Below are 55,692 nucleotides of genomic sequence, written 5' to 3'. Positions count from 1 at the left end.
GGCAGGCGGTGTTCGGTGCCGACACGGCGCAGTCGGAGGCCATCGACCTCGTGGTGCACCGGCTGAGGAAGAAGCTGGTCGGCGCCAGCGTCGAGGTGCTCAACCTGCGCGGCGTCGGCTATCTGCTGTGCGACGACACCTCCGCGGCGGCGCAGCGGCCGGCCGGCGGATGATGCTCGCGTCCCGGCCGCCGCGCGCCGTGTCGCTCCGGCGCTTCCTGCTGCTGTGGCTGCTGGGCGGCCTGTGGCTGGTCGTGGCCTGCATCGCGGCGTTCCATCTCGTGGCGGCGCTGATCGAGCTGGCGCGGGCGCAGGACGCGCGGCTGGTGGCGGCGCTCGGCGCTTCGGGCCAGCCCGGTGTCGGTGCCGTGTTCGAACGGACCGGTTCGCTCGACGGCAGCCGGATCGCCGGCGACCGCATGCTCGAGGCGTTCCCTTGGGTCGCGAGCCTGCCGGCGTCGGGCGCGCCGCGCCTCTATGTGAGCCAGCGCGGGGACGTGGCGGTGCGTGCCGCGGCGGCCTTGCGCAAGGACGCGACCCAGTCCGGAGGGAAGGTGGTGGTCCAGGCCGCGGAACCGATGCGCGCGCGCTTCGCCGCCTGGGACCGGATGCCGCGGCAACTGCTGGGCTGGCTCGCCGCGGCCGCCCTCGGCATGTCGGCCGTGGTGGTCTCGGCGGTGGCCATGACCTCGCGCTGGCTGGCGCGCGCGCGCCGCGCGCTCGATGCCCCGCAACTGGACATGGCGCTCTACGACGGTCCCTCCGAGCTGCGCCCGGCGATGGCGCGCATGCATGAGCTGCACCAGCGGCAGCGCGAATGGGTCGAGCAGCAGCGCCGCTTCCTGGCCGATGCCTCGCACCAGCTGCGCACGCCGATGTCGGTGCTGCGCACGCAGCTGCAATCCGCCATGGCGGGCGACGTGCCGGCCGGCGAGATCCTGCCGCAGATGCTGCACACGGTCGACCGCGCGACGGACATGGCCAACCAGCTGCTGAGCCTCAGCAAGCTCGAGCAGGTCAAGCGGGCGGGGCGCCTGCAGGCGGTGCTGCTGCATGCGGCGGCCGTCGACGCGGTGATGGAACTCGCGCCGCTCATCGCGGCCAAGCGGCTGGACTTCGCGCTCGAGGGCGACGAGCAGCTGGGCGCCACCGGCGATCCGCTGATGCTCGGCGAGCTGCTGCGCAACCTGCTCGCGAACGCGATCCATCACACGCCCGATGGCGGCCGGCTCGGCATCCTGGTGCGCGCCTATGCCGCGACGGTGGAGCTCGTGGTGTGGGACGGCGGCCCGGGCGTCGACGATGCGCTGCGGCCGCGGCTGTTCCAGGCGTTCTCGGCCACCAAGGGCGGGGTTGGCCTGGGCCTGTCGATCTGCCGCCAGATCGCCGAGGCCATGGGCGCGTCGATGGAGATCTACAACCGCGTCGATGCCGGGCGGGTCATCGGCGTGGACGCCGTGGTCCGCTGGAGCCAGGCCCCCTGAACGCGGCCGGCACCCATGCCGGCCGAACGAAGCCCCCGCATTCCTTCCCGTTTCTTCACGGCCCGCGCGTGGCCGGGGACGCGTGTCGCCCTTTTCTTTTCGATCCCACTCCAAGGAGATATCCATGAACAAGACAAATGCCCTCGCGGCCCTCGCGCTGGCCGCCGGCCTGTGCGCGCCGGCCGTCCATGCCCAGGGGGCTGGCCAGCTGAACGTCATCTGCTCCGTGCAGGACGAATGGTGCTCGCTCATGAGCACCACCTTCGCCCGCAGCTCGGGCATCAAGGTCAATGTGCTCAAGCGCGGCAGCGGCGAGGCGCTGGCCCAGTTGCTGGCCGAGCGCGGCAACCCGAAGACCGATGTCTGGTTCGGTGGCACGGGCGATCCCCATCTCCAGGCCGCGGAGCAGGACCTGACCCTCGCGTACAAGTCGCCCTCGCTGCCGCAGCTGCATGCCTGGTCGCAGTCGCAGGCCGAGCAGTCGCAGTGGCGCACCGTCGGCGTGTACTCCGGACCGCTGGGCTTCGCCTACAACACCGAACTGCTGGCGAAGAAGAAGCTGCCCGAGCCCAAGTGCTGGAAGGACCTGCTGTCGCCGGGCCTGCGCGGCGAGATCCAGGTCGCCAATCCCGCGAGCTCGGGAACGGCCTACACCATGATCGCGACCCTCGTGCAGCTGATGGGCGAGGACAAGGCCTTCGACTACATGAAGGGCCTGCACCGGAACGTGAGCCAGTACGCGCGTTCCGGCACCGGCCCGATCAAGGCCGCGGCGCGCGGCGAGACCACGGTGTCGATCAGCTTCGTGCACGACGCGCCGAGCGAGCAGATGCAGGGCTTCCCGATCGCGACCGCGACGCCCTGCGAGGGCACCGGCGCCGAGATCGGCTCGATGTCGATCATCAAGGGCGCGCGCAATCTCGAGAATGCCAAGAGGTTCTACGAATGGGCCCTGACGCCCGCGGCGCAGCAACTGGCCGCGGCGGCGCACCAATACCAGCTGCCGTCCAACAAGTCGGCCACGCTGGACAGCCACATCCCCGACTTCCGCAAGATCCGCCTCATCGACTACGACTATGCGAAGTACGGGCGCTCGGCCGAGCGCAAGCGCCTGATCGAACGCTGGGAGCGCGAAGTCAATGGCCAGTCGCGTTGAACGGATCCGCATGAAGCTCGATCCTCACAACAGGCCGATCGCGCTCTGGTCGGTCGTCGGCCTGCTCGCCTTCTGCCTGCCGCCCTGGCATGCCTTGCCCGATGGCCTCGCGGGACTGCAGGGCGTGGGCGAACTGCTCGCGGGCCATGACAGCTCCTCGGCGCTCGCGCAGGTGCTGCTGCATCGCCGGCCCTGGCTGGCCCTGGCCGCCTGGCCGCTGCTCGCCGGCCTGCTGGCGATGCGGATGGCGCCCGGTGTCGCGCAGGGACGGCTGCTGGCCGGTTGCGGCGCGCTGGGCGTGGCGGGCGTGCTGCTGCAGGGTTTCGCCATCGGCCTGCCCGCCGCCGACCCGGCGCCGGGCCTGTTCGCGGCGGCCGTCGCCGCCGGCCAACCGGGCTTCGGCTGGGGCGCGATGCTCGTGCTGGGCGCGCTGCTGATGCTGACCGCGTTCGGCGCGGCGCGCACGGGTGCGTTCCGCGGCGACCTGTTCGTCGCGGCGGCCGTGGTGGGCGCGGGCAGCCTGCTGCTGGCCTTCGTCGCGCTGCCGGTGTTCCGCTCGCTGGCCGGCGCCTTCCTCGACGACGGCGGCCAGTTCAGCGCCGGCGCCTGGTTCGCGCGCATCGCGAGCGAAAGGATCTGGGGCGTCGGCTGCCTGCATTCGGCGCGCAGCTGCGGCGTCGCCTGGAATACGCTGGCACTGGCCACGCTGACCGGCCTCACGACCACGGTGCTCGGCACGCTGCTCGCGCTGGTCGAGAACCGCAGTGCCTCGCGGATCCGGCATGCGCTGCGCTTCCTCGCGCCGCTGCCGATCATCACGCCGCCCTTCGTGGTGGGGCTGGGCCTGATCCTGCTGTTCGGGCGGGCGGGGCTGGTCAACCAACTGATCGAATGGGCCTTCGGCATCGAACCCACGCGCTGGTTCTACGGCTGGTTCGGCGTCTGGCTCGCGCAGCTGTTCGCCTTCACGCCGATCGCCTTCCTCATCGTGCGTGGCGTGATCGAGGGGATCAGCCCCTCGCTCGAGGAGGCCTCGCAGACGCTGCGCGCCGATGCCTGGCGGACCTTCCGCCACGTCACCTTCCCGCTGATGCTGCCGGGCCTGACGAACGCCTTCCTGGTCGGCTTCATCGAGAGCATCGCCGACTTCGGCAACCCGATCATCGTGGGCGGGCAGTTCTCGGTGCTGTCCACGGAGATCTTCTTCGCGATCGTCGGCGCGCAGTTCGACCAGGGCCGCGCGGCCGCGCTCGCGCTGATCCTGACCGTGTTTGCGCTGGGGGTCTTCGCGGTGCAGCGCGGGATCCTGGGCCGCAGGAACTTCACCACCGTCTCGGGCAAGGGCGACGCGGGGCTCTCGATGCGCCTGCCCGACGGTCTGCGGCGCGCCGCGCTGTGCGTGGTCGTGCCGTGGCTGGTCTTCACGCTGGTGGTCTATGTGTTCGCCTTCTGCGGCGGCTTCGTGCAGACCTGGGGCCGGAACTACACGCCCACGCTGGCGCACTTCCGCACGGCCTTCTCGGTGGTGGTGGAGGGGGGCGCGGTGCAATGGGTCGGCGTGGCCTGGGATTCGCTCTTCACGACGGTGCGGCTGGCGGCCGTGGCGGCGCCGCTCACCGCGGGGCTGGGCCTCCTGATCGCCTGGCTGCTGGCACGCGTGCAGTTCCGCGGGCAGGGCGCGTTCGAGTTCTCGGCGCTCATGGCCTTCGCGATCCCGGGCACGGTGCTGGGCGTGAGCTACGTGCTGGCCTTCAACGCCCCGCCATTCGAGATGACGGGCACCGGGCTGATCATCGTGCTGTGCTTCATCTTCCGGAACCTGCCGGTGGGCGTGCGCGCGGGTTCGGCGGCCTTCAAGCAGCTCGACAAGTCGCTCGACGAGGCCTCGCTGATGCTGCGCGCCTCGACCGCGCGCACGCTCTGGTCGGTCACGCTGCCGCTGCTGAAGCCGGCGCTCGCGGCCTCGCTCATCTACAGTTTCGTGCGTTCGATGACCACCGTGTCGGCGGTGATCTTCCTCGTCACGGCGCAGACCGAGCTGGCCACCACCTTCATCATCGGCCGCGTCGGCCAGGGCGACTATGGCGTGGCGCTCGCATACAGCACCGCGCTGATCGTGCTGATGGCGGTGGTCACCGGCCTCGTGCAATGGCGCGTCGGCGACCGCAGGCTGGGCCGCAGGGCCGCCGCGGCCCGGCGCCCGGACACCGGGGCGGCCGACGCACGGCATGCGCCGGCGGCCACCTGAAGCATCTCAATCGGAGAAGAACATGTACGGCATCGAATTCAGGAACGTGTCCAAGAGCTATGGCACCGGCGCCCAGGCGCCCATGGTCGTGAAGGACATCAGCTTCGGCGTGCCCCGGGGCACGCTCACCACCATCCTCGGCCCGTCGGGCTGCGGCAAGACCACGACGCTGCGCATGATCGCGGGGCTCGAGACGCCGAGCGCGGGGCGCATCTTCATCGACGGCGTGGACGTCACGACCCTGGGCGCGGCGCAGCGCAACGTCAGCCTGGTGTTCCAGAGCTATGCGCTGTTCCCGCACATGAGCGTCATCGAGAACGTCTCCTACGGGCTGCGCATGTCGGGCTTCGCGAAGGCGCAGGCGCGCGAGAAGGCCGCGCTGATGCTCGAGACCGTGGGCCTGAAGGGAATGAACGAGCGCATGCCCAGCGAGCTGTCGGGCGGGCAGCAGCAGCGCGTGGCGCTGGCGCGCGCGCTGGCGCTGGAGCCGGCGGTGCTGCTGTTCGACGAGCCGCTGTCGAACCTCGACGCCCGGTTGCGCCGCTCCATGCGCGAGGAGATCCGCGCGTTGCAGCAGCGGCTGTCGCTCACGGTGGCCTACGTCACGCACGACCAGAGCGAGGCGCTGGCGGTCAGCGACCACATCATCGTGATGGACCAGGGCGCGATCGCCCAGCGTGGCGCCCCGCACGAGCTCTACGAGTCGCCGCAGTCGGAATTCGTCGCGGGCTTCATGGGCGAAGCGATGCTGTTCGACGGCGTCTGCGATGCGCGGCGCCAGGTGATGCTGGGCACGCTCGGCGTGACGGCGCCGGACGGCATCGGCGCGGGGCCGGTGAAGGTGGCGGTGCGGCCCGAGGCCTGGATCATCCGGCCGGTCTCGAACGACGGCCTCGCGGCGCGCGTGCTCAAGAGGACCTATGTCGGCAGCACCGTGGAATACACCTTCTCGAGCGGGCTCGGCGAGATCTTCGTCGTCTCGCCCGAGGTCAGGCAGTCGCTGATGCCCGGCGCGCCCGTGAGCCTGCACCTGGCGGACCACGGCGTTTCCATCGTGGCCGCGGCAACTTAGGGTTGCGCCGTTTCGCGCGCCGGCGCCACCATGTTGCGGCAGGCGATCAGGTAGGCCTGCTCCGTGCTCTGGATGTGCTCGCGCAGGATCGCCTGCGCGCGCGCCGCGTCGTTGGCGCGGATCGCGTCGACCACCACGCGGTGGTTGTCCTGGCAGTGCGTGACCTGGCTGTTCTCGGCCGGCAGCCGGTAACGCAGGGCGGTGAGCTGCGCCGCCACCAGCATGTAGGCGGACTGGATGTAGCCGTTGGCGCAGCTCTCGATGATGGCGTTGTGGAACTCGGTGTCCAGGCGCGGGAACTCGTCGTGCTGCTGCTTCGAGAAGGCGGCCGCCATGTCGTCCAGGCATTTCTCGAGCGCCTGGATCAGCGCCTCGGGCCGGTGCTCCATGCCGTCGGCCAGCGCCTCGCATTCGATCATCGAGCGGAAGCGGCAGATGTTCGCGACCTCGGCCTCGCCGAGCTGAAAGACGAAGGTCCCGCGCTGCGGATGGACCTCGACCAGCCCTTCCATCTTGAGGTGCAGCAGCGCCTCGCGCACCGGCGTCTTGCTGATCCCCAGCGTGGCCGCCAGCACCGACTCCGACAACGCCTCCCCGAAGCCCAATTCGCCCCTGACGATGGCGGCGCGGATCTGGTCGATCGCGAGTTCGGTGAGCGATTTGGGCCGCTCGACCTTGACGGAGAGGGCGGATTGACGGGGCGGGGCCATGCGCGATCCTAACAGGACCGGCCCTCGGGAAATACCGGATCTGATCCCTGGCGTTTAATATCTGGCATCTGATATATTTGTTGCCACAGATCAGGAGACAAGATGAATGCAGCAATGGACCGGCTCTACCGGTGGTTCGAGCACGCGCTCGTGGGCGGCCTGGCCGTGATGTCGCTGATGGTGTTCGCCAACGTGGTGCTGCGCTATGTGTTCGACACCGGCATCACCTTCACCGAGGAGGTGTCGCGCATGCTGTTCGTCTGGCTGACCTTCATCGGCTCGATCGTCGCGCTGCGCCAGGGCACGCACCTGGGCATGGACACGGTGGTCAGCCGGCTGCCGCATGCGGGCAAGCTGGCCTTCTTCGTCCTGAGCCACCTGCTGATGCTGGGCTGCATCGTGATGCTGTGGCTGGGCTGCTGGGAGCAGACCAAGGTCAACCTCGACAACCACGCGCCGGTCTCGGGCATTCCGGTGGCGGCGGTCTATTCGGTGGGGCTGGTGGCCGCGGTGCTGATGGGCATCACCCTGCTGGCCAACCTCTGGCAGGCGTTGCGCGGCGACCTCAGCGACGCGCAGCTGGTGACGGTGCGCGAGAGCGAAGACCGCGCCGCCGACTGAGCGCAAGGACAGAGGCCACTCCATGACCGTCTTCACCTTCATCGCATCGCTGCTCGGCGCCATGACGCTGGGCATGCCGATCGCGTTCGCCCTCATGGTCTGCGGCGTCGCGCTGATGCTGCAGATGAACAGCTTCGACGTGCAGATCCTGGCGCAGAAGCTGGTCGACGGCGCCGACAACTACCTGCTGATGTCGGTGCCCTTCTTCCTGCTGGCCGGCGAGATCATGAACCTCGGCGGCCTGTCGCGGCGCATCGTCGATGCCGCGATGGCCATCATCGGCCACATCCGCGGCGGCCTGGGCTACGTGGCGGTGCTCACGGCGCTGGTGCTGGCCAGCGTCTCGGGCTCGGCGATCGCCGACACCGCGGCGGTGGCGGTGCTGCTGATCCCGATGATGCGCAATGCCGGTTACGACGTGGGCCGCTCGAGCGGGCTGATCGCGGCGGCCGGCATCATCGCGCCGGTGATCCCGCCCTCGATCGGCTTCGTGGTGTTCGGCGTGGCCGCGGGCCTGTCGATCACCAAGCTGTTCATGGCCGGCATCGTGCCCGGCCTCATGATGGGCGCCTCGCTGATCGTCACCTGGTGGTGGCTCTCGCGCCGCGGCACGGTGCAGCCGGCGCCGCGCCGCAGCCTGCCCGAGATCGGCGTGGCGGTGCTGCGCAGCCTCTGGGCGCTGGGACTGCCGGTGATCATCATCTTCGGCCTCAAGTTCGGCCTGTTCACGCCCACCGAGGCCGGCGTGGTGGCCGCGGCCTACGCGCTCTTCGTGAGCACCGTGGTCTACCGCGCGCTGTCGCTGCGCGACCTCTACCGCGCGCTGCTGAGCGCGGCCATGACCTCGGCCATCATCATGTTCCTGGTGGCGGCCTCGCTGGTGTCGGCCTGGCTCATCACGGTGGCCAACATCCCCGACCAGATCGTGGCGCTGGCGCAGCCCTTCATCGAGCACAAGACGCTGTTGATGCTGGTGCTGATGGCGGTGGTGGTGCTGGTGGGTACCGCGCTCGACTTCACGCCCACCATCCTGATCCTCACGCCGGTGCTGATGCCGATCATCAAGGAGGCCGGCATCGACCCGATCTACTTCGGCGTGCTGTTCATCATCAACAACGCCATCGGCATGGTGACGCCGCCCGTGGGCACGGTGCTCAACGTGGTGGCCGGCGTGGCGCGCATCCGCATGGACGACGCGATCCGCGGCGTCATGCCCTTCATGCTGGCGCAGCTCGTCGTGCTGCTGCTGCTGATCCTGTTCCCGGCGCTGGTGCTCGTGCCCGCCACCTGGTTCCGCTGAATCCGTTCACCCATCGCATCACACAAGGAGACAAGAGACATGCTGAAGAAGATCATCGTCGCGCTGGCCGCCACCGCCGCGCTCGGCCTGGCCCATGCGCAGGCCGGCAAGTTCGGCTACGGCGCCAGCGACGACAACTCGCAGGGCCTGGCGGCCAAGCGCTTTTCCGAACTGGTGAAGACGCGCACCGGCGGCCGCATCAACGTCAACACCTACGGCAGCGGCAAGCTCGGCACCGACGCGCAGATGCAGTCGGCGCTGCAGGGCGGCGTGCAGGAGCTCATGGTCGGCCCGACCTCGGGCCTGGTCGGCGTGGTCAAGGAATACGCGCTGCTCGACCTGCCGTTCCTGGTCTCCAGCTTCAAGGAGGCCGACTCGCTGCTCGACGGCCCGGTCGGCCAGTCGCTGTTCCAGAAGCTCGAGGCCCATGGCCTGGTGGGCCTGGCCTACTGGGAGAACGGCTTTCGCCATCTCACCAATTCGCGCCGCCCGGTCAACAAGCTCGAGGACATCGCGGGCCTGAAGATCCGCGTGATCCCGAACCCGGTCTACATCGAGACCTTCAAGGCCCTGGGCGCCAACCCGCTGCCGCTGCCCTACACCGAGCTCTATGGCGCGCTCGAGACCCGGTCGGTCGACGCGCAGGAGAACGGCCTGGGCCTGATCGAGTCGGGCAAGTTCTACGAAGTGCAGAAATACCTGACCCTGAGCGCCCACAGCTACACGCCCTACATCGTGCTGGCGAGCAAGAAGTGGTTCGACAAGCTCTCCGAGGCCGATCGCGACGTGGTGCGCAAGGCGGCCGTCGATGCCGGCACCTACCAATGGCAGATCAACCGCGAGGAAACGCGCAAGCTGGTCGACCAGATGAAGAAGCACGGCCTGCAGGTGGTCGACCTGCCGGCCGCCGAGGCCAACCGCATGCGCGAGAAGGTCAAGCCCGTGCACGAGAAGTTCACCGAGCAGATCGGCGCCGCACTGATGAAGCAGGCGCGCGAGGAGATCGCCAAGGCCGCGCAGTGAGCGCCTGAACCCCCGATTCGTTTTTCTGCCGCCCTCCGCGAGGAGGGCGGGCGGGAGCCTGCCCGCCGTTTTCCGTCTTCCAGCCCATTGCCCCATATACAAGGAGAGAGATTCATGGACACCCAGCAACTGATCGCCGCCTTCGAGAAGGTCGCCACCGCCTCGGTCGCCGATGCCGTCGACAAGGTCACCGGCAAGCGCGGCTACCTCGACCACGAGATCAAGCCGCGCATCAACGACAGGCGCGTGGTCGGCCCGGCCGCCACCGTGATCGAGGTGCCGACCGACGAGTTCGTGCCGCCGCAGCATGCGCTCGACCTGATCGACGAGGCGCCCGAGGGCAGCGTGATCTGCATCGGCATCGGCGGCGAGAGCGACGTCGCCGTCTGGGGCGGCCTGATGACCGCGGGCGCCTTCGCCAACCGCCACGCGGGTGCGCTGCTCGACGGCGGCGTGCGCGACATCGCCGAGATCCGCCGCGACTACGACTTCCCGGTGTTCGCGCGCAGCGTCTCGCCGGGCACCACGCTGGGCCGCCACAAGACCCTGAGCTCGGGCGTGCCGACCATGATCGGCGGCGTGATGGTGCACCCGGGCGACATCGTGGTGGCCGACATCGACGGTGTGGTGATCGTGCCGCTCGCCCACGCCGAGGCCGTGCTCGCGATGGCGCAGGAGATCGACCAGCGCGAGCTCGAGCAGGCCAAATTGATCGTGGCCGAGCGCTCGCTGCGCAAGGGGCTGGCGAAATATGGCCGCATCTGAAGCCACCGGCGCGGTGCAGATCGTCGCGCTCGGCGAGCCGATGGTGGAGTTCAACCAGGTCCGTCCCGGCGAGCCCGGCTACCTGCAGGGCTTCGGCGGCGACACCTCGAACGCCATCATCGCCGCCGCCCGGCAGGGTGCGCGCACCGCCTACCTCACGCGCGTGGGCAGCGACACCTGGGGCGATGCGCTGATGGAACTCTGGCGCGCCGAGGGCGTGGCCACCGACGGCGTGGCGCGCGATGCGCAGGCGCCGACCGCGGTGTACTTCGTCACGCACGACGGCGACGGCCATGCCTTCAGCTATCTGCGCGCCGGCAGCGCCGCCAGCCGCATGGTGCCGGCCGGGTTGTCGCGCGGCGCCATCGAGGGCGCGCGCTTCCTCCATGTGTCGGGCATCAGCCAGGCCATCAGCGCGAGCGCCTGCGACACCGTGTTCGAGGCCATCGCCATCGCGCGCGCGACGGGCGTGCAGGTCAGCTACGACGCCAACCTGCGGCTCAAGCTCTGGCCGCTGGCGCGCGCCCGCGCCGTGATCCGCGAGACCGTGGGCCTGTCGGACCTGTTCCTGCCGAGCATCGAGGATGCGCAGCAGTTCACCGGCCTCGACGGCGAAGACGCCATCCTCGACTGGTGCTTCGAGGCCGGCGCGCGCACCGTGGTGCTGAAGCTCGGCAAGGCCGGCGCGGTGCTCGCCACGCCCTCGTCGCGCGAGCGCATCGCGGGCCATGCGGTGCGGGCGGTCGATGCGACCGGCGCCGGCGACTGCTTCGCGGGCTCGCTGCTCGCGCGGCTGGCCGCGGGCGACGCGATCGCGCAGGCGGTGCGCTATGCCAATGCGGCGGCGGCGCTCACGACCACGGGCTTCGGCGCGGTGGCGCCGATACCGCGGCCGGAGGAGGTGCGAGGCTTGCTGGCGGCTGCGCCCGATCGAAAGTAACGGGCCACGCGCGAGAAGCTCGACGAGGTTCCTGGCGTCCCTGCGCATCTCGCATGCCGTCGCTCGATCTTCGAACGAGCCCGCGTTCGCGATCGACCCATTGGACGACGGCTATCAAACTTCTATTAGCTGTGAATTAGAAATTCAATTCTTTACATCAATTGGAGATCGGGATTTGCATGGACTGTGAATGAGGGATCGTTGCGCACAATGTCGGTGCGCAATTAACGCTTTCGCTTCAATTGAATTGGCATGCAATGTGCAGGCGAGCGTGTGTCGCGACGAATTGAATCACTCATCCCTCGATCAATCACAACATGAAGAAAAGACTCGTTCTCTCCACACTGGTTCCATCCATCGTCGCCGCCACTGTTCTCGTCGCATGCGGTGGGGGCGGTGGCGGTGGTGGCTTCGCATTCCTGCCTTCGGCGGGAAGCGGTGGCAATTCGGCCGCACCTCCTCCCTCGCCCCCCGCGGCCGACACGAGTTGCCAGGCATTGACCAGCGACGGCGCGGGCGTCGTGGTCGGGTCCAATCTTCCCGGTGACCCCTCGCTGCCCGAAGCCGCCTCGGGATACCGGACCGGACTGAAGACGGTCTATGCAAAGAAGTTCATGGTGTCGACGTCCAATGCGCTGGCCAGCGCCGCGGGTTGCGCGGTCCTCCAGAAGGGCGGCACGGCGGCGGATGCCGCGGTGGCGGTGCAGGCCGTGCTCGGGCTCACGGTGCCCGAGGCGACGGGCCTGGGATCGGGCGGCTTCATCGTCTACTACGATGCGGCCACGAAGAAGACCGTGGCCTACGATGGCCGCGAATCGGCGCCCGCGGCCGCGACGCAGAACTACCTGCGCTACATCGACGACACGACCGACAAGACGACGCCAAAGCCCAGCGCCCGCGCCAGCGGCCGTTCGATCGGCACCATCGGCGTGCCGCGGCTGATCGAGGCCGTGCAGAAGGACCATGGCAAGCTTGCCTGGAAGGATCTTTTCGGCGACGGGATCTCGCTGGCCACCAATGGCTTCAAGATCGGCGGCCGACTGGCCGACGCCATCTCCTCGAACGCCACCAGCCTCAAGCGCGATGCCGAGGCCAAGGCCTACTTCTTCAACGACGACGGCACGCCCAAGGCCTTGGGAACCCTGCTGAAGAACCCGGCCTATGCACGCTCGCTGACGGCCATGGCGAACAACGGCGCGGATGCCATCTACACGGGCCAGATCGGCCAGGACATCGTGGCCAAGATCGCCACGTCCGTCGACGCCAATGGCGACGTGATGACGCCGGGCAAGACCACGCTGGCCGACCTGGCCGGCTACCAGGTGAAGCGCCGCGAGCCCGTGTGCACGACCTATCGTGCCTACTGGATCTGCGGCGCGCCGCCTCCGACTTCGGGCGGTATCACCGTGGCATCGGCCATGGGGATCCTGGAGAACTTCAACCTCTCCCTCTACAAGCCGGCAACGCTCGACCTGGAAGGCGGCAAGCCGACCGTGATGGGCGTGCACCTGGTCAGCGAGGCGGAGCGCCTGGCCTATGCCGACCGCGACAAGTACGTGGCCGACACGGACTTCGTGCCGCTGCCCGGCGGCACCTGGGACACGCTGCTCAACAAGCCCTATCTGACCAGCCGTGCGGGCCTGATCAACTTCGGCGCCAGCATGGGAACCGCGGTCGCCGGCAACCTCGGGCCGATCCCGCTGGGCGTCGACAACCTGGTCGAGCACGGCACCAACCAGTTCACCATCGTGGACGGCGAGGGGAATGCGCTCACGGCCACGACCACCGTGGAGTCGAGCATGGGGTCGTTCCACATGACCAACGGCTTCCTGCTCAACAACCAGCTGACGGACTTCTCCGCCGCGCCGACCGACGGCAACGGCGACCCGATCGCGAACCGGGTGGCCCCGGGCAAGCGGCCGCGCAGCTCGATGGCACCGACACTGGTCTTCGGCATGGCGCCCGATGGTTCGAAGGGCGACTTCGTGATGGCGACGGGCTCGCCGGGTGGCGGCACCATCCCGCAGTACGTCGTCAAGACGCTGGTGGGCGCACTGGACTGGGGGCTCGATGCGCAGCAGGCATCGAACCTGGTCGACTTCGGCGCCAGCAACAGCGCGACGACCACGCTGGGCGGCGAGCATCCGAACATCGACACGTCCAATGGCGGTGCCAACGATCCGCTGATCCAGGGACTGATCGCGCTGAAGCACAAGATCTCCACCAGCGCGCAGGCCAGCGGCGTCAACACCGTCATGCGGGTGCAGCGCAACGGCGTACCCGTGCTGGCGGGCGGGACCGATCCGCGGCGCGAGGGCGTCGTGCTCGGCGACAGTTTCAAGCCTTGAGCGTCGAACGGGCGGAACTCCTTCCGCCCGCTCGCCGCGCCGACGGCCATGCCAGCGTGCGGCCGTCGCTCCTCGTTCCGGCGGGTCCGAGACGCCCTTGAAGTTCCGCAGCATCGCGGGCCGCATGCGCGGCACGGGTCGCCCGGGAGATCAGGGCGCGTCGAGCGCCTGCTTCAGATCGGCGATGAGGTCCTCGACATCCTCCAGCCCCACGGAGAGGCGTATCAGGTCGAAGGTGACGCCGGCGCTCAGGCGGGCATCCGGCGCGATCTTCTGTCGCGCGCGCATCAGGGCGCCGGGGCTCGTGATCAGCGACTCGGTATCGCCAAGGCTGATCGCGCGCGAGATCAGGCGCAGGCGATCGATCATCCGGATCGCGCCGTCGTATCCCGTCTTCAGGTCGAAGGACAGCATGCCGCTGCCATGCAGCATCTGCCGGCGCGCGATCTCGTGCCCCGGGCTGTCTTCGAGGAAGGGATAGCGCACGACTTCGACCGCCGGATGGGCCGCCAGCATCCGCGCGATCGCCAGCGCGTTCTCGCCGTGCTGTCGCATGCGCAGCTTCAGGGTCTTGAGACCGCGCAGGACCAGGAAGCAGAGCATCGGCGAAAGGGAAGCGCCGGTCATGTACTTCAGGCCGACGCCGCGGACCCTGTTCATGGTCGGCAGGTCACCCACCACGATGCCGCCGAGCAGATCGCCGTGCCCGTTGATGTATTTGGTCAGCGAGTGCACCACCAGATCGGCGCCATGGGCCAAGGGGCGCTGCAGGGCCGGGGAGGCGAAGGTCGAATCGACCACGACCCGCACGCCGGCGGCCTTCGCGATCTTCGAGATGGCCTCGATGTCGAGCACCTCTCCGGTCGGATTGATCGGCGTCTCGAAGTACACGAGCTTCGTCTTCGCCGTGATCGCTGCGGCCAGCTCCGCGGGCGACGACAGATCGACCTTGGTCACCTTGATGCCCAGGCGGGGCAGGCCTTCGTCGATCAGCGTGGTTGCCGTGGCATAGATCGTGTGGTGAACGACGATCTCGTCGCCGCTGCCCAGGAGACTGAGGAACACCGCGTTGATCGCGGCCATGCCCGAGGCGGTGGCGACCGCGGCCTGCGCACCCTCGAGGTTGGCCAGCCTCCTCTCCAGAAGATCCTGCGTCGGGTTGTGCTGCCGCCCGTAGACGTAGAGGTCGCTCTCGCCGGCGAAGATGGCTTCGGCCTCGGCATTCGAGTCGAACGCGAAGGTCGACGTCATGTAGATCGGCGGCGAGACGGCCCCGTAGGGGTCTTGCGAGCCGTAGCCGTGATGGATGGCGCGGGTCTGGAATCCCGGGGCCTGATCGAGTTCTCTTGTCATCCGATTCTCCGATGTCCGAAAAGTGGTGGAAGCCGTCAGTGCAGGATCTGGCCCAGGAACGCGCGCGTGCGTTCGTTGCGCGGATTGCCGAAGAAATCCTCGGGCCTTCCCTGCTCGATGATTTCGCCGCGGTCCATGAAGATCACGCGGTCGGCGACCTTGCGCGCGAAGTTCATCTCGTGGGTGACGCACAGCATGGTCATGCCGCTTTCCTGCGCCAGGTTCACCATGACGTCCAGCACCTCCTTGACCATCTCGGGGTCGAGCGCGGAGGTGGGTTCGTCGAACAGCATGATCTTGGGCTTCATGCACAGCGAGCGCGCGATCGCCACGCGCTGCTGTTGCCCGCCCGAGAGCTGGCCGGGGAATTTCCTCGCCTGTTCGGGGATGCGCACCCGCTCGAGGTACTTCATCGCATCGGCCTCGGCTTCGGCGCGTGGCCTCTTGAGCACCCAGGTCGGCCCCAGGACGAGGTTCTCCAGCACCGTGAGGTGGGGGAACAGGTTGAAGTGCTGGAACACCATGCCCACGTCGCGCCGAATGGCCTCGATGCGCCGCAGGTCGTCGGTCAGCTCGGTGCCGTCGACCACGATGCGTCCCTGCTGGTGCGCCTCGAGCCGGTTCAGGCAGCGGATCATCGTGGACTTGCCCGACCCCGAGGGACCGCAGACGACGATGCGTTCGCCGCGCGCGACCTCGAGGTCGATGTTGCGCAGCACGTGGAATTCTCCGTACCACTTGTTGACGCCTTGCAGGCGGATGATGGGTTCTTTCATGTCTGGAATCCTTGGAGTGCGGGGCGGTCGCTTCTAGGCCCGGTGGCCCGTCGCCAGGCGCCGTTCCAGGGCCTGGCTGTAGCGCGACATGGCGAAGCAGAAGACGAAGTAGATGGCCGCGATGAACAGGTAGGCCTCCATGCCGAAGCCGGTCCACGCGGCATCCGCCAGCGCGGCCTTCGCGGCCAGCGTCAGGTCGAAGATCCCGATGATCACGACGAGGGAGGTGTCCTTGAACAGCGCGATGAAGGTGCTGACCAGCGGCGGGATCACGATCTTCAGGGCTTGCGGCAGCACGATCGCGCGCATCTGCTGCCAGTAGCCCAGGCCGATCGAATCGGCGCCCTCGTACTGCCCCTTGGGCACCGACTGCAGGCCGCCGCGCACGGTCTCCGCGATGTAGGCGGCGGCGAACATGACGATCGCGATCTGCGCGCGCAGCAGCTTGTCGATGGCGAAGCCCTCGGGCAGGAACAGCGGCAGCATGACCGACGACATGAACAGCAGGCTGATGAGCGGCACGCCGCGGATCAGCTCGATGTAGACGACGCACAGCGCCTTGATGACCGGCATGCGCGAACGCCGCCCGAGGGCGAGCAGCACGCCGAGCGGGAAGGCCAATGCGATGCCGAAGGTCGAGAGGATGAGCGTCAGCGGCAGGCCACCCCAGCGCACGTTCTCCACGTAGACCAGCCCCGGCACGCCGCCCCACATGAGCACGGCCACGGTCGACAGGCCCAGCACCCACATCGCCGGCAATGCGAGGTTCCAGAACCGGCGGATACCGCTGCAGACGATCAGGCCGATCAGCAGGCAGGTGGCGACCAGCGGCCGCCACTGCTCGTCGTGGGGGTAGGTGCCGAAGAGGATCAGGCGGTGCTTCTCGGCGATGAAAGCCCAGCACGCACCGTGCGAGCGATGGCATTCCTGGCCGCTGGTGGCGCTGAAGTTCGCCTGGATCCAGCCCCAGTCGACGAGCGCCGGAACGGCCATCAGCAGCAGCCAGGCGAGCAGCACGGTCGCGACCACGCTGGCGGGCGAGACGAAGAAGCGCCGCTGGAGCCAGGCGAGCGGGCCGCCCCGGGGCGGGCGCGGCGGCGCGATGTCCAGATGCCGCGCGGGCGATGCGATGCCGTTCATGTCAGCGCTCCACCAGCGACATGCGCTTGTTGTAGGCATTCATGAAGCAGGAGATCGACAGGCTCACCGTGAGGTAGGCGCCCATGATGATCAGGATGCCCTCGATGGCCTGCCCCGTCTGGTTGAGCGTCGTGTTGACCACCGACACCAGGTCGGGATAGCCGATGGCCACCGCGAGCGAGCTGTTCTTGACCAGGTTGAGGTACTGGCTCGTGACGGGCGGCACCATCACCCGGACCGCCTGCGGCAGCACCACCAGCCGCAGGATGCGCGAGCGGCGCAGGCCCAGCGAGCGCGCGGCCTCCCATTGGCCGCTGCCGACGGCCTGGATGCCCGAGCGCACGATCTCGGCGATGAAGGCGGTGGTGTAGAACACGAGGCCCGCCAGCAGCGCCGCGAGTTCCGGCGACAGCGTGGCGCCGCCCTCGAAGCTGAAGCCCCGGAGCTCGGGCAGGTTCAGCGACAGCGAGGCGCCCCCCAGCAGCCAGCCGGCCAGCGGCAGGCCGAGCAGCAGGGCCGTGGCCACGCGCCCGGACGGGAATTCCCGGCCGCTGGCTTCCCTGCGCTTTTCGCCCCAGTGCGCGAGCAGCAGCGCCAGCACCAGCGCGAGCGCCGCGCCACCGAGCATCCAGTCGACCGAGCTGCCTTCGAGCGTCGGTACCTTCAGGCCGCGGTTCGAGAGGAAGACGCCCGGCAGCGGATGGTGCGCCTGCCGCGGCCCGGGCATGTTCTCGGTGATCAGCGCATACCAGAGCAGCAGTTGCAGCAGCAGCGGGACGTTGCGCACCAGCTCGACGTACAGCGCCGAGAGCTTCGCGATCAGCCAGTTGCCGGACAGCCGCGCGATGCCGATCAATGTGCCGAGCAGCGTGGCGGCCACGATGCCGATCAGCGCCACGCGCAGGGTGTTGAGCGCGCCCACGCCGATGGCCCGCGCATAGGAGTCGGCCGGCGTGTAGGCGATGGTGCTCTCCCCGATCGCGAAGCCGGCTTCGCGCCCGAGGAAGCCGAAGCCGGTGGAGATGTTCCTCGAGGCGAGGTTGTGGAGCGTGTTGGACACCAGGAACCAGGCGACCAGCGCGACGGCCGCGATGGCCGCCGCCTGGCAGGCCAGGGCGCGCGTGGAGGGATCGGTCCAGCTGAAGCGCCGGGGCCGGCGCGTGGGCGGTGCAAGTGTGTGGTGGGAGGGCATGGCTGCGTGGAAGAGGTTCGGAAGACGCGGACATCGCGGCGGCGCGTGCGCCGCCGCCGGCCTCAGCGGATCGGCCAGCCGTACATCAGCCCGCCCTTGGTGTAGGGCGCGTTCAGGCCCCGCTCCAGCTTCATGGGGCTGGCCATGCCCAGGCTGCGGTCGAACACCTCGCCGTAGTTGCCGACCTGCTTGACGATCCGGTAGGCCCACTTGTCGTCGATGCCGAGGTTCTTCCCCATGCCGGGCGTCACGCCGAGCATGCGCTGGATGCCCGGCGACGGGCTCTTGAGCGCCTCGTCGACGTTCTTCGAGCTCAGGCCGTACTCCTCGGCTTCCAGCAGCACATTGAGCGACCAGCGCACCACGTTGAACCAGGCCTCGTCGCCCTGGCGGACCATCGGGCCCAGCGGCTCCTTCGACAGCGCCTCGGGCAGGATCACGAAGTTGTCGGGATTGCCGAGATTGATCCGCGCCAGTGCGAGCTGCGACTTGTCCATGCTGATGCCGTCGCAACGCCCGGCGGCGAAGGCACGCAGGATCTCGTCGGCCTTGTCGAGGACCACGGGCTTGAACTCCATCTTCGCGCCGCGGAACCAGTCGGCCAGGTTCAGCTCGGTGGTCGTTCCCGGCAGCACGCAGATGGTGGCGCCGTTGAGCTTCTTCGCGCTTGCGACGCCGAGGTCCTTCTTCACCATGATCCCCTGGCTGTCGTAGTAGTTGACCCCCACGCCGATCAGTCCCAGCGTGGTGTCGCGCGTGAGCGACTGGGTCGTGTTGCGGGTCAGCACGTCCACCTCGCTCGACTGCAGCGCGGTGAAGCGGGCCTGCGTGGTGAGCGGCGTGAACCGCGCCTTCGATGCATCGCCGAACATGGCCACCGCGATGGCCCGGCAGGTGTCGGCATCGATGCCCTGCCACTCGCCCTTGCTGTCCGTGAACGCGAAGCCCGGCAGGTTGGTCGAGACGCCGCACTGGACGGTGCCGCGCTTCTTGACGGTGTCGAACGTCGTGCCGGCACCGGCCGTGCCGATGGCGGCCAGGGCGAGCAGCGCGCAGGCTGCGGTTCTCATGGCTTTCATGCTTGTCTCCTAAGACGGTTTCTTTTTTGGGGATGGAATACCTGTGTCCGACGGGACACCTGCCCATCGCCGCGGTTGGCGCGGTATGCGTGCGGCGGGGCGCCTTGCAGGCTGCTTCCGGCCGGCAAGATCAGGTTGGCATGGGCTGGAGCTCGTGGCTCGCGACATGACAAAAGTTTCCTGATGGGAAACGAATGCTAGCAGCCGGGTCACGGGGCCGCAAACTGTTCTTCCGCGGCGAAATACGGGGCAGATTGTTCTGGAGGCTGAACAATCCCAGGCGTCGGTCATGCGTTCGGTGTCCCGCCGCCGTTGGCGCGATCTGGCTTTTTTGTTTCCTTATTGGGAAACTAGAAAAACGAGTTCCTCAGCGGGGATCGGCGATGCCCGGCTGGCGCCGATGGCCAGGGGAAGCCGCGAAACCCAAACGTAGAATGCTCCGGCCCTTCCCCATCCAGACCCCACAACCGTAGCAACCGCAGTGGATCGCGCGCACCTGATGACCGTGTTTCTCGCGGTGGCCGAAGCGCAGAATTTCGCGGCCGCGGCGCGGCATCTGGGCATGTCGGCGCCGGCCGTCACGCGCGCGATCGCCGCTCTCGAAGAGCACCTGGGCGTGAAGCTCATCCTGCGCACCACGCGCAGCGTCAGGCTCACCGACGTCGGCCATCGTTACCTGGAAGACGTGAAGCTCATCCTCGCGAAGCTCGCCGATGCGGCCGAGACGGCCCGTGGCGTGAGCAGCGCCGTGCAGGGACACCTCAACGTCACCGCGCCCGCGCTGTTCGGCATCTCGCACGTGATGCCGTGCATCGAGGAGTACCTGGGGCGCTTTCCGCGCATGAGCATCTCCGGCTATTTCCTCGATCGCATCGTCGACCTCCGCGAGGAGGGGATGGATGTCGCGATACGCATCGGCTTTCTGGCCGACACCGGGCTCAAGGCCATCCGCGTGGGGCAGGTGCGGCGCGTGCTGTGCGCATCGCCCGACTACCTGAAGGCGCATGGCACGCCGCGTGATCCCTCCGAACTCGCCCGGCATGCGATCGTCTCGGCCGCGCCCCTGTCGCCGGGGAACGAATGGCGGTTTCGCTCGGGCGATGCGGACCTCGCGCTGCGGCTCGCGCCCCGGCTGATCGTCGGGACCAACGATGCGGCCATCGAGGCCGTCGTGCGCGGCAGCGGGATCGCGCAGCTGCTCTCCTACCAGATCGCCGCCCACCGGGAGGCCGGGCGCCTGGCGATCGTGCTGGCGGACCACGAGGAACCGCCGTGGCCGATCCATGTCGTCTGCGAGCGGGACCGCTGGGAATCGCCGCGGGCCCGCGAGTTCGTCGAGCTGCTCGTGCACCGCCTGCGCGGCCGCGAGGCGTTGAACTGAGGGTTCAGGCCCGCAGCACGAGCGCGTCGCCCGGCTCGGCCCAGGACACGCACAGGCACAGCGAATGCGTGCGCTGCTGCGGGGTCAGGCAGTTGTCCCGGTGGATCGGCGCGCCGCCGCCGTAGCTCACGATGCAGGCGCCGCATTCGCCGCGCCTGCAGTCCGAGGGGATCCACGCGCCCGCGGCCTCGACCGCGTCGAGCAAGGTGGTTCCCGGCGAGGCTTCGAGTTCGAGGCCCGATTCGGTCAATGCGAGCCGGACTTTCGTGTCGGTGGCGCTCCACGCGGGCCCGAAGCTCTCGAAGTGGATGCGCGACGACGCAATGCCGAGGGCCGTGGCCGCCAGCCGCACATCGTCGATGAGCTTCGCCGGGCCGCAGACATGGAAGTGCACGCCCTCGTCGCGAGAGCGAGGCTGCAGCAGCCCCTGCACATCGATGCGCCGCGGGGATTCTCCTTGTCGCGTCGCGTAGAGGAACAGCTGGTCGTGCCCCTCGTCGAGCAGCCGGTCGCGAAAGGCCATTTCCCGCTCGTGCCTGGCCGCATAGTGCAGTTCGTACGAAGCACCGCGCTGCTTCAGCGCCGATGCAATGCCGAGCATCGGCGTGATGCCGATACCGCCGGCGATCAGCAGGTGGTGGCTGGCGGCAGGCGCGATGCCGAAGGCATTGACCGGCGTGGACACTTCCACCGTGTCGCCAACGGCCAGCACGTCGTGCAGGAAGCGCGAGCCGCCGCGGCCGCTGTCGTTGCGCTTCACCGCAATCTCGTAGTGGTCGAGCGCTCCGGTGTCGGAGACCAGCGAATACTTGCGCAGCAGGCTTTGCCCATCGACTTCGAATCCCAGTTCGATGTGCGCGCCGGCATCGAAGCCGGGAAGGCGTTCGTTGGCGGGATGCTGCAATCGGATGAGGCGCACGCCGGCGGCCAGCGCCTCGGTCTTCGTCACGGTGAGTCGCATGTTCAGTCCACCTTCGGCAGAAAGGGCGAGAACTCGATGAACTTCGCCTGCAGCGTCGCCGGCAGCTCGCTCTCGATCCAGTGCGAGGTCCTGAACTCCCAGAATCTTCCTGTGCCGCCCGTGAGGCCCGCGGGATCGGACTGGTTCCACATCATCTCGACCGTGCCGGCCAGCTGCAGCACGCGGCGCCGCTCGTAGTCGGGAAAGGCCAGGCCCGCCTGCGGGTTCAGCAGGAAATTCCCGAAGCTGTTGAACATGCTGTTGCCGTTGTAGTCGGGAATCCTCAGCACGCCATCGCCCGCATGCCGCACGAAGCCGCGCGGCCCCCCGCGGTGCGAGCAGTCCGCGCCGCGCGTGGCGTGCGCCGATGCGAGGAAGAAGGTGTCGGCGTCGCCGATGAGCGCGAGTTGCTCGGGGCCCAGTTCATGGCCATGGCTGGCGGTCGAGGACGGCGCCGCTTCGCCAGGGTGCGGGAGCGTGATTTCGCGCCGATGGATGTAGCGCGGGCAAATGGGGAAGGACTTGGTCACCTGGACCTCGAGCCGATCGCTCTCCAGATGGGCCTCGCCGTTGATCTTCAAACGGCGCCGGCTCTGCGGCTCCAGCAGCAGCAGGCCGATGCGCGCATCGTGCCGGATGTTCTCCCAGAAGGGATCGGCATCGAGCCGCGCGACCTTGCCCAGGTCGACCGACAGCGCGGCGGCGTCGTCGCTGGGGGCCAGGAAGCCCGGCTCGCCCAGCAGGATCGAGGCCCACACCTGTCCGTTGCGGTCCAGGCTGGCCGCGTAGGCCGTCTTCTGCTGGCGCACGAAGGGCAGGGCGCCCCGGACGATGGTGCGGCCCACGGTGGCGCCGTTGCGCTCGGCGATGTCCCTCTCGCCCGCATTGCGCTGGGCCATCAATTCGCCTTCGTGGAACAGGGTGTCGCTGGTCGTCATGGGTCGATGCTTTCGAGAACGGTCATTGGAAAAAAATTGTGCCGATCGACGCGGCGACCCGAAAGGAAGCGGACCGCAATTGATAATTGCGCGCGACGCAGGGCGGTCGAGCCGGAAAGATGGTGGTGACATGGACGACATTCATTTGATGACGGTGTTCGTCGCCGTCGGCGAGGAACGAAGCCTGGCCGGCGGTGCGCGGCGGCTCGACATCTCGGCCGCCGCGGCCATGCGCGCCATCAACCACCTCGAATCGAAGATGGGCGTCGCCTTCTTCCAGCGCAACACCCGGGGCCTGGCGCTCACCGAGAGCGGGCAGCGGTACCTCGAGGATTCGCGCGCGGTGCTGCAGCTGGTCGATCGCGCCGAGGCCTCGGTGATCGGCGCCAACGTCGTCGCGCGCGGCCAGTTGCGGATCACCGCGCCGACGGTGTTCGGCCGGCTCTTCATCATTCCGCTGATCAAGGAATACCTCGCGCTCTATCCCGAGATGGAGATCTCGGCGATCTTTCTCGATCGCACCGTGAACCTGATCGACGAGGGTTTCGACGTGGCCATCCGCATCGCCGAGCTGCCCGACTCGGGCATGAAGGCGCTCAAGGTCGGCCAGGTGCGCAGGCTCAGCTATGCCTCGCCGGCCTACCTGGAGAAGCACGGCGAGCCGGCGCATCCGATGGACCTGCAGAAGCACAGGATCGTGGCCGCGGAGGTGTCGGCCCAGGTGGCGGTGTGGAAGTTCAGGTCGAAGGACAGCGCGATCTCGGTCAAGCTCAAGCCGGTCCTCGATGTCATCGGCAGCGATGCCGCCATCGACGCGGCCGTGCGCGGCATCGGCATCGTGAACCTGCCGTGCTACCAGGTGGCCGACAAGGTCCGCAGCGGCGAATTGCGCGCGATCCTGGCCGACTACGCGAGCGGCTCGCTGCCGATCCACCTGCTGCACCGCGAGAGCCGCTTCGGCTCGTCCAGGGTGCGAAGCTTCATCGACCTGGTCGGACCGAGATTGCGCCGCGAACTCGCCGCGCTCTAGGACTCCCGGGCGCGGCGAGTTCGAATCGATCGATCAGAAGGTCAGGATGGTGAAGCCGTCGGCCGCGAGGGCGCCGATGCTCGGCAGTCCGGAAGTGCCCGGCACGTCGTTGCCGCTCAGCAGTTCGAAGCCGTTCTTGATGGCGTCCTCGCGCGCACCGAAGACGTCGGCGCAGCCGCAGGACACGCCCGCGACCTTGTCCTCGACGGCCTTGTAGAGTCCATGCACCGGATGGTCGGCATTGCCGACCACGCCGGCCCAGCGCGTGCCGGTGCCCTGGAAATAGATGGCGACTTCGACGTGGCGCTGCTTGAAGTCGTAGGCGGTCGCGAGCGCATTGAAGAGGCGTCCCACGGCTTCTTCCCCGGCCTTGGGATCGGAGAAAACGAAGATGGCGAATTTCATTGAAAGACCTTGAATCGGTTGCATTGAATCGAGAAGACAGCCCGTAGTTCGGGCTGGCGAAGTCGATCTTAGGTTTGGACCATCGATTCGATGCATCGGCGAACGCAACTCACAATTGCGCCGCGCGTCGCACCCGGCGCGGTGTTCTTGCGTAGAGTCCCGCATGCGCCGGTCCGTCTCGCGACGCGGTGCCATCACTCTTTCCATGGACCGTCAAAGACCGCTATCGATCGGACCCCTGCGCGCCTTTGCCGCGGTCGCCAGGCATCTCAACTTCAATGCCGCGGCGGCCGAACTCCACCTCACGCAATCGGCCGTCAGCCGCAAGATCCAGGCACTCGAGAGCGACATCGGCGCGACGCTGCTGGCGCGCAGCACGCGCTCGGTCGAGCTGAGCGCCGAGGGCCGGGTGCTGGTCAAGGCGCTGTTCCCGATGCTCGACCGCCTCGACGAGGCCGTGCGCCAGATCCGCTCGCCGAGCGCCAAGGCGCGCGTCACCGTCAGCACCTTCGCCTCGTTCACTTCGCTGTGGCTGTTGCCGAGGCTGGAGCAGTTCCAGCGCGAGCACACCGAGATCGACATCCGCGTGTCGTCGAGCGATGCGATGGCGCCGATCGAGAGTCCCGACACGGACGTGTTCCTGCGCTACTGCGCGCCGAAGCTCGCGCCCGCCGGTGCCACGCGGCTGTTCAACGAGGCGCTGACGCCGGTCATGAGCGCGGCCTTCGCGCGGCAGATCGAGCTCGGCGATGCGCCGCCGCTGAAGAGCGTCGGCGACCTCGCGCGGCACACGCTGGTCGAGGAGGACGACGCCTATGCCTCGGCCGGCCTCGCGAGCTGGCGGCATTGGCTGCGCATCCACAACCACGCCGAGCTCGAGCCGCGCAACTGGATGCACCTGAACTTCACCTACCAGCAGGTGCAGGCCGCGGTGGCCGGCCACGCGCTGGCGCTGGCCCGGCTGCCGCTGGTGGCCGACCTGCTGGGGCGCAACGAATTGCGCGAGGTGTTCGGCGAGGCGTACCGCACCGCGGGCCCGGGCGCCTACTGGATGATCGTCAACCCGAACGCGGCCGGCCGTCCCGAGGTGAGCAGCTTCTGCAACTGGATCCTCCAGCAGGCCGCGGGCACCCGCGCGTTCCTCGCATGACGGGCGGCGGGGCAGGGCGAGCGATGAACAAGCTGCAGGCGATCGAGGTCTTCGTGCAGGTGGTCGACACGGGCAGCTTCACGCGCGCGGCCGAGCACCTGAAGCTGCCCAAGGCGACGGTCTCGACGCTGATCCAGGCGCTGGAGTCCTCGCTCGCGACGAAGCTGCTGCACCGGACCACGCGCAAGGTCAGCGTGACCGCCGACGGCGCGGCCTACCACGAGCGGTGCCTGCGCATCCTGTCGGATGTGCGCGAGGCCGACGAATCGCTGTCGCGCACGCGGCGCAGTCCCTCGGGGCGCCTGCGCGTCGACGCCCCGACCGGCCTGGCCAGCCTGGTGATCATCCCCGCGCTGCCCGACTTCTTCGCACGCTATCCCGACATCCACCTGGAGCTGGGTTGCAGCGACCGGCCCGTGGACCTGATCGAGGAGGGCGTGGATTGCGCGGTGCGCGGCGGAGCGCTCGAGGACTCGAGCCTGATCGCGCGCCGCGTCGGGGCCATGCACTACACCACCTGCGCCTCGCCGGCCTACCTCGAGCGCCATGGCCGTCCGCTGCATCCGGACGACTTGGCGCGGCATCGCTGCGTCAACTACTTCTCCGCGCGCACGGGCGAGATGTTCCACTGGGACTTCACGCGCGGCGGCGAGCGCGTGCAGCTCGTGCTGCCCGGGCGGATCGCGCTGAACGACAGCTATGCGTACACGGCCGCGGGCCTGTCGGGGCTGGGCATCGTGCAGATGGCGGAGTTCCTGCTTCGGCCCATGATCGAGGACGGCCGTCTCGTGCCCGTGCTCGAGGACTGGAGCAACGACCCGATGCCGATCCACGTGGTGTTTCCGCAGAACCGGCATCTGTCGAACAAGGTGCGGGTGTTCGTGGACTGGGCGGCCGATCTCTTCAAGAGCCATCCGGCCATGCACCAGGGATAGTCCCCGCGCCCGGGCTCAGGGGCTCGCCGGGTGGACGAAGTGCGGCCAGCCGCGCATGTGCTCGATGAAGCGTTCGCTCAAGCCGCCCGCGCGCAGGTAGCCGGCGGTCACCGGCAGCCTCGGACTGTCGTACAGCGGGTTCTCCATCACCCGCAGCGGAAAGTCGCGCTGCAGGATGCCGGCCCGGCCGACCAGCACGAAGTCGCAGCCCTCGTCGAGCAGCTCGGCCGCGCGCCGGGCGCTCATGATCCGGCCCGCCGCTCCCACGCGCACGCCACGGCGCGGCAGCCCGGTGAAGACGCTGAGCATGGTGCGGCCCTGGAACGTGCCCTGCTGCACGACCTGGGCCGAATCCCACAGCGCGAGGTCGAGGTAGTCGATCAGCTCGCGCTCGAGGATGTCGGCGGTGACGTCGCGCAGTTCTTCGAGCCGCAGCCCGTAGCGCTCGATCGACAGGCGCCAGCCGATCTGGAACGCGGGGCCGCAGGCGCGGCGGATGCCCTCGATCACCTCGAGCGTGAGGCGGGCGCGGTTCTCGACGCTGCCGCCATAGCGGTCCGTGCGGTCGTTGAGCAGCGGCGACATGAACTCCGAGAGGATCCAGCCGAAGGCGCCATGCACCGCGACGCCGTCGAAGCCCGCAAGCTCGGCGCGTTGCGCGGCCGCGATGAAGCTGTCGCGGATCCGTTCGACTTCCTCGGTCGTCAACGCATCGATGCCAGGCAGGGTGTCGCCGGAAGCCGGCGCTGGAATGCCGCCCAGCCGCGGATTGGCGCGATGGCCCGCGTGGTGCAGTTGCACCGCGGACAGCGCGCCGCCTTCGCGCATCGCGTCGGCCATGCGGCGCAGGCCCGGCAGATGGGCGTCGCTGTGGATGCCCAGTTGCCGCGCGAAGGCGATGCCGCCGGCCTCGACGGTCGTGGCGCAGGTCTGGATCAGGGCGTAGCCGCCGCGCGCGAGCTGCGCGATCCAGTCCTGGTCGAATTCGGAGGCGGCACCGCCGACCTCGCTTTGCTGGTTGGTGAGCGGCGCCAGCATGAAGCGGTTGCGCATCGGCGGGCCGTGCAGCAAGCTGAGCGGCTCGAAGAGTTTCGAATGGGACATGGAATCTTCAGGACGAGGAGGGTGTGGAACGAACATGCGCCGCGCTGCCGGTGGCTTCCCAGCCGCCGCCGAGCGCGCGCACGAGGTCGACGCTCGCGCGTGCGCGCGCGCCTTCGGACTGGATCAGCGATTGCCGGTTGCGCAGGCGCGTGCGCTGTGCGTCGACCACCGCCAGGTAGTCGGTGTCGCCTTCGTCGAAGCGCGCCCTCGCGGACCGGGCCACGCGCGCGGCCGATGCATCGGCCTCGCGCTGCTGGGCGATGCGCGCATCGAGGGTCCGCATCGCGACCAGCGCATCCTCGACCTCGCGGAAGGCCTGCAGCACCGTCTTGCGGTACTGCGCCACGCTCTCCTCGTAGGCGCCGCGGGCGCGGTCGAGCTCGGCCTCGCGGCGTCCGCCGTCGAACAGCGGCAGGCTCAGCATCGTGCCCGCGAGCGGACCCAGCAGGAAGGTGCGCTGCGTCCAGTTGCCGAGGTTGCCGAGCGCGGCCGATTCGTAGCCGAGCGAACCGGTCAGCGCGAGCGAGGGAAAGTACGCGGCCTTCGCCACGCCGATGCGTGCGTTCTCCGCGGCCATGGCGCGCTCGGCGGCCGCGATGTCGGGCCGGCGCTCGAGCAGGGCAGAGGGCAGGCCCGGCGGCAGCTGCACGACGGTGGCTTCCAGCGGCTTCGCGGCGAGCGAGAAGCTCGCCGGCGCCTTGCCGAGCAGGATGGCCAGCGCGTGCGAGGCCTGCGCGTGCTGCTGCGCCACCGCCAGGTGCTCGGCGCGCGCCGTGAACAGTTCGGTCCTCGCCTGGTCGACGACGTGGCGCGCCACGGCGCCCGCGCCGAGCTGGCGCTCGAGCAGCGCCGCGGCGTCCTCGCGCAAGGCCACGGTGTCGGCCAGCAGGCGCAGCTCGCCCTCCAGCTGACGCAGGCCGAAGTAGGTGCCGGCGACCTCGGCCTGCACCAGCAGCAGCATCTGGTGCGCCAGCGCGCGTTGCCGCGCCTCGTCGGCCCGCGCGGCGGCGATGCCCGAGGCGACGCGGCCGAAGACGTCGACCTCGTAGGCCACGGAAGCCTGGGCGCGCCACAACGTCTGCGTGCTGCCCGGCGAGCCGTCTCCGCGCCCCGCGGCCGCGGCCGCGCCCGTGCCGCGCTGGCGGGTCGGGCCGAAGCCCGCGTCGATCTCGGGGAAGCGTTCCGACTCGCTGCGCGAGGTCAGCGCGCGCGCCTGCTTCAGCCGTGCCATCGCGATCGCCACGTCGGGATTCGCCTGCAGCGCTTCCTCCTCGAGCTGCACCAGCACGGGGTCGCCGAAGACGCCCCACCAGGGCGAGGGCGCCTGGTGGTCGGCGGGTTCGGCCGGCTTCCAGCGGCCGGGTTCTTCCGCCGGCGTCACGCCGGAAGGCGCACCGGACTGTCGGTAGCTCGCGGGGATGTCGATGCCGGGGCGCTGCTCGGCGGGCGCGAGCGAGCATGCCGACAGCAGGAAGGCGATGGCTGCCGTCGCCAGCAGGTTCCGTGTGGGGATGAAGCGGCTCATGCGCGGCCCTCCGGTTGCATGGGTTCGAGATGGCGCGCGGCGAGCGCCGGCGCCTCGTGATGCGCCGCCGCGTGCAGCGGCCTGCCCCTGCCGAGCGACCTGACGAGCGCATAGAACTGCGGCGTGAGGAACAGGCCGAACAGCGTGACGCCGATCATCCCGAAGAACACCGAGATGCCCATCGCCTGGCGCATCTCCGCGCCCGCGCCGGTCGACGCGACCAGCGGGATGACGCCCATCACGAAGGCGAGCGAGGTCATCAGGATCGGGCGCAGCCGCAGGCGGCAGGCCTCGATCACGGCCTTCGCGGTCGACAGGCCCGCCATCTCGAGCTCGCGCGCGAACTCGACGATCAGGATCGCGTTCTTCGACGCCAGCCCGACGAGCACGATCAGCCCGATCTGCGTGAAGATGTTGTTGTCGCCCCGGGTGAGCCACACGCCGAGCAGCGCCGAGAAGATGCTCATCGGGATGATCAGGATGATGGCCAGCGGCAGCGTGAGGCTCTCGTACTGGGCCGCCAGCACCAGGAACACCAGCAGCACGCACAGCGGAAGGATCCAGGCCGCGCTGTTGCCCGCGATGATCTGCTGGTAGGTCAGGTCGGTCCATTCGTAGCTCATGCCCGGCGGCAGCGTCTCGGCCGCGATCCGCTGGATCGCGGCCATCGCCTGGCCCGAGGAATAGCCGGGCGCCGGGGCGCCGTTGACGTCGGCGGCCGTGAAGCCGTTGTAGCGCACCACCTGGTCGGGCCCGTAGGTCTGGCTGATCCTCGCCAGCGAGGCGAGCGGAACCATGCGGCCCGACTCGCTGCGCACGTGCAGCTGGCCGATGTCGTCGGGCCTGGAGCGGAACCTGGCGTCGGCCTGCATCCGCACCTGGTACACGCGGCCCAGGAAGTTGAAGTCGTTGACGTAGTACGCACCCAGGAAGGACTGCAGCGTGTTGAACACCGCCGGCGTATCGACACCCAGTTGCTGTGCCTTGGCGCGGTCGATGTCGACCTTGAGCTGCGGCACGTTGACCGTGTAGGTCGAGTAGATGGAGGCGAGCTCCGGTGCCTCGGAGGCCTTCTTGACGAAGGCCTGGGTCGCCTTGTAGAGCGCCTCGTAGCCCAGGTCCGCGCGGTCCTCGATCTGCAGCTTGAAGCCGCCGAGCGTGCCCAGTCCGTAGACCGGCGGCGGCGGGAAGACGCCGGTGTAGGCATGGCCGATGCCGGCGTACTCGCGGCTCAGGTCGGCCACCACCTGCTCGGCGCTGATCCCGGGCCGTTCCTTGAAGGGCTTCAGCAGCACGAAGGTCAGCGCGGTGCTCGAGCTCTTCGTCACGCCGTTGATCGAGAGGCCGCTGTAGCTCGAGGTCCCCATCACGGCGGGATGCTTGAGCGCGATGTCGTTCATCTGCTTCATGGTCGCCTCGGTGCGATCGAGCGTCGAACCCTCGGGCAGTTGCGCGAGGCTGACCAGGTACTCCTTGTCCTGCGCGGGCACGAAGCCGCCCGGCACGTGGCCGGTGAGCCACCAGGTCGCGCCGAGCAGGCCCGCGTAGACGACGAGCAGCGCGCCCTTGTGCCGCAGCAGGCGGCCGATGCCGCTGCCGTAGCCTTCGGAGGCGCGGTCGAAGCGGCGGTTGAAGCGCGCGAAGAAGCGGCCGAACAGCCGTTGCGTCACGCGCGTCACCGCGTCGGGCGCGTCGCCGTGGCCCTTGAGCAGCAGCGCCGACAGCGCCGGCGACAGCGTCAGCGAGTTCACCGCCGAGATCAGGGTGGAGATCGCGATGGTGACCGCGAACTGCTTGTAGAACTCGCCGGTCAGGCCGCTCAGGAAGGCCAGCGGCAGGAACACCGCCGACAGCGTGAGCGCGATGGCGACGATGGGCCCGCTGACCTCGCGCATCGCCTGGTAGGTGGCCTCGCGCGGGCCCAGGCCGCGCGCGATGTTGCGCTCCACGTTCTCGACCACCACGATCGCGTCGTCGACCACGATGCCGATCGCGACCACCAGGCCGAACAGCGACAGCGTGTTGATGGAGTAGCCGGCCAGCAGCAGGAAGCCGAAGGTGCCGACGATCGAGACCGGCACCGCGAGCAGCGGAATGATCGAGGCGCGCCAGGTCTGCAGGAAGAGGAACACCACCAGCACGACCAGCGCCACCGACTCCAGCAGGGTCTCGATCACGGCGTCGATGCCGGACTGGACGGCGCGGCTGGGCTCGTAGACGACGCGGTAGACCACGTCCTGCGGGAACTCCTTCTCGAGTTCCTTCATGGCGCGGTGCACCTCGCGCGAGATCTGCAGCGAGTTCGCGCCCGGCGCTTCCTGTACGGCCACCGCGACGGCGGGCGCGTTGTCCAGGGTGGCGCGGATGCCGTAGTCCTCGGCGCCCAGCTCCACGCGCGCCACGTCGCCCAGGCGCGTGATCGCGCCGTTGGCGTCGGACTTGATGACGATGCCCTTGAACTCCTCGGGCGACTTGAGGCGCCCGTCGGCGTTGACGTTGAGCTGGAAGGCGGTGTCGGGAGACGCGGGCGAGCTGCCGATGGTGCCGACCGCGGCCTGGATGTTCTGGCGCCGGATCGCGGCCGCCACGTCGCTCGCGCCGAGCCCGCGCTCGGCCAGCGCGGCCGGATCGAGCCACACGCGCATGGCATAGCCGCCCGGGCCCCACACCACCACGTCGCCCACGCCCGCGATGCGGGCCAGCCGATCCTTCACGTGGAGGATGGCGTAGTTGCTGATGTAGTTGTTGTCGTAGGTCCCGTTCGGCGAGACCATGTGCACGGCGATGGTGATGATCGGCGAGTTCTTGATGGCCGTGACGCCCAGGCGCTGCACGTCCTCCGGCAGCCGCGGCTGGGCCTGCGACACGCGCGTCTGCACCAGCTGCTGGGCCCGGTCCGGATCGGTGCCGAGCTTGAAGGTCGCCGTCAGGTAGAGGTGGCCGTCGCCGCTGGCCTTGGAGTCCATGTAGAGCATGTCCTCCACGCCGTTGATGGACTGCTCGAGCGGCGCCGCCACCGTCTCGGCGATGGTCTTGGCGTTGGCGCCCGGGTACTGCGCATGCACGACGACCGAGGGCGGAATGACCTGCGGGTACTCCGAGACCGGCATGTGGAAGGCCGCGACGATCCCTGCGAGCAGGATCAGCGCGGACAGGACGCCCGCGAAGATCGGGCGGTCGATGAAGAACTTCGAGATGTTCACGACCGGCCCCCGTCGACGGCGCGCGCGGACGCGGTCGGCGCATCCGGCACCGCCGATGGCTCGGCGGCCTCGGCCGACACCGCGGTGCCCGGCGGCGCGCGGAACGCGCCGTCCACGATCACCCTGGCGCCGGGCGCGACGCCGCTGCGCAGCACGCGATCGCGGCCGTGCAGCGTGCCGAGCTCGACGAAGCGGCGCTCGACCTTGTTCTGCGCATCGACGACCAGCACGTACTTGCGGTCCTGGTCGGTGCCGACCACCGCATCGTCGACCGTCACGGCCTCGTAGGGCAGGCCGCCCTGCAGCCGGATGCGCGCCTGCAGGCCCGGGAGCATGTCGGGGCCCACGCGGTCGATGCGCGCGCGCACGCGCACCGTGCCCGAGCGGGTGTCCATCTGGTTGTCGAGCGCCTCGATGGCGGCCGCGTGGGGAAAGCCGTCGTCGCTCGCGAGGCCGACCGCGACCGTCGGCTGCGCGCCCGCGCGCAGCGACGGCGCGATGAGCCGCAGGTAGCTCTGCTCGTCGACGTTGAAGGCGGCGTAGAGCTTGCCGTCGGAGACGATGCGCGTGAGCGGCACCGCCTCGCCGCCCGCGCCCACCACGTTGCCCGCGGTGATCTCCGCTCGCGAGATGCGGCCCGCGATCGGTGCCCGCACCTGCGTGTAGTCGAGCTGCAGCCGGGCCTGGGCCAGCGAAGCCTGCGCGCCCTGGAGCGATGCGGCCGCCGCGCGCGCCGCGTTGTCGAGCGCATCGAATTCCCGGCGCGCGATCGAGTCCGATTCGAGCAGCCGCCGTGCGCGCGCCTGCTCGAGGTCGGCGAGGCGTTGCCGTTCCTCGGCGCCCGCCACGGCGGCCTGCGCCTGGCGCACCTGGACCTCGTAGGGCGCGGGGTCGATGGTGAACAGCAGTTCGCCCTGGCGCACATGCTGGCCGGGCTTGAAATGCACGGCCAGCAGCGTGCCGGGCACCTTGGGGCGGATGTCCACGAGGTCGACGGCTTCGAGCCGTCCCGTGTAGTCCTGCGAGTCGGACACCGATCGCTGCTGGGCCGGCCGGTACTTGATGGTGGGAGCCGCGGTGGCGGGCGCGGCATGCGCTTCGGAGCCATGCTTCCAAAGAACGCTGCCCGCGCCGGCCACCGCGATCGCGGCCACGATGGCCGCGAGGGGATGCTTCTGGAGGGGATTCATGCGAGTTGCTCGAGAGGGTTGAATGGCCCGCAGTCTGAGCGCGCGGCGCACGAACATCTAGCCCTGAAGCTGGCTAAGTTTGTTGCCTTGAATGGAACAGTGGATTCGGCCCCGGCCCTTGAATTCAGAGGGAAAGGCGCCGGAAATCGAGGGAGGCGAACCTATACTTGTTTCGCTTCGAGCAATAAATTCCGGGCCAAGGAGAGATCGAATGGACCGCCTGCAATCGATGCAGATCTTCGCCCGCGTCGTCGAGATGCACAGCTTCACGCGGGCCGCCGACAGCCTCGTGCTGCCCAAGTCGCGCGTCACGCGCGCGGTCAAGGACCTCGAGAAATTCCTCGGCGCGCGGTTGCTGCAGCGGACCACGCGCCATATCAGCCTGACGCCCGAAGGCACGCTCTACTACGACCATTGCAGGCGGCTGCTGGCCGAGATCGAGGCCGTCGAGTCCAGTTTTCCGGGCAGCGCCGGGCGGCCGCGCGGGCGATTGCGCGTCGACATGACGCTCTCGCTCGCGCGCCTCGTGGTGCTGCCCTCGATCCGCGACTTCCAGTCGCGCTATCCCGATGTCGAGCTCACGCTCACGGTGAGCGACCGGACGGTGGAGCTGGTGCAGGAGGGCATCGACTGCGTCATCCGCGCGGGCACGCCCGAGGATTCGGCCACGCTGGTGGCCCGGCGCATCGGCGCCTTCGACTGGGTGAGCTGCGCCTCGCCCGAGTACCTGGAGCGCCATGGCACGCCGAAGACGCTGGAGGACCTGGCGCGGCACAAGGCCGTGGGCTATCTGTCGAGCCGCACGGCGCGCTCGCTCGAGTGGCATTTCGTGGAGAACGGTGAGGACCGCTGCATCGCCATGCGCGAGAGCCTCATCGTCAACGACACCGATGCCTACGTGGCCTGCGGCCTCGAGGGCCTGGGCCTGATCCGCGCGGGCAGCTACATGGTGCAGCAGCACCTGCGCAGCGGACAGCTGCGGCGGGTGCTCGCCGACTATGCCGCGCCGGCCGCGCCGCTCTCCGTGCTCTATCCGCAGAACCGCCACTTGTCGCCCACCGTGCGCGCCTTCGTGGACTGGGTGGGCGGCGTGGTGGGCAAGGCGGAGGCGGGCTGGCGGGTCGATGCGCACCCCGCCCCTTGAGGCGGGCCGCCGCATTGTTCGGGCGGCCGAACGATGAATTCGAGTGGCGCCCGTAGATGAATCGTCGGCGCGTTCCTAGAATTTTTTGCATCGACATCCATCCACCAAAGCCATCGATGACAGACACGCCTCCAGCCAATCAACCCGCAGGCTACGTGCCCGCCAAGGTCTGGCAACCGAAGAGCAATCCGGCCGGCACCTTCGGCAGCATCAACAGTCCCGTGTCGGGCGCGCGTTTCGACCAGGCGCTGCCGGTCGGCAGGCATCCGCTGCAGCTGTATTCGCAGGGCACGCCCAACGGCCAGAAGATCACGATCCTGCTCGAGGAACTGCTCGCGGCCGGACACGAGGGCGCCGAGTACGACGCCTGGCTGATCGACATCTTCAAGGGCGACCAGTTCGGCAGCGGCTTCGTCGGCCTCAATCCCAACAGCAAGATTCCCGCGCTCGTCGATCGATCGACGGACCCGGTCACGAACGTCTTCGAGAGCGGCTCGATCCTGGTCCATCTCGCCGAGCGCTTCGGCGCCTTCCTGCCGGCCGAAGGACGCGCGCGCACCGAGACCTTCAACTGGCTGATGTGGCAGGTGGGCTCGGCGCCCTTCGTCGGCGGCGGCCTCGGCCACTTCTATGGCTATGCGCCGTTCAAGATCGAATACGCGATCGACCGCTACGCGATGGAGACCAAGCGCCAGCTGCATGTGCTCGACACCCATCTGGCCTCGCACGAGTTCCTCGCCGGCGACCAATACACGATCGCGGACATGGCGGTGTGGCCCTGGTATCCGGGCAGCCTCTACGGCGTCTACGACACGCACGAGTTCCTGGCCGTCGAGGAGTACAGGCACCTGCTGCGCTGGTACGAGGCCATTGCCGCGCGGCCCGCGGTCGCGCGCGGCAGGGTGGTCAACCGCACCTCGGGCGCGCCGGGCACCGTGCTGCGCGAGCGCCACGATGCCAGCGATTTCGATGCCCTGATACCCGCTCCTCTCTAGTCAACCATGAAACTCTATTACGCCCCCGGTTCCTGCGGCCTCGCCTCGCAGATCGCATTGCAGGAGGCCGGCCAGGCCTATGAACTGGTCAAGGTCGACTTCAAGACCAAGACGACGGTCGAAGGCGACTACCTGCAGGTGACGCCCAAGGGCTTCATCCCCGTCCTCAAGCTCGACGACGGCGACCTGATCACCGAAGGCGCGGTGATCCTGCAATGGATCGCCGACCGGCATCCCGAGCACCGGCTGCTTCCGCCCTTCGGCACGCGGCAGCGCTACCGCGCGCTCGAGTGGCTGAACTTCGTCGCGAGCGACCTGCACAAGGGCATGGCCGTGATGTTCTCGCCCTACCTCGACGCGGACACCAAGAAGCGATTCGCGGACGGCAACCTCACGAGCAAGTTCGCCTACATCGACGAGCACCTGTCGACCCACGACTACGTGCTGGGCGCCGATTTCTCGGTGGCCGACGCCTATCTCTACAACGTGCTGTCGTGGCCGTCGCGCGTGAACATCGACCTCTCGGGCTACGCGGCGATCCAGCGCTTCATGGTTCGCATGGGGCAGCGCGCCAGCGTTCGCGCGGCGCTCGAAGCCGAACGCCTCGCGGCCCGTTAACTGGAAGCCGGCGGCCACAGCACCGGAAACAGCGGATGCGCCATCGGCGCGCCCGCCGGCAGCTGCTCGGCCAGCCCCGGGAAATCCGGCGAGGTCTTCCAGCGCCGCGGCGCATGCCGCATGTCGTCGCCCAGCATGCGCACCGAGAACACCCGCCGCCGCCGGCCGGGTTCGAGCCCGGCCGAGGCGTGCAGCGTGAGCATGTTGAAGGCGATGGCGTCGCCGGGTTCCACGGCCCAGCCGAGGATGTCGTGGGCCGCGCGGTCGGCCTCGATGTCGGGCAGGTCGGCCAGCGCACCCTCGGGAAACCACCGGGCCTCGTTGGTCATGAAGGTGCGCGGCATCAGCCACGGCCCCTTGTGCGAGCCGGCGACAAGCTCGAGCGTCGAGGCACGCGACACCGGATCCACCGGAATCCAGAAGCTGACGTTCTGGCTGCCCTCGACGTTGTAGTAGGGCTGGTCCTGGTGCCAGGGCGTGCGCTGGCGCGTGCCCGATTCCTTGGTGAGCATGTGGTCGTGATAGAGCCGCACCTGCGTGCTCCTCGTGAGCCTGGCCGCGGCGGCCGGCAATGCCGAGCGCGAGATCACGTCCCAGTACGCCGGGATCTCCTGCCAGTTGCAGAAGTCCTCGATGAAGAAGCCCGGATCGTCGGGCCGGCTCGCCACCTTCGCGCGCACGCTCGGCGCGGCGAGATTGGCATCGATGCCCTGGCGCAGCAGCTCGACCTCGGGCGGCCGCAGGACACCGCGCAGGACGATGGCGCCGTCGCGCGAAAATTCCTCAACCTGCTGGTCCGATGGGAGCCTGTCGTCGGGTCGTGCATTCATGGGCGGGGTCTCCTTCGAGGTAGGCAATGGTTGCGAGGCCGAAGGCAGTCTAGAGTGAGGGGGTGGATGGCAGCCCATCCAATCGGACAACCGATCGAGCAAGCCGGACAACATGAAGCGACAACTCAAATCCGCCGCCGACGGGCAGCCCGTGCTCTTCAAGGTCGTGCACCTCGCGCCCGGCGGCACCGCGCCGCGCGACAGCCACGAAGAGGGACAGTTCGTGCACGCGATCTCGGGCGTGATCGAGGTCGGGATGAGCGGCCGGGTCTTCCTGGCGCCGCCGCAGTACGGTGTGTGGATTCCGCCGCGCGTCGAGCACCTGTCGAGCAACCGCCATGCGGCGAGCTACGCCACGGTCTACCTGGCCGAGGCCTTGTGCGACGTGCTGCCGAAGCGTGCCTGCACCATGGTCATCAGCCCGCTGACGCAGGCGGTGCTCGACAGCCTGCGCAGCCGTTCCATCGAGGTGCCGCGCAATCCGGCCGAGCAGCGCCTGTTCGAAGTCCTGCGCGACGAGCTGGCCATCGCGTCCGGCCACGACAGCTACCTGCCGATGTCGGACGACCCCCAGCTGGGCCGCGTGCTCGAGGCCCTGCACGCGAAGCCATGGGATGGCCGCTCGCTCGCCGAGTGGGCCGCCACGGTGCATTCGACCGAGCGCACGCTGGCGCGGCGCTGCGAGCGCGACCTGCAGATGCCGTTCAGCGAATGGCGCCAGCGCCTCAAGGTGATCCGCGGGATCGCCCTGCTGGAGGCGGGGCGCGCGGTGAAGGACGTCGCGATCGAGCTGGGCTACGGCTCGCCCTCGGCCTTCATCGCCATGTTCTGCAAGCAGATCGGCATGACGCCGCAGGCGTACATCCGGCAGAAGGGGCGCTGATCGCGCCGACGGCGGCGAGCCTTGCTCACCACGCGAGCTGCAATCGCGAGGGCCGTGCCTCGCCGGGTTCGTCGTCGCGCGGTGGCGCGCGGCGCTCGTCGATTCCGGCATCTACGAAATCGCCGAGCACGTCGTCGCGCAACCGGATGAACGCCGGATCGCTGCGGTTGCGCGGATGCGGCAGGCCCACCGCCACGGTGCGGCGGATGCGCCCCGGCGAGGGCTGCATTACCACCACGCGGTCGCCGAGGAACACGGCCTCCTCCACGTCGTGCGTCACCAGCAGCATGGTGATGCGTTCCTTCTGCCAGATGCGCTGCAGTTCGTTCTGCAGCCGTGCGCGCGTGAGGGCGTCGAGCGCGCCGAAGGGCTCGTCGAGCAGCAGCACGCGCGGCCGGTTGACCAGGCCGCGCGCGATGGCCACGCGCTGCGCCATGCCGCCCGAGATCTGGTGCGGCCACGACTTCTCGAAACCGCCGAGGCCGACCAGCGCCACGTGCTCGGCCACCAGCTCGGCCTTCCGCTTCGCGCCGAGCGGCGCGTTGCGCAGGCCCACGGCGATGTTCTGCTCGACCGTGAGCCACGGGAACAGCCGGTGGTCCTGGAACACGATGCCGCGCTCGCGGCCGGTTCCCGCGATCGGCTGGCCGCCCAGCAGGATCTGGCCCTCGTACTGGTCGTCGAGCCCGAGCACCAGCCGCAGCAGCGTCGACTTGCCGCAGCCGCTCGCGCCCACGATGCTGGTGAAGCTGCCCGGCGGCACGTGCAGGTCGATGTTCTCGAGCACCTGCAGTTCGCCGCCGCGCGCCTGCGCCTGCGCGTAGCGCTTGCCGAGGCCGCGGATGTCGAGTTCGTTCGATGCGATGGAGGTGCTCATGGTGCGGAGAAGAAGAGGTGTCAGGCCCGGCCGGTCCAGCGCGCCAGCCGGCGTTCGAGCGCGCGCGCCGAGGCATTCATCAGCCAGCCGACCAGGCCGATGACGAACATGCCGAAGATCACCAGGTCCATCTGGAAATGCTCGCTGCCCTCGATCAGCGTGTTGCCGATGCCCTTGCCGGCGACCAGCAGGTATTCGGCGCCGATGGTCGCGAGCCAGGAATAGATGAGCGCGAGGTACACGCCCGTGAAGATGGCGGGCAGCGCGGCCGGCAGCACCACCTGCGCGAGCGTCTGCCAGCGCGTGAAGCCGTAGACGCGCGCCACCTCGAGCAGCGCGGGTGGCACGGTGCGGATGCCGTCGCAGGTGTTGACCACCACCGGCACCAGCGCGGCCAGCGAGAGGAACACCACCTTGGCCACGTCGCCGAGGCCGAACCAGACCGAGATCAGCGGAATCCACGCGAACAGCGAGATCTGCTTGAAGGTGTTGAAGCTCGGGCCGACGATACGGTTGAACAGCGGCCACAGGCCCAGCAGCGCGCCGAGCACCAGGCCCGAGGCGGTGCCGATCAGGAAGCCCGTGGCCTCGCGCGCGAGGCTGGCGCCGAGCGCGCGCCACAGGCGGCCGCTGACGATCTGGTCGGCGGCGGTCGCGAGCACCTTCTGCGGCGAGACCAGCAGCGCCGAATTGACCACGTCGAGCCACGACAGCAGCGCCCACAGCGCGATCGCCACGGCGGGCAGCACCAGGCCGCGCCAGCGGCTGCGATCGACGGGCCGCAGCGGCTGCACCGCGGCCAGCTCGGCCGCGTCGCGCGACAGCGAGGCGGGCGCGCTCATCGCGCGGCACCGCCCGGTCGGTGCCGGTGCAGCGCGTTCTCGAGCCGCTCGAGCAGGCGGTCGATGGCCCAGCCGATCGCGCCCACGATCACCACCGCGGCCATCACCAGGTCGAGCTGGAACAGCTGGCGGCCATAGACGATCAGGTAGCCCAGCCCCTCGCTCGAAGCGACCAGCTCGACCACCACCAGCGACAGCCAGGCCTTGGTGAAGCCCAGCCGCACGCCCGTGAACAGCGTGGGCACGGCATGCGGCAGCACGATCTCCAGCACCTGCTGGCGCCGGCTGTAGCCATAGACCTCGCCGACCTCGCGCAGCGACTGCGGCGTCTGCCGGAAGCCCTGCAGCGTGTTGAGCGCCACCGGCACCAGCGCCGCCTTGGCGATCAGGATGTACTTGAGCGGCTCGCCGATGCCCACGATCAGCAGCACGAACGGCAGCCAGGCCAGCACCGGGATCTGCACCAGCGCATTGAAGCTCGGCAGCAGGTAGGCCTCGACGCGGCGCGACAGGCCCATGGCCGTGCCCAGCAGCAGCCCCAGCAGCGTGCCGATCGCGAAGCCCACGCCCACGCGCGCGAAACTGGTGCTCACGTGCAGCCAGAGGTCGCCGCTGGTCGCAAGGTCGCGCAGCGTCTCGGCCACGAACTCGGGCGGCGGCAGCACCTGCGGCGAGATCCAGCCCTGGCCAGCACCCACGAACCACAGCGCGAGCAAGGCGGCGGGCAGCAGCCAGGGCAGGGCGGCGTCGCCGAGGCGGTGCCACGGCAACGAGAGGCGCAGCGACGCGACCTGCTCGCGCTGCAGGACCGCCGACAGTTCGGCTTCGGCGCTCATCGCGACGCGACCGCGGGCCCGCCCTTCGGCTGCCCCTTCGCGTCAAAAGCGCTCCAGTAGCCCTCGAGGCCCTGCTTCTTGAGCGCGGCCTTGAGGTAGCGCGTGTCGAACCAGTCGTCGACCGTGACCTCGCGGCGGATCAGCTTGAGCTTGAGCGCGTCACCGACCACGGCCTTGTAGCGCGCCACGATGAAGTCGTCGGCCAGCGGCGAGTTGCGCTGCGCCAGCGGCTGCTTGTCGAACTCGGCGGTCCACGAGGCGACCGGCGTGCCGCTGCGGGCCCAGATGCGGAACAGCTCGTCGCGGTTCTTCTCTTCCGACGACCAGTGGGCGGCGCGCACGAACACGTCGACCACGCGCTGCACCTCGGCGGGGTTGGCCTGCTCGAATTCGCTGCGCACCAGCAGCGCGGCCTGGCGCGTGAGCGCCGGATCGCGGCCCTGGGTGGAATAGACCACCTTCGCGAGCCCCTGGTCGCGCACCTTGAACCATTCGTAGCCGCCGAAGGCCGCGTCCACGCCGTTCGAGACCAGCGCCGCCTGCGCGCTGCCGGTGTCGAGGTTCACGCCCTTGATGTCGCGCTCGGCCAGGCCTTCGGCCGCCAGCACGTTGATCGCGACCAGGTGGCCGTTGGTGCCGCGGAAGATCGACACCGTGCGGCCCTTGAGGTCCTTGATCGACTGGATGGCCGACTGCGTCGGCGTGACCAGGTAGAGGTTGTTGCGCGCGCCGCTGACCAGCAGCACCTTGGTCTTGAGGCCGTTCGAGCGCCCGACGATCGAGGGCAGGTCGCCCTGGTAGGCGAAGTCGATCTGCTTGTTCGACAGCGCCTCGTTCACGGCCGGGCCCGCGCCCTTGAAGAACAGCCACTCGACCTTGATGCCCGAGGCCTTGAACTCCTCCTCGAGCCAGTTGTTGGCGCGCGCCACGCCGCCGGGAGAGCCGCCCCAGGTGACGGGGTCGCCGCCGCCCGCGGTGGCCACGCCGATGCGGATGGTGTCGGGCGCGGCCTGCGCCGAGGCCGCGAGGGCGGTGGCCAGCAGCGCGGTCCAGCGCAGGAGATGCCGCATCGGCTTCATGGCGTGCCTTTCTTCGCGGCCAGCTTGCGGCCGACCTCGGTGCCTTCGAAGAAGCGCGGATTGGCCTCGGTGTAGAAGCGGTGCGGGTTCTCGAACACGAAGGCCCGGAAGTCGGCCGCCGAGATCACGCTCTGCTGCACCAGGTCCCAGGTCTCGGCCAGCGGCTCGGTGAACTCGGGCACGTCCCAGTGGCCCACGTCGGACGACCAGATCGCGTTGATCTTCACGCCCAGCGGGTTCACCTTGTCGTTGAAGGCCGCGGCCACGGTGCGGTCGTCGGCTTCCGAGCCGAAGTAGAAGTTGTTGACCCAGCGGTCGCGGATGTCCTCGACCTTCTCGATCCCGGCGAGCGCGAAGTCGTCGATCTCGCTCTCGTTCGGCTCGCGGCTGTGCGGCAGCGCCGAGATGCCCAGGCTGTCGCGCAGCAGCGTGGTCTTGTCGAGCGTGCGGCCCTTGAGCAGGTCGCCGCCATGGCGCTCGAACAGCGAGGCCAGCAGCTCGATGTCGGCCTCGGCCGGGTCGTAGTTGCGCACCGCATGCCGGTTGCGTTTCTCCCAGCGGTCCACCAGGTGGGTGTAGACGTGCGAACCCCAGTCCGCGCCGCCTTCGAGCAGGCCCACGCGCAGCCCCGGAAAGCGCCGCGTCACGCCGCCGAAGAACAGTGCCTTGGCGAAGGCCTGCGAGCCATCGGCGAAGTGGCCGATGTGGTTGTTCATGTAGTTGCTGATCGACTGCCGGCCGGTCCAGCCCTGGCTGCCGTAGTGCGTGGTCACCGGCACGCCGAGCTCCACCACCTTGGCCCAGAAGGGGTCGTAGTCGTGCTCGCTGTCGATGCCGTAGAAGTCGATGTAGCCGACCTGTTTGGCGATCTCGGGATGCTCGGCGGCCGGGTACTTCTCGGCGATGGCTCGGATCGGGCGGCGCACGCCGCCCGCGATGTTGATGACCTTCAGGCCCAGCGTCTTGACCGCGAACTCCAGCTCCTCGATGCCCTCCCGCGGCGAGTGCAGCGGAATGCCCGCCACCGGCGTCAGCCGGTCGGCATAGGGCCGGTACTGGTCGGCGTGGAAGTGGTTGATGGCGCGGTGCAGCGGCTGGCGGTATTCGCTGCCGGCCGCGGCCGGCGAGAGCACGTCGTTGGGGAACAGGATCGAGTAGTCGGAGCCCTGCTCGCCCAGGCGCTCGTGCAGCAGCGCGGGCAGCGTGTAGGTCGCGAGGTCGTAGGTGTTGCGCGTGACGCGGGCCCACCAGGGCGCGCGCAGCGTGCGGTGGAACTGGCGCTCCTCGGCCGACTGCTGGTACCAGTCCTTGCCGCCGCCGTTGCGCGTGACGAAGCGCCCGCCGAGCGCCTTGCGCAACGCGTCGACCAGCTTGTTGCCGCCGTACTGCGCCACGTAGTCCTCGAGCACCGGCGCGAAGTCGTTGACGTGCACGTCGGTGTCGATCACCGGGTGGTCGAGGCCGGCCTTCACGGCGGCCGAGCGCGAGGAATGCACGCGCTGGAGTCGGTCGTTCATCTGCGGGGTCCTTGCTGAAAGAGGATCGACGCAGACTAAGGTGGCCGCCGGTGGCGGACCAACGAAGGCTTTCAGGGATGCTTAGCCGTCGTTCGCATATGGATGCAAAGGTTCGCGGGGGCCGGCTGTCATGTCGCGCCTTCGAACTCCCCCTTGCGCAGCTTCAGCGCCACGTCGAAGAAGGAGGCGAGCACGCGGCTGTCGCGCCGCACCTGCAGGCAGTAGAGATAGGTCTGCGTCACCGCGGGATCGCCCTCGATGCGCACGGTGCGCAGGCGCGCGTCGGGAATGAACTCGGCCTCGGAGACCGCGCCGATGCCGATGCCGCGCGCGGCCGCTTCGCGGATCGCCTCGCGGCTGCCGATCTCCATCGCGAGCCTGGGCCGGACGCCCGCGCGCGCGAAGGCCTCGTCGAGCGCGCGTCGCGTGCTGGAACCGCTCTCGCGCTGCAGCATCGGCTGGCCGTGCAGTTCCTCGAGCCGGATCTCTCCGCGCCTGGCGAACGGATGGTCGCGGTGCACGAACAGGATCAGCGCATGGCGCGCATAGGGCGTCGCGCTGAAACCCGGCGCCTCGTGGAAGCGCGCGAGCACGCCGATGTCGACCGCGTACTCCTCGAGGTCCTTGAACACCGACGACGAATTGCCCATGCGGATCGAGACGTCGAGCCGCGGATAGCGCTTGCGGTAGGCGTCGACCATCTCGATCACGTGGAAGGGACCGACCGCGCCGAGCTTGAGCTCGCCCGACTGCAGGTCGCCGCTGTCGTGCAGCAGGTTGTACGAATCGAGCTCGAGCGCCGCGATCTGGCGCGCGATGGGCAGCAGGCGCTCGCCGACGCTGGTGAGCTCGATGCGGTGGCCCTGGCGGTGGAACAGCATGACCTTGTGCTGGCGCTCCAGCGCCTGGACCTGGGTGGTGAGCGTGGGCTGGCTCAGGCCCACGGCACGCGCGGCGGCGCTGAAGCTGCCGTGCTGGGCGACGGCGAGGAAGGCGCGGAGTTTGGCGGCGGACATCCATAGATTGTTTGAATGGAATCGTGACAAATCCGAGATCGATCTGATATGCGGCTGTCACATGGCGTTCTTAGCCTTGGGGTAGTCGCAGGCCGATGCCTGCCGTGCCGGTCCCTTCCAGTCCCTTTTTTCCATCCCAGACACCACCATGAACACCCTTCTCCGCCTGCGCCGCAGCCTGATCGCCCTGGCCCTTTCCGCGGTTTCCGCGGTCGCCGCCCTGCCGGCCCTGGCCGCGCAGCCCCTCACCATCGGGCTGATCCCGGCCGAGGATTCGCAGGCCATGATCGAGAGCAGCCGCCAGGTGCTCGACAGCCTGCAGCAGCAGCTCGGCATGCCGGTCAAGCCCTTCGTGGCGACCGACTACAACGGCGTGATCGAGGCGCTGCGCTCCAAGAAGCTCGACGTGGCCTACCTCGGCCCGTTCTCGTACGTGCTCGCGAACCAGGTCGCGGACGTGGAAGCCTTCGCGGTGGCCGTGACGAAGAAGACCGGCCAGAGCTCCTACAAGAGCGTGATCATCGCGCGCAAGGACAGCGGCATCGCCAGGACCGCCGACCTCAAGGGCCGCAGCTTCGCCTTCGTCGACCCGACCTCGGCCTCGGGCCACCTGTTTCCCAAGTCGGGCCTGCTGCAGGCCGGCCATGACCCCGAGACCTTCTTCGGCCGCGTGATCTTCTCGGGCTCGCACGACGCCAGCATCCTGGCCGTGGCCAACAAGAAGGTCGACGCCGCCGCCGTGGCCGACCGCATCCTCGCGAGCGCCATCGCCAAGGGCCAGGTCAAGCAGGACGAGCTCGAGATCGTCTGGTCGTCGAGCCCGATCCCCGAATCGCCGATGGTCTGGCGCAAGGACCTCGATCCGGCGCTGAAGGCGAAGATCGCGAAGGCGCTGGCCAACGTGAAGGACCTGCCCTGGGGCGACCAGGGCGTGCTCAACGGCTTCCAGCCCACCACCGACGCGGCCTACAACGTGGTGCGCGACACCGCCAAGGTGCTGAAGCTCGACCTGCGGAGCATGAAGTGATCCGCATCCGGCAGCTCACCAAGCGCTATGGCGACAACGCCGTGCTGCGCGGTGTGGACCTCGATGCCGCGGCGGGCGAGTTCGTGGTGGTGCTCGGCGAATCGGGTGCCGGCAAGTCGACCCTGCTGCGCTGCGTGAACCGGCTGGCGCTGGCCGATGGCGGCGAGCTCAGGGTCGACGGCATGGACGCCGTGAACTGCGCCGACACGCGCGCGCTGCGGCAGCGCGTGGCGATGATCTTCCAGCACCACAACGTGGTGCCGCGACTCAGCGCGCTGAAGAACGTGCTCACGGGGCGGCTCGGCGCGGTGTCGACCCTGGCCTCGGTGCTGCATTTCTTCAGCCGCGCCGACATCGCGCTGGCGCACGAATGCCTGGGCCGCGTGGGACTCGCGCACAAGGCCCATGCGCGCACCGATTCGCTGTCGGGTGGCCAGATGCAGCGCGTGGGCATCGCGCGCGCGCTCGCGCAGCAGCCGCGGCTGATCCTCGCCGACGAGCCGGTCGCGAGCCTCGACCCGCAGACCTCGCGCAAGGTGCTGCAGTACCTGCGCGATGCCTCGCGCGACCTCGGCATCACCGTGCTGTGCAACCTGCACCAGGTCGACTACGCGCGCGAGTTCGCCGACCGCATCGTCGGCCTCTCGCAGGGCCGCGTCGTGTTCGACGGCGCGCCGCAGGCCATGGGCCCCGAGGACATCGACCGCATCTACGTGCCGCAGCCCGCGGTCGACCACAAGGAGCCCGCCGCGCAGGCGGCGCCATCGATGCCGCTGCTGGCGCGCAGCGAAGGACACGCATGAACACCCCCTCTTCTCCCTACGCCTGGACCGGCCCGCTGCCCGAGAGCCGCCGCGGCTGGTTCAACCTGCTGATCGGCCTGTGCGTGGTCGGCTGGGCATTGCAGTGGAGCGCCGGCGGCGCGCAACTGAGCTGGTCCGAACTGGCGGCGGGCCTGCCGCAGATCCTCGATTTCCTGGGCCGCACCATGCCGCCCGACACGAACATCCTGAGCCGCCTGGTCGCGCCCGCGCTCGAGACCATTCAGATCGCCGTCTGGGGCACGCTGCTGGCGGTGCTGCCCGCGATTCCGCTGTCCTTCCTGGCGGCGCGCAACCTGCAGAGCCGGCGCTGGGTCTACCAGTGCACGCGCCAGGCCCTCAACGTTGTGCGCAGCATCAACGAGCTGATCCTCGCGCTGGTGTTCGTGTCGGCCGTGGGGCTCGGTCCGTTCCCCGGCGTGCTGGCGCTCGCGCTGCATGGCGCGGGCATGCTCGGCAAGTTCTTCGCCGATGCCATCGAGGAGATCGACCAGGGACCGCTCGAGGCCCTGCGCGCCACGGGTGCGCGGCCGCTGCAGGTGATCGTGTTCGGCGTGCTGCCGCAGGTCGTCACGGCCTGGATCGCCGTGGTGCTGTACCGCTTCGAGGTGAGCCTGCGCTCGGCCACCGTGCTGGGCATGGTGGGCGCGGGCGGGCTGGGCTTCGAGCTGGTGAGCAGCCTCAAGCTGTTCCGCTACCAGGAGACCGCCACCTGCATCATCGTGATCACCGTGATGGTGATCGTGGCCGACCTGCTCTCGAGCCAATTGCGCCATCGCATCCAGCACAGCGGCCGGCACTGAAGGCCGCGCGGATCTTTTCTCTTGAGCGCCCGGCTGCACGACGTGGCCGTGGCGCGAGCTTTCCCGAACCCATCATGTGGACCTACTACAACCCCGTCGACGTGCATGCCGGCTGCGGCTCGCTCGATGCGCTGCCCGGGCTGCTCGGCGCACGCCGCGCGATCCTGATCGCCTTCCCCGAGGCGGTCGGCCTCGGCCTCGTCGATCGCATCCGCGGCCTGCTGGGCGAGCGCCTGGCGGCCGTCGAGACCGAGGTGCTGCCGAACCCCGACGTGGCCTGGCTGGCGCCGATGTACGAACGGCTGTGGCGCGAGCATGCCGAGGTCGACTGCGTCATCGCACTCGGCGGCGGCAGCGTGATCGACTGCGCGAAGGTGATGCTCACGCGCCCCGCGGCCGGGCGCTTCGACGAACTGCTCGCGCTGCTCGAAGGCGCGGACAGCGCGCCGGCCGCGGTCCGGCGGCACCGACAGCTGCTGGCCATTCCCACGACCGCGGGCACCGGCAGCGAGGTCACGCCCTGGGCCACCGTGTGGGACCAGGCGCGCGCGCGCAAGCTGTCGCTGCAACTGCCGTGGACCTGGCCCGAGGCCGCCATCGTCGATGCCGACCTGATGTTGAGCCTGCCGCATGCGGCCACCCTGGCCAGCGGCCTCGATGCGCTGTCGCATGCGCTCGAGTCGCTGTGGAACGTGCACCGCAACCCGGTGTCGGCAAGCCTGGCCGTGAGCGCGGCACGCAGCATCGTCGCCACGCTGCCCGAGCTGCTGGCGCGGCCCGACCGGCCCGAGCTGCGCGAGCGCCTGGCCACCGCGGCGCTGCAGGCCGGCCTGGCGTTCTCCAACACGCGCACCGCGCTCGCGCATTCGCTGTCCTACGACATCACGCTGCGGCATGGCGTGCCGCACGGCATCGCGTGTTCGTTCAGCCTGCCGCGCATCATGCAGCTCGCGGCCGGGCGCGATCCGGCGCTCGATGCGTTGCTGCTCTCGGTGTTCGATGCGCACGACATCGACCAGGCCGTCGCGTCGCTGAGCGCCTTTCTCGAGGGGCTGGGCGTGAGCGTCGATCCGCTGAGCTATGGCATTCCCGAGGCGGACTGGAGCGAGCGCATCCTGCAGGCGCTGGCCGGTGCGCGCGGGCGCAACTTCATCGCCGCCGACGCCGGCTGATCAGGACGCGCAGGCGGTGTTCGCCGCCGTGCGCGGGTACTCCATCTCCTGCATCACCCAGTCGCGCCGCGCGTTGCCGTAGCGGCCCGCGATCTCGCACAGCGTGCGGTCGAGCTGCTGCACCGGCTTGAGCGCGGCCACCAGCGGCAGCGGCTGTGCTTCGCGCGTGGCGGGGCCAGCCACCAGCACGAGACCGCTGCGCAGCTTCACCGGGCCCGAGGACGAGACCGCCTCGACATCGACATGCCCCGTGCGCGTCCACGCATCGGTGGCCAGCGCGAGCGCGATGTCGTCGGCACCATCGCGCACCTCGAGCCGGCGGCGCTCGCCGCGCCAGAACGCGGCCTTGTTGAACAGGTACTCGGCACCGCGGCCGGTCGTGAGCCCGAAGGGCGCGCTCGCATGCGCCGGGCCCCAGCCGTCCACGCCGAGTTCGGCCGCCATCGCCGCGGCCTTCGCGGGACCGCCGATCGCCTCGACCAGCGCGAGCGTCGCGGGCACCGAGGCCGTGATACCGGTGGTCGTCGCCACGTCGCGATCGACCAGGTAGCGCCGGTCCGGCACATGCGTGGCGCCGGGCCGCTGGCGCAGCGTGCCGCGGTCGTACCAGTGGCCGGCAAAGCGTCGGCCGTCGAGCAGGCCGGCCTGCGCGAGCACGAGCGCGCCCGAGCACACGCCGATCACGCGCGCGCCTCGGCTGGCCTGTTGTTGCAGCCAGGCCCTCACCGCGGGCGCATCGGCCGGCTCCATCGCGGGCACGATCACGTAGTCGGCGCCCGCGGGATGGGCGCGCCCGAAGCTGGCGAAGTCCTGCGCCCCCTCGACCTGCAGCGCCGGGAACAGCGTGACCCGGCCCGCCCGCGGCGCCACCACGCGCACATCGGCCACGTCGGCGCGCTGCAGCACCGCGTGCGGCAGCAGCAGGTCGGTGAGCTCGGTGCCCTCGTTGAGCGCCAGCATGGCGATCACCGGCCGGCCGGGCCGGCGCGGCTTCATGGCCTCGACGAAAGCCTGCCGGTCGCGCGCGAGCGCCGCCTCGTCGTGCGCCGCGGGCGGCACCGCCGCATCGCGCGTGCCCGTGCCGCATCCCGCCAACCCGATCGCCGCCATACTCGCGCACAGCAGCGCACGCAGCCCGTTCCACATGGAGAATCCCCTTCATGACCTCGATGCACCGAGCTTAGGAATGCCGACCCCCACCCACAAGGACGAAGAAGCCGCGGTTCCTGCCAGCACCGTCGTGCTGGTCGCGTTCGACGGCGTCGAGGCCATCGACGTCGCGGGCCCCGCCAGCGTGTTCAGCAAGGCCGAGCAATTGCGACCCGGCAGCTACGAGGTGCTGATCGCCTCGCCGGGTGGCGGCACCGTGTCGACCAACAGCGGTCTGCAACTGGGTGGCACTTGCAGCCTGGATGCATTGCCCGCCGCCATCGACACCCTGATCGTGGCCGGCGGCGACGAACCCGCCGTGCGCCACGCCATCCTCGAGCAGCGCATCGGCGACTGGATCGCCCAGGCCGCGCCGCGCGTGCGCCGCATCGCGAGCGTGTGCAGCGGCGCCTTCGCGCTGGCCGCGGCCGGCCTGCTCGACGGGCGCGAGGCCACCACCCACTGGCGCGTGTGCGAGATGCTGCAGGAACTGCGTCCGCAGGTGCGCGTGCGGCAGCAGCGCATCTACGTGCGCGACGGCAAGGTCTGGACTTCGGCGGGCGTGGTCACCGGCATCGAGCTCGCGCTCGCGCTGGTCGAGGACGACCTGGGCCACGAGGTCTCGATGGACATCGCGCGCACCCTGGCGCTGCCGATGCTGCGCGGCGGCGAGCAGCCGCAGCTCACCCCGGCGCTGCAGGCGCAGGCCAGCGCGAGCCATCGGCTGCGCGAACTGGTCGCATGGATCGGCACCCATCCGCAGGAAGAGCTTGCAGTCGAGGTGCTGGCCGAACGCGTGGGCATGAGCCCGCGCAACTTCGCGCGCGCCTTCGCGGCCGAGACCGGGTGCACGCCCGCGCGCTTCGTCGAGCGCACGCGCGTGGCCGCGGCGGCGCAGTTGCTGCGGCAGACCGGGTGGACGCAGGAACGGATCGCGAGCCGCAGCGGGTTTCGGTCGGTGGATGCGTTGCAGCGCGCGTTCGTGCGGCTGCATGGGGTGACGCCGGGCGGATGGCGCGATGCGGCGCGGGTCGAAACACGAGGAGGGACATGGGAATGAGCGAAACGAAACCGTCCGGGAACGCGGTGCTGATCGCGGGCGCCGGCCCCACCGGCATGATGCTCGCGGGCGAACTGGCGCTGGCCGGCGTCGATGTCGCGATCCTCGAGCGGCGCTCGAACCAGGATATCGAAGGATCGCGCGCCGGCGGCCTGCATGCGCGCACCCTCGAGATCTTCGACCAGCGTGGCATCGTCGACCGGTTCCTGGCCGAGGGGCAGACCGCCCAGGTGGCCGCGTTCGGCTTCAACCGGCTCGACATCAGCGATTTCCCGACGCGGCACAACTACGGACTGGCGCTGTGGCAGAAGCACATCGAGCGCATTCTTGCGGGATGGATTGCCGAACTGGGCGTGACCACGTATCGGGAGCGCGAGGTGGTCGGCTTCGATCAGGACGAGGCTGGTGTCGACGTCCATTTGCGCGACGGCCAGACGATGCGTACGCAATACCTGGTCGGTTGCGATGGTGGGCGCAGCGCGATCCGGAAGGCGGCGGGGATCGAGTTTCCGGGGTGGGATGCCACGATCAGCCACATCCTCGCCGAAGCGGAGGTCGCCGAGGAGCCCGTGTGGGGCATGCGGCACGACGCGATCGGCACCCACGGCCTGAGCCGCATGGACGACGGGAAGACCGTGCGGATCATGGTGACGGAGCGCGAAGTGGGGCGCGCGGACCAGCCCACGCTGCGCGACCTGAGCGAGGGCCTGATCGCTCACTACGGCACCGACTTCGGCGTTCACAGCCCGCTTCATATCTCGCGATTCACGGACATGGCGCGGCAGGCGGCGAGCTATCGCAAGGGGCGCGTGCTGTTGGCCGGAGATGCCGCGCATGTGCACTACCCGGCGGGCGGGCAGGGGCTCAATCTCGGCGTGCAGGATGCCTTCAACCTCGGGTGGAAGCTGGCGCAGGTGGTGAAGGGGATCTCGCCGGACAGCCTGCTCGATAGCTATCAGGCGGAGCGGCATCCGGTGGGGGCGCTGGTGCTGCGCAATTCGCTGGCGCAGGTCGCGCTGCGGCGGCAGGACGAACGCAGCAAGGCGCTGGCGGAGAGCGTATCGGCGCTGCTTCGGATGGAAGAGCCGCGCAAGTGCTTCGCGGGGATGATGTCGGGGTTGGACATCCGGTATGACCTGGGGGAGGGGCATCCGCTGGTGGGCAGGAGGATGCCGGATCTCGAGGTCGTGACTGCGGAAGGTACGAAGCGCGTCTTCGCGCTGATGCATTCGGCGCGGCCGCTGCTGCTGAATTTCGGGGTTCCGGGCGGCCTGGATGCGAAACGCCTGGCCGACAAGGTCCAGGTGATCGACGCCGGCTTCGATGGCACCTGGGAGCTCCCGGTGCTCGGCGAGGTCGGTGCGCCAGCGGCCGTGTGGGTCAGGCCCGACGGCTACGTGGCGTGGGTCGGGGAGTCATCGTGGGAGGGGCTTGAAGAAGCCCTGGCCACCTGGGTTGCGGCGCCACGCACGACCTGAAGCGTCAGGACGCTACTTGCAATCCCCACCCATCGATACAGTCCCATCCCTGCACTCGGTCAGCATCGGCTCCCCCACCGAAGCCGAGCCCGGCCCCGCCGCCAACGGCGCCGAGCCCGCGCCAGTGCCGACGTCCCTCTCATAGACGATCTTCCTGCTGCCCAGCTCGCAGCTGCCCACCACCTGCCCGCTCGTCGACGCGTTGGCATCGACGACGGCCACGGTGAAGCGCGCCACGCCGGCGGCGGCGATCTTCGACTCGATGCGGGTGCGCAGGGCCTCGCAGTCCTCGGCCGCGTGCGCGCTGCCCGCCGCGCCGGCCAGGGCCAGCACGGCGGGGAGCATCGCGAGCCAGGAGGGCTTCATGGCTGCTGCCACCCGCGCGATGCCGATCAGCCCTGGGCCGAGGCCAGCGCCGCGTTGAGCGTGGCGCTCGGGCGCATCACGGCCTCGAACTTCACCTTGTCGGCGAGGTAGTAGCCGCCGATGTCCACGGCCTTGCCCTGCACGGCGGCGAGTTCCTCGACGATCTTCTGCTCGTTGGCGGCGAGGGTGTCGGCCAGCTTGACGAAGGCGGCCTGCAGCTCCTTGTCGTCGGTCTGCGCGGCCAGTTCCTGCGCCCAGTACATCGCCAGATAGAACTGGCTGCCGCGGTTGTCGAGCTGGCCGGTCTTGGGCGAGGGGTTCTTGTTGTTGTCGAGCAGCTTGCCGGTGGCGGTGTCCAGGGTCTTGGCGAGGATCTTGGCCTTCTGGTTGCCGGTCTTGATCCCCAGGTCCTCCAGGCTCACGGCCAGCGCGAGGAACTCGCCGAGCGAATCCCAGCGCAGGTGGTTCTCTTCCACCAGCTGCTGCACGTGCTTGGGGGCCGAGCCGCCCGCGCCGGTCTCGTAGAGGCCGCCGCCGGCCATCAGCGGCACGATCGACAGCATCTTGGCCGAGGTGCCCAGCTCCATGATCGGGAACAGGTCGGTCAGGTAGTCGCGCAGGATGTTGCCGGTGGCGCTGATGGTGTCGAGGCCGCGGACCACGCGTTCCAGCGTGTAGCGCATGGCGCGCACCTGGCTCATGATCTGGATGTCCAGGCCCGAGGTGTTGTGCTCGTGCAGGTACATCTTGACCTTGGTGATCAGCTGGGCCTCGTGCGGGCGGTAGGCGTCGAGCCAGAACACGACCGGCATGCCGGAGTTGCGCGCGCGCGTGACGGCCAGCTTGACCCAGTCGCGGATCGCGGCGTCCTTGACCTGGCACATGCGCCAGATGTCGCCCTGCTCCACGTCCTCGCTCATCAGCACTTCGCCGGTGTCCAGGTCGGTGATGTTGGCGACGCCGTCCTCGGGGATCTCGAAGGTCTTGTCGTGCGAGCCGTACTCCTCGGCCTTCTGCGCCATCAGGCCGACGTTGGGCACGGTGCCCATGGTCTTGGGGTCGAAGGCGCCGTGCCACTTGCAGAAGTTGATCATCTCCTGGTAGATGCGGGCGAAGGTCGATTCGGGCATCACGGCCTTCACGTCCTTCAGGCGGCCGTCGGCGCCCCACATCTTGCCGCCGTTGCGGATCATCGCGGGCATGGAGGCATCCACGATCACGTCGTTGGGCGAATGGAAGTTGGTGATGCCCTTGGCCGAGTCGACCATGGCGAGTTCGGGGCGATGCTCGTGGCAGGCGTGCAGGTCGCGCTTGATCTCGTCCTGGGTGCTCTGGGGCAGGGTGGCGATCTTGTTGTAGAGGTCGACCATGCCGTTGTTGACGTTGATGCCCAGCTCGTCGAACAGCTTGCCGTGCTTCTCGAAGGCTTCCTTGTAGAAGATCTTCACGCAGTGGCCGAACACGATGGGGTGCGAGACCTTCATCATGGTGGCCTTGACGTGCAGCGAGAACATCACGCCGGTCTTGTGCGCGTCCTCGATCTCCTTCTCGTAGAACTCGAGCAGGGCCTTCTTGCTCATGAACATGGAGTCGATGACCTCGCGGTCCAGCAGCGCGACCTTGGGCTTGAGCACGATGGTCTTGCCGCTCTTGGTGATGAGCTCCATCTTGACGTTGCGCGCGCGGTCCAGGGTCATGGACTTCTCGCCGTGGTAGAAGTCGCCGCCGTGCATGTGCGAGACGTGCGAGCGCGAGGCCTGGCTCCAGTCGGCCATGCTGTGCGGGTTCTTGCGGGCGTATTCCTTGACGGCCTTGGGCGCGCGGCGGTCGGAGTTGCCTTCGCGCAGCACGGGGTTCACGGCGCTGCCGGTGCACTTGTTGTAGCGCGCGCGGATGTCCTTTTCCTCGTCCGTGGTCGGGTTTTCGGGGTAGTCGGGGATCTTGTAGCCCTTGCCCTGCAGTTCCTTGATGGCCGACTTGAGCTGGGCCACCGAGGCGCTGATGTTGGGCAGCTTGATGATGTTGGCTTCGGGCTTGAGGGTCAGCTTGCCCAGCTCGGCGAGGTTGTCCGGCACTTTCTGGTCGTCGCTCAGCAGTTCGGGGAACTCGCCCAGGATGCGGGCCGCCACGGAGATGTCGCTGGTTTCGACGTTGATCCCGGCCGGATTCGCGAAGGCGCGGATGATGGGCAGGAATGCGTAGGTCGCCAGCAGGGGCGCCTCGTCGGTCAGGGTGTAGACGATGGTGGGTTGCTTCGTGCTCATGCGCTTCTTCCGTAGATGCAGGTTGTCAAGTGCTGGAATTTCCGGCCGTCAGGGGGTGGCCCTTTTTTGGCCGTAACCCCGGATTGTCGCGCGACCGGGGCCGGGGCTGGCCAATGGGCCCCCGAAACCCTGGTGCGGGGGGGTGTCTCAGGCGCCCGGAACCCGAAAATATCCCCGGACCTCAGGGCCATCCCTGCCCGCCGCGGGCCGCCTTGCATCGCACAATGAGGCCCCCATGAGCGCCACCACCGTTTCGGCCGTTCCCCCCCTTGCGCCCACCGACCCGCAGATCCGCGTCCTCGTCGCCGACGACCAGCCCCTGATCCGCCGCGGCATGGCCATGCTGCTGGACGCCGCATCCGACATCCAGGTGGTCGGCCAGGCCGCCGACGGCATGGAGGTGGTGGAGCTGGCGCGGCGCCTGCTGCCCGACGTGGTGCTGATGGACCTGCGCATGCCGCGCCAGAGCGGCGTGCTGGCCACGCGCGAGATCACGGCCGCGCTGCCGCGCACCCGCGTGATGGTGCTGACCACCTTCGACCGCGACGACCTGGTGTTCGACGCGGTGCGCGCCGGCGCGCAGGCCTACCTGCTCAAGGACGCCTCGGAGGACGAGGTGCTGGACACGGTGCGCGCGGTGCATCGCGGCGAGTCGCGCATGACGCCGCAGATCGCGCGCAAGGTGATGGACCAGTTCCGGCTGCTGGCCAACCACGTGGCGCAGGACGTGGCGGCGGAAGACCCGCCGGCCTCCGCCGAGCCCGAGTCGGCCGAAGCGCAGGAGGCGCCCGACCCGCTGACCGAGCGCGAGGCCGTGGTGCTCGACCTGATCGCCAAGGGCCAGAGCAACCGTCAGATCGCGGCGGCGCTGAACCTGGCCGAAGGCACGGTGAAGAACCACGCGAGCCGCATCATGCAGAAGCTTCACGCGAACACGCGCACCGAACTGGCGGTGCTCGTGCTCGCGCGAAGAAAACAGCCCTGAGAAAAAAAGACGCCGGGTCGTGCCCGGCGTCGTTCATCCGCTCATTCGCTGAAGCGGGTCATTCGCTCAATCCGAAGCGTCCATGCTTGCCCGCGGGATTCGCGGACGAGGCCTCGACGTGCGCCTTGAGCATCGGCCGCAGCGCCACGATGGCCAGGAAGGCTGCGAACAGGTCCAGCCCCGCCACGGTGTAGAGCACGGTCGACCAGGTGCCGGTGGCTTCCATCATCAGGTTGCCGATGGGCACGAACAGCGCGCCGATGCCCTTGGCGCAGTACAGCACGCCGTAGATCTTGCCGATGTGCTTGGTGCCGAAGGCGTCGCCGGCCAGCGCGGAGAACAGCGAATAGACCTCGCCCCAGGCCAGGAACACCACGCCCGACAGGATCAGGAAGGCCCACGGGTTGTGGCCGAAGTAGCCCAGCGCGATGATGCCGATGCCCTCGAGCGTGAAGGCGATCACCATGGTCTTCTCGCGGCCGATGTGGTCGGAGATCCAGCCGAACAGGGGGCGCGAGATGCCGTTCATCACTCGGTCGAGCATCAGCGCCAGCGGCAGCGCGGCCATGACGAAGAAGTAGAGGTCGACCTTGAACTCCTTCACGCCCAGGTCCTGCGCGATCACGCCCAGTTGCGCCACGGCCATCATGCCGCCGGTGACCACGCACGAGAACATGAGCAGCATCAGCCAGAACAGGCGGGTGTTGAGCGCCTCCTTCAGCGTGTAGTCGCGGCGGCTCTGGGTGAGCTTGGCCGAGGCGCGGATCTCGTGCGCCTTCGGGGCCCGCAGGAACCACGCGGCCAGGAAGGCCAGCGAACCCTGCATCACGCCGAAGAAGAAGAAGGCTTCCTGGAATCCCGACGACTCGATCATCGCGGCGATCGGCAGGATGGTCGCGGCC

50 protein-coding genes (2 of these 50 cut by a window edge) are annotated in these 55,692 nt (G+C 69.0%); 26 read left to right on the top strand and 24 right to left on the bottom strand.

Annotated elements, in window-relative coordinates:
- From ACEN9J_RS35605 to ACEN9J_RS35585, 5 genes are all read left to right on the top strand, one after another.
- Window positions 1-173 carry the final stretch of a response regulator transcription factor gene (locus ACEN9J_RS35605; protein WP_413764689.1) on the top strand. It extends 517 nt beyond the left edge of the window, so only the last 173 of its 690 coding nucleotides appear in the window; the start codon falls outside the window, past its left edge; the stop codon is at window positions 171-173.
- A gap of 26 nt (window positions 174-199) precedes the next feature.
- Complete coding sequence (locus ACEN9J_RS35600; protein WP_413764688.1) at window positions 200-1,483, top strand: sensor histidine kinase; 1,284 nt, start codon at window positions 200-202, stop codon at window positions 1,481-1,483.
- Between the two features lie 124 nt (window positions 1,484-1,607).
- The gene (locus ACEN9J_RS35595; RefSeq protein WP_261206087.1) at window positions 1,608-2,639 is read left to right on the top strand and encodes an ABC transporter substrate-binding protein; all 1,032 of its coding nucleotides are present in this window, start codon (window positions 1,608-1,610) and stop codon (window positions 2,637-2,639) included.
- Window positions 2,640-2,649: 10 nt separating this feature from the next.
- A complete protein-coding gene (locus ACEN9J_RS35590) occupies window positions 2,650-4,887 on the top strand; it encodes an ABC transporter permease (protein WP_413764687.1) in 2,238 nt (745 codons plus the stop codon).
- Between the two features lie 22 nt (window positions 4,888-4,909).
- Window positions 4,910-5,959 carry an ABC transporter ATP-binding protein gene (locus tag ACEN9J_RS35585; RefSeq protein WP_296740170.1) on the top strand — a complete coding sequence of 350 codons (1,050 nt, stop codon included), beginning with the start codon at window positions 4,910-4,912 and terminating at the stop codon, window positions 5,957-5,959.
- Here ACEN9J_RS35585 and ACEN9J_RS35580 read toward each other — a convergent pair.
- Window positions 5,956-6,669: a GntR family transcriptional regulator gene (locus ACEN9J_RS35580; RefSeq protein ID WP_413764686.1), complete on the bottom strand. Its 714-nt coding sequence runs from the start codon at window positions 6,667-6,669 to the stop codon at window positions 5,956-5,958. The two genes, ACEN9J_RS35585 and ACEN9J_RS35580, sit on opposite strands and share 4 nt — an antisense overlap.
- A 102-nt stretch (window positions 6,670-6,771) precedes the next feature.
- Between ACEN9J_RS35580 and ACEN9J_RS35575 the strand changes: the two genes are divergently transcribed.
- The 6 genes from ACEN9J_RS35575 (at window position 6,772) to ACEN9J_RS35550 (ending at window position 13,666) form a co-directional block, all read left to right on the top strand.
- Window positions 6,772-7,290: a TRAP transporter small permease gene (locus tag ACEN9J_RS35575; RefSeq protein ID WP_261206082.1), complete on the top strand. Its 519-nt coding sequence runs from the start codon at window positions 6,772-6,774 to the stop codon at window positions 7,288-7,290.
- Window positions 7,291-7,312: 22 nt separating this feature from the next.
- A complete protein-coding gene (locus ACEN9J_RS35570) occupies window positions 7,313-8,590 on the top strand; it encodes a TRAP transporter large permease subunit (RefSeq protein ID WP_057589906.1) in 1,278 nt (425 codons plus the stop codon).
- 39 nt (window positions 8,591-8,629) lie between these two features.
- A complete protein-coding gene (locus ACEN9J_RS35565) occupies window positions 8,630-9,613 on the top strand; it encodes a TRAP transporter substrate-binding protein (protein WP_413764685.1) in 984 nt (327 codons plus the stop codon).
- A 114-nt stretch (window positions 9,614-9,727) separates the two neighbouring features.
- Window positions 9,728-10,378 carry an RraA family protein gene (locus ACEN9J_RS35560; RefSeq protein ID WP_057589904.1) on the top strand — a complete coding sequence of 217 codons (651 nt, stop codon included), beginning with the start codon at window positions 9,728-9,730 and terminating at the stop codon, window positions 10,376-10,378.
- Window positions 10,365-11,318 (top strand): sugar kinase, encoded by a 954-nt coding sequence (locus ACEN9J_RS35555; protein ID WP_413764684.1) that lies wholly within the window; start codon window positions 10,365-10,367, stop codon window positions 11,316-11,318. Before ACEN9J_RS35560 ends, ACEN9J_RS35555 begins: the two co-directional genes overlap by 14 nt.
- 317 nt (window positions 11,319-11,635) lie before the next feature.
- Window positions 11,636-13,666: a gamma-glutamyltransferase family protein gene (locus ACEN9J_RS35550; RefSeq protein WP_296740183.1), complete on the top strand. Its 2,031-nt coding sequence runs from the start codon at window positions 11,636-11,638 to the stop codon at window positions 13,664-13,666.
- A 150-nt stretch (window positions 13,667-13,816) separates the two neighbouring features.
- Here ACEN9J_RS35550 and ACEN9J_RS35545 read toward each other — a convergent pair whose 3' ends face one another.
- The 5 genes from ACEN9J_RS35545 to ACEN9J_RS35525 form a co-directional block, all read right to left on the bottom strand.
- Entirely contained in the window at window positions 13,817-15,019 is a 1,203-nt protein-coding gene (locus tag ACEN9J_RS35545) for a trans-sulfuration enzyme family protein (protein ID WP_413765693.1), read from the bottom strand.
- A 35-nt stretch (window positions 15,020-15,054) separates the two neighbouring features.
- Window positions 15,055-15,795 (bottom strand): amino acid ABC transporter ATP-binding protein, encoded by a 741-nt coding sequence (locus tag ACEN9J_RS35540; RefSeq protein ID WP_314733625.1) that lies wholly within the window; start codon window positions 15,793-15,795, stop codon window positions 15,055-15,057.
- Window positions 15,796-15,828: 33 nt separating this feature from the next.
- Entirely contained in the window at window positions 15,829-16,935 is a 1,107-nt protein-coding gene (locus ACEN9J_RS35535) for an amino acid ABC transporter permease (RefSeq protein ID WP_413765692.1), read from the bottom strand.
- A gap of 1 nt (window position 16,936) precedes the next feature.
- Window positions 16,937-18,127 carry an amino acid ABC transporter permease gene (locus tag ACEN9J_RS35530; RefSeq protein WP_261206075.1) on the bottom strand — a complete coding sequence of 397 codons (1,191 nt, stop codon included), beginning with the start codon at window positions 18,125-18,127 and terminating at the stop codon, window positions 16,937-16,939.
- Between the two features lie 62 nt (window positions 18,128-18,189).
- On the bottom strand, window positions 18,190-19,206 hold the full coding sequence (locus tag ACEN9J_RS35525; RefSeq protein ID WP_057589897.1) for an amino acid ABC transporter substrate-binding protein: 1,017 nt from the start codon (window positions 19,204-19,206) through the stop codon (window positions 18,190-18,192).
- A 499-nt stretch (window positions 19,207-19,705) separates the two neighbouring features.
- On the opposite strand from ACEN9J_RS35525, the gene ACEN9J_RS35520 reads away from it, so the two are divergent.
- A complete protein-coding gene (locus ACEN9J_RS35520) occupies window positions 19,706-20,587 on the top strand; it encodes a LysR substrate-binding domain-containing protein (RefSeq protein WP_296740192.1) in 882 nt (293 codons plus the stop codon).
- 4 nt (window positions 20,588-20,591) lie between these two features.
- Here the strand turns inward: ACEN9J_RS35520 and ACEN9J_RS35515 are convergent, their stop codons facing one another.
- Window positions 20,592-21,548 (bottom strand): PDR/VanB family oxidoreductase, encoded by a 957-nt coding sequence (locus ACEN9J_RS35515; RefSeq protein WP_413765691.1) that lies wholly within the window; start codon window positions 21,546-21,548, stop codon window positions 20,592-20,594.
- A 2-nt stretch (window positions 21,549-21,550) separates the two neighbouring features.
- Window positions 21,551-22,486 (bottom strand): pyridoxamine 5'-phosphate oxidase family protein, encoded by a 936-nt coding sequence (locus tag ACEN9J_RS35510; RefSeq protein WP_057589894.1) that lies wholly within the window; start codon window positions 22,484-22,486, stop codon window positions 21,551-21,553.
- Between the two features lie 130 nt (window positions 22,487-22,616).
- On the opposite strand from ACEN9J_RS35510, the gene ACEN9J_RS35505 reads away from it, so the two are divergent.
- Window positions 22,617-23,516, top strand: coding sequence for a LysR family transcriptional regulator (locus ACEN9J_RS35505; RefSeq protein WP_057589893.1), 900 nt, complete (start codon window positions 22,617-22,619; stop codon window positions 23,514-23,516).
- 33 nt (window positions 23,517-23,549) lie between these two features.
- Here ACEN9J_RS35505 and ACEN9J_RS35500 read toward each other — a convergent pair whose 3' ends face one another.
- Window positions 23,550-23,921, bottom strand: coding sequence for a DsrE family protein (locus tag ACEN9J_RS35500; protein WP_261206070.1), 372 nt, complete (start codon window positions 23,919-23,921; stop codon window positions 23,550-23,552).
- Between the two features lie 205 nt (window positions 23,922-24,126).
- Between ACEN9J_RS35500 and ACEN9J_RS35495 the strand changes: the two genes are divergently transcribed.
- Complete coding sequence (locus ACEN9J_RS35495; RefSeq protein WP_064262131.1) at window positions 24,127-25,071, top strand: LysR family transcriptional regulator; 945 nt, start codon at window positions 24,127-24,129, stop codon at window positions 25,069-25,071.
- 23 nt (window positions 25,072-25,094) lie between these two features.
- Window positions 25,095-26,006, top strand: a complete 912-nt coding sequence (locus tag ACEN9J_RS35490; protein ID WP_261206069.1) for a LysR family transcriptional regulator — start codon at window positions 25,095-25,097, stop codon at window positions 26,004-26,006.
- Window positions 26,007-26,021: 15 nt separating this feature from the next.
- Here the strand turns inward: ACEN9J_RS35490 and ACEN9J_RS35485 are convergent, their stop codons facing one another.
- From ACEN9J_RS35485 to ACEN9J_RS35470, 4 genes are read right to left on the bottom strand one after another with little or no spacing between them, the layout of a single operon-like run.
- Window positions 26,022-27,110 carry an NADH:flavin oxidoreductase gene (locus ACEN9J_RS35485; RefSeq protein WP_413765690.1) on the bottom strand — a complete coding sequence of 363 codons (1,089 nt, stop codon included), beginning with the start codon at window positions 27,108-27,110 and terminating at the stop codon, window positions 26,022-26,024.
- Window positions 27,111-27,117: 7 nt separating this feature from the next.
- Window positions 27,118-28,635 carry an efflux transporter outer membrane subunit gene (locus ACEN9J_RS35480; protein WP_413765689.1) on the bottom strand — a complete coding sequence of 506 codons (1,518 nt, stop codon included), beginning with the start codon at window positions 28,633-28,635 and terminating at the stop codon, window positions 27,118-27,120.
- Window positions 28,632-31,838, bottom strand: a complete 3,207-nt coding sequence (locus ACEN9J_RS35475) for an efflux RND transporter permease subunit (protein WP_413765688.1) — start codon at window positions 31,836-31,838, stop codon at window positions 28,632-28,634. Before ACEN9J_RS35475 ends, ACEN9J_RS35480 begins: the two co-directional genes overlap by 4 nt.
- Window positions 31,835-33,028, bottom strand: a complete 1,194-nt coding sequence (locus tag ACEN9J_RS35470) for an efflux RND transporter periplasmic adaptor subunit (protein ID WP_413765687.1) — start codon at window positions 33,026-33,028, stop codon at window positions 31,835-31,837. The genes ACEN9J_RS35475 and ACEN9J_RS35470 overlap by 4 nt, the downstream gene beginning before the upstream one ends.
- A gap of 211 nt (window positions 33,029-33,239) precedes the next feature.
- Between ACEN9J_RS35470 and ACEN9J_RS35465 the strand changes: the two genes are divergently transcribed.
- The 3 genes from ACEN9J_RS35465 to gstA all read left to right on the top strand — a co-directional run bounded on the left by ACEN9J_RS35465 (window position 33,240) and on the right by gstA (window position 35,785).
- Window positions 33,240-34,172 (top strand): LysR substrate-binding domain-containing protein, encoded by a 933-nt coding sequence (locus ACEN9J_RS35465; RefSeq protein ID WP_413765686.1) that lies wholly within the window; start codon window positions 33,240-33,242, stop codon window positions 34,170-34,172.
- A 116-nt stretch (window positions 34,173-34,288) separates the two neighbouring features.
- Window positions 34,289-35,167 (top strand): glutathione-dependent disulfide-bond oxidoreductase, encoded by an 879-nt coding sequence (gene yghU, locus ACEN9J_RS35460; protein WP_413765685.1) that lies wholly within the window; start codon window positions 34,289-34,291, stop codon window positions 35,165-35,167.
- 6 nt (window positions 35,168-35,173) lie between these two features.
- A complete protein-coding gene (gstA, locus tag ACEN9J_RS35455; protein WP_413765684.1) occupies window positions 35,174-35,785 on the top strand; it encodes a glutathione transferase GstA in 612 nt (203 codons plus the stop codon).
- On the opposite strand, the gene ACEN9J_RS35450 is transcribed toward gstA, so the two are convergent.
- Window positions 35,782-36,615: a phytanoyl-CoA dioxygenase family protein gene (locus ACEN9J_RS35450; RefSeq protein ID WP_261206061.1), complete on the bottom strand. Its 834-nt coding sequence runs from the start codon at window positions 36,613-36,615 to the stop codon at window positions 35,782-35,784. The two genes, gstA and ACEN9J_RS35450, sit on opposite strands and share 4 nt — an antisense overlap.
- Window positions 36,616-36,727: 112 nt before the next feature.
- Here ACEN9J_RS35450 and ACEN9J_RS35445 point away from each other — a divergent pair, with 112 nt between their 5' ends.
- Window positions 36,728-37,498: an AraC family transcriptional regulator gene (locus ACEN9J_RS35445; protein ID WP_413765683.1), complete on the top strand. Its 771-nt coding sequence runs from the start codon at window positions 36,728-36,730 to the stop codon at window positions 37,496-37,498.
- 25 nt (window positions 37,499-37,523) lie between these two features.
- Here ACEN9J_RS35445 and ACEN9J_RS35440 read toward each other — a convergent pair whose 3' ends face one another.
- From ACEN9J_RS35440 to ACEN9J_RS35415, 6 genes are all read right to left on the bottom strand, one after another.
- Window positions 37,524-38,375: an ABC transporter ATP-binding protein gene (locus tag ACEN9J_RS35440; protein ID WP_413765682.1), complete on the bottom strand. Its 852-nt coding sequence runs from the start codon at window positions 38,373-38,375 to the stop codon at window positions 37,524-37,526.
- 20 nt (window positions 38,376-38,395) lie between these two features.
- Window positions 38,396-39,217 (bottom strand): ABC transporter permease, encoded by an 822-nt coding sequence (locus ACEN9J_RS35435; protein ID WP_413765681.1) that lies wholly within the window; start codon window positions 39,215-39,217, stop codon window positions 38,396-38,398.
- Window positions 39,214-40,053 (bottom strand): ABC transporter permease, encoded by an 840-nt coding sequence (locus tag ACEN9J_RS35430; protein WP_413765680.1) that lies wholly within the window; start codon window positions 40,051-40,053, stop codon window positions 39,214-39,216. The genes ACEN9J_RS35435 and ACEN9J_RS35430 overlap by 4 nt, the downstream gene beginning before the upstream one ends.
- Window positions 40,050-41,132: an ABC transporter substrate-binding protein gene (locus ACEN9J_RS35425; protein WP_413765679.1), complete on the bottom strand. Its 1,083-nt coding sequence runs from the start codon at window positions 41,130-41,132 to the stop codon at window positions 40,050-40,052. Before ACEN9J_RS35425 ends, ACEN9J_RS35430 begins: the two co-directional genes overlap by 4 nt.
- The gene (locus tag ACEN9J_RS35420) at window positions 41,129-42,649 is read right to left on the bottom strand and encodes an amidohydrolase family protein (RefSeq protein WP_413765678.1); all 1,521 of its coding nucleotides are present in this window, start codon (window positions 42,647-42,649) and stop codon (window positions 41,129-41,131) included. The genes ACEN9J_RS35425 and ACEN9J_RS35420 overlap by 4 nt, the downstream gene beginning before the upstream one ends.
- A 128-nt stretch (window positions 42,650-42,777) precedes the next feature.
- A complete protein-coding gene (locus ACEN9J_RS35415) occupies window positions 42,778-43,665 on the bottom strand; it encodes a LysR substrate-binding domain-containing protein (protein ID WP_057593496.1) in 888 nt (295 codons plus the stop codon).
- Window positions 43,666-43,813: 148 nt separating this feature from the next.
- On the opposite strand from ACEN9J_RS35415, the gene phnD reads away from it, so the two are divergent.
- The 4 genes from phnD to psrA all read left to right on the top strand — a co-directional run bounded on the left by phnD (window position 43,814) and on the right by psrA (window position 47,488).
- Window positions 43,814-44,692: a phosphonate ABC transporter substrate-binding protein gene (gene phnD / locus ACEN9J_RS35410; RefSeq protein WP_261206049.1), complete on the top strand. Its 879-nt coding sequence runs from the start codon at window positions 43,814-43,816 to the stop codon at window positions 44,690-44,692.
- Window positions 44,689-45,495 carry a phosphonate ABC transporter ATP-binding protein gene (phnC, locus tag ACEN9J_RS35405; protein ID WP_057593497.1) on the top strand — a complete coding sequence of 269 codons (807 nt, stop codon included), beginning with the start codon at window positions 44,689-44,691 and terminating at the stop codon, window positions 45,493-45,495. The genes phnD and phnC overlap by 4 nt, the downstream gene beginning before the upstream one ends.
- Window positions 45,492-46,316 (top strand): phosphonate ABC transporter, permease protein PhnE, encoded by an 825-nt coding sequence (gene phnE, locus ACEN9J_RS35400; RefSeq protein ID WP_413765677.1) that lies wholly within the window; start codon window positions 45,492-45,494, stop codon window positions 46,314-46,316. Before phnC ends, phnE begins: the two co-directional genes overlap by 4 nt.
- 74 nt (window positions 46,317-46,390) lie before the next feature.
- Window positions 46,391-47,488 (top strand): iron-containing alcohol dehydrogenase PsrA, encoded by a 1,098-nt coding sequence (gene psrA, locus ACEN9J_RS35395; protein WP_413765676.1) that lies wholly within the window; start codon window positions 46,391-46,393, stop codon window positions 47,486-47,488.
- On the opposite strand, the gene ACEN9J_RS35390 is transcribed toward psrA, so the two are convergent.
- Window positions 47,489-48,634, bottom strand: a complete 1,146-nt coding sequence (locus tag ACEN9J_RS35390) for a DJ-1/PfpI family protein (protein WP_413765675.1) — start codon at window positions 48,632-48,634, stop codon at window positions 47,489-47,491.
- 40 nt (window positions 48,635-48,674) lie between these two features.
- Between ACEN9J_RS35390 and ACEN9J_RS35385 the strand changes: the two genes are divergently transcribed.
- Both ACEN9J_RS35385 and ACEN9J_RS35380 read left to right on the top strand, forming a co-directional pair.
- On the top strand, window positions 48,675-49,697 hold the full coding sequence (locus ACEN9J_RS35385; RefSeq protein ID WP_261206045.1) for a GlxA family transcriptional regulator: 1,023 nt from the start codon (window positions 48,675-48,677) through the stop codon (window positions 49,695-49,697).
- Window positions 49,694-51,175 (top strand): FAD-dependent monooxygenase, encoded by a 1,482-nt coding sequence (locus tag ACEN9J_RS35380; protein WP_413765674.1) that lies wholly within the window; start codon window positions 49,694-49,696, stop codon window positions 51,173-51,175. Before ACEN9J_RS35385 ends, ACEN9J_RS35380 begins: the two co-directional genes overlap by 4 nt.
- 12 nt (window positions 51,176-51,187) lie before the next feature.
- Here ACEN9J_RS35380 and ACEN9J_RS35375 read toward each other — a convergent pair whose 3' ends face one another.
- Both ACEN9J_RS35375 and ACEN9J_RS35370 read right to left on the bottom strand, forming a co-directional pair.
- The gene (locus ACEN9J_RS35375; RefSeq protein ID WP_413765673.1) at window positions 51,188-51,541 is read right to left on the bottom strand and encodes a DUF1161 domain-containing protein; all 354 of its coding nucleotides are present in this window, start codon (window positions 51,539-51,541) and stop codon (window positions 51,188-51,190) included.
- A 26-nt stretch (window positions 51,542-51,567) separates the two neighbouring features.
- Window positions 51,568-53,805, bottom strand: a complete 2,238-nt coding sequence (locus tag ACEN9J_RS35370; protein ID WP_057593503.1) for an NADP-dependent isocitrate dehydrogenase — start codon at window positions 53,803-53,805, stop codon at window positions 51,568-51,570.
- Window positions 53,806-54,040: 235 nt separating this feature from the next.
- Here ACEN9J_RS35370 and ACEN9J_RS35365 point away from each other — a divergent pair, with 235 nt between their 5' ends.
- Window positions 54,041-54,790, top strand: a complete 750-nt coding sequence (locus ACEN9J_RS35365) for a response regulator transcription factor (protein WP_057593504.1) — start codon at window positions 54,041-54,043, stop codon at window positions 54,788-54,790.
- 58 nt (window positions 54,791-54,848) lie between these two features.
- On the opposite strand, the gene oxlT is transcribed toward ACEN9J_RS35365, so the two are convergent.
- A protein-coding gene (oxlT, locus tag ACEN9J_RS35360) for an oxalate/formate MFS antiporter (RefSeq protein WP_261206040.1) crosses the window boundary here: on the bottom strand, window positions 54,849-55,692 show its 3' portion. It continues 488 nt past the right edge of the window; the window shows 844 of its 1,332 coding nt (coding positions 489-1,332); the start codon falls outside the window, past its right edge — the gene reads right to left on this strand; its stop codon occupies window positions 54,849-54,851.

Origin of the sequence: Variovorax sp. Varisp41 (assembly GCF_047325085.1) — a bacterium.
Lineage (GTDB): Bacteria > Pseudomonadota > Gammaproteobacteria > Burkholderiales > Burkholderiaceae_C > Variovorax.
Note: the sequence above shows the minus strand (reverse complement) of the source record. Positions and strands in the feature narration are given on the sequence as shown.

Coding starts and splice junctions, on each gene's coding strand:
- phnD (WP_261206049.1), top strand. CDS start 43,814: ATGAACACCCTTCTCCGCCTGCGCCGCAGCCTGATCGCCCTGGCCCTT.
- ACEN9J_RS35595 (WP_261206087.1), top strand. CDS start 1,608: ATGAACAAGACAAATGCCCTCGCGGCCCTCGCGCTGGCCGCCGGCCTG.
- ACEN9J_RS35540 (WP_314733625.1), bottom strand. CDS start 15,795: ATGAAAGAACCCATCATCCGCCTGCAAGGCGTCAACAAGTGGTACGGA.
- ACEN9J_RS35465 (WP_413765686.1), top strand. CDS start 33,240: ATGGACCGCCTGCAATCGATGCAGATCTTCGCCCGCGTCGTCGAGATG.
- ACEN9J_RS35550 (WP_296740183.1), top strand. CDS start 11,636: ATGAAGAAAAGACTCGTTCTCTCCACACTGGTTCCATCCATCGTCGCC.
- ACEN9J_RS35535 (WP_413765692.1), bottom strand. CDS start 16,935: ATGAACGGCATCGCATCGCCCGCGCGGCATCTGGACATCGCGCCGCCG.
- ACEN9J_RS35435 (WP_413765681.1), bottom strand. CDS start 39,217: ATGAGCGCGCCCGCCTCGCTGTCGCGCGACGCGGCCGAGCTGGCCGCG.
- yghU (WP_413765685.1), top strand. CDS start 34,289: ATGACAGACACGCCTCCAGCCAATCAACCCGCAGGCTACGTGCCCGCC.
- ACEN9J_RS35580 (WP_413764686.1), bottom strand. CDS start 6,669: ATGGCCCCGCCCCGTCAATCCGCCCTCTCCGTCAAGGTCGAGCGGCCC.
- ACEN9J_RS35380 (WP_413765674.1), top strand. CDS start 49,694: ATGAGCGAAACGAAACCGTCCGGGAACGCGGTGCTGATCGCGGGCGCC.
- ACEN9J_RS35560 (WP_057589904.1), top strand. CDS start 9,728: ATGGACACCCAGCAACTGATCGCCGCCTTCGAGAAGGTCGCCACCGCC.
- ACEN9J_RS35425 (WP_413765679.1), bottom strand. CDS start 41,132: ATGAAGCCGATGCGGCATCTCCTGCGCTGGACCGCGCTGCTGGCCACC.
- ACEN9J_RS35415 (WP_057593496.1), bottom strand. CDS start 43,665: ATGTCCGCCGCCAAACTCCGCGCCTTCCTCGCCGTCGCCCAGCACGGC.
- psrA (WP_413765676.1), top strand. CDS start 46,391: ATGTGGACCTACTACAACCCCGTCGACGTGCATGCCGGCTGCGGCTCG.
- ACEN9J_RS35390 (WP_413765675.1), bottom strand. CDS start 48,634: ATGTGGAACGGGCTGCGTGCGCTGCTGTGCGCGAGTATGGCGGCGATC.
- ACEN9J_RS35510 (WP_057589894.1), bottom strand. CDS start 22,486: ATGACGACCAGCGACACCCTGTTCCACGAAGGCGAATTGATGGCCCAG.
- ACEN9J_RS35575 (WP_261206082.1), top strand. CDS start 6,772: ATGAATGCAGCAATGGACCGGCTCTACCGGTGGTTCGAGCACGCGCTC.
- ACEN9J_RS35505 (WP_057589893.1), top strand. CDS start 22,617: ATGGACGACATTCATTTGATGACGGTGTTCGTCGCCGTCGGCGAGGAA.
- ACEN9J_RS35565 (WP_413764685.1), top strand. CDS start 8,630: ATGCTGAAGAAGATCATCGTCGCGCTGGCCGCCACCGCCGCGCTCGGC.
- ACEN9J_RS35545 (WP_413765693.1), bottom strand. CDS start 15,019: ATGACAAGAGAACTCGATCAGGCCCCGGGATTCCAGACCCGCGCCATC.
- ACEN9J_RS35530 (WP_261206075.1), bottom strand. CDS start 18,127: ATGCCCTCCCACCACACACTTGCACCGCCCACGCGCCGGCCCCGGCGC.
- ACEN9J_RS35500 (WP_261206070.1), bottom strand. CDS start 23,921: ATGAAATTCGCCATCTTCGTTTTCTCCGATCCCAAGGCCGGGGAAGAA.
- ACEN9J_RS35515 (WP_413765691.1), bottom strand. CDS start 21,548: ATGCGACTCACCGTGACGAAGACCGAGGCGCTGGCCGCCGGCGTGCGC.
- phnE (WP_413765677.1), top strand. CDS start 45,492: ATGAACACCCCCTCTTCTCCCTACGCCTGGACCGGCCCGCTGCCCGAG.
- ACEN9J_RS35590 (WP_413764687.1), top strand. CDS start 2,650: ATGAAGCTCGATCCTCACAACAGGCCGATCGCGCTCTGGTCGGTCGTC.
- ACEN9J_RS35470 (WP_413765687.1), bottom strand. CDS start 33,028: ATGAATCCCCTCCAGAAGCATCCCCTCGCGGCCATCGTGGCCGCGATC.
- ACEN9J_RS35420 (WP_413765678.1), bottom strand. CDS start 42,649: ATGAACGACCGACTCCAGCGCGTGCATTCCTCGCGCTCGGCCGCCGTG.
- ACEN9J_RS35585 (WP_296740170.1), top strand. CDS start 4,910: ATGTACGGCATCGAATTCAGGAACGTGTCCAAGAGCTATGGCACCGGC.
- ACEN9J_RS35555 (WP_413764684.1), top strand. CDS start 10,365: ATGGCCGCATCTGAAGCCACCGGCGCGGTGCAGATCGTCGCGCTCGGC.
- ACEN9J_RS35450 (WP_261206061.1), bottom strand. CDS start 36,615: ATGAATGCACGACCCGACGACAGGCTCCCATCGGACCAGCAGGTTGAG.
- ACEN9J_RS35480 (WP_413765689.1), bottom strand. CDS start 28,635: ATGAGCCGCTTCATCCCCACACGGAACCTGCTGGCGACGGCAGCCATC.
- ACEN9J_RS35375 (WP_413765673.1), bottom strand. CDS start 51,541: ATGAAGCCCTCCTGGCTCGCGATGCTCCCCGCCGTGCTGGCCCTGGCC.
- ACEN9J_RS35365 (WP_057593504.1), top strand. CDS start 54,041: ATGAGCGCCACCACCGTTTCGGCCGTTCCCCCCCTTGCGCCCACCGAC.
- ACEN9J_RS35490 (WP_261206069.1), top strand. CDS start 25,095: ATGAACAAGCTGCAGGCGATCGAGGTCTTCGTGCAGGTGGTCGACACG.
- ACEN9J_RS35440 (WP_413765682.1), bottom strand. CDS start 38,375: ATGAGCACCTCCATCGCATCGAACGAACTCGACATCCGCGGCCTCGGC.
- ACEN9J_RS35485 (WP_413765690.1), bottom strand. CDS start 27,110: ATGTCCCATTCGAAACTCTTCGAGCCGCTCAGCTTGCTGCACGGCCCG.
- ACEN9J_RS35520 (WP_296740192.1), top strand. CDS start 19,706: ATGACCGTGTTTCTCGCGGTGGCCGAAGCGCAGAATTTCGCGGCCGCG.
- ACEN9J_RS35570 (WP_057589906.1), top strand. CDS start 7,313: ATGACCGTCTTCACCTTCATCGCATCGCTGCTCGGCGCCATGACGCTG.
- ACEN9J_RS35525 (WP_057589897.1), bottom strand. CDS start 19,206: ATGAAAGCCATGAGAACCGCAGCCTGCGCGCTGCTCGCCCTGGCCGCC.
- ACEN9J_RS35370 (WP_057593503.1), bottom strand. CDS start 53,805: ATGAGCACGAAGCAACCCACCATCGTCTACACCCTGACCGACGAGGCG.
- ACEN9J_RS35495 (WP_064262131.1), top strand. CDS start 24,127: ATGGACCGTCAAAGACCGCTATCGATCGGACCCCTGCGCGCCTTTGCC.
- ACEN9J_RS35385 (WP_261206045.1), top strand. CDS start 48,675: ATGCCGACCCCCACCCACAAGGACGAAGAAGCCGCGGTTCCTGCCAGC.
- gstA (WP_413765684.1), top strand. CDS start 35,174: ATGAAACTCTATTACGCCCCCGGTTCCTGCGGCCTCGCCTCGCAGATC.
- ACEN9J_RS35445 (WP_413765683.1), top strand. CDS start 36,728: ATGAAGCGACAACTCAAATCCGCCGCCGACGGGCAGCCCGTGCTCTTC.
- ACEN9J_RS35430 (WP_413765680.1), bottom strand. CDS start 40,053: ATGAGCGCCGAAGCCGAACTGTCGGCGGTCCTGCAGCGCGAGCAGGTC.